Genomic DNA, 57,671 nt, shown 5'->3' with positions numbered 1-57,671 from the left:
TTTCAATGTCCTTGATCAGCTTCGGGTCCAGGCCCCGACTGGACCGCGAGCCGCTGCTGATGCCTTCGCCGGATGAGCCGCCGACACCGCCGCCGCCAATCCCCTGCAAGTGGGCGATGGCCTGTTCCACCGGGCCACCGGGGGCGGCCTGCACGATCACGAAATTCACCAGCAGGATGATCACCAGGGTTGGGATGATCAGCAGCAGGCGCCGCACGATATAGGCAAACATCAGCGCGCTCCTCCGCGTTTTTTCAGTTCGGCATTCATCTGCTCAGTGGTCAGAGGTGTGGGGCTGACTTCCCACCAGGTTTCCAGGGCCTCGTCATTCTTGGCCTCGATGGCCGGGCGGCCGAAACGGTTCCACCAGGCGGCGGACGTACCGGGCGGGTAGTAATTGGGGATCCATAGGTAATTCCATTGCAGCACCCGGTCCAGAGCATGGGCGTAGGTGAGCATCTGCGCCTGTGTGTCGGCTTTGACCAGACCTTTGATCAAGGCGTCAACCGCCGGGTCCTTGAGCACCATGTAGTTGTTTGCGCCCGAATCAAAAGCGGCGCTGGAACCAAAGTAGTTGTACAGCTCCATGCCCGGCGAGGTGGTGACAGGAAACCCGGTGACGATCATGTCGTAGTCCCGTGTCATCAAACGGTTGACGTACTGAGAGGAGTCGATGCGACGGATATTAAGGGTGATGCCGATCTGCGCCAGGTTGCGTTTGTACGGTAGTAACAGTCGCTCCAGACCAGCCTGCGCATTGAGGAAGGTGAACTCAAGCGGTTCGCCTTCGGCGTTTACCAGCTTGTCGCCGTTGGGTTTCCAACCGGCCTCTTCCAGCAGGGCCAGTGCTTGGAGCTGTTTGTCACGGATCATGCCGCTGCCGTCGGTGACCGGTGCCTTGAACACCTGGGTAAACACCTCGTCAGGGATCTGCCCACGCAACGGTTCAAGAATCGCCAGCTCTTCCTGGGTGGGCAGTTGGGTAGCCGCCAGCGGGCTATTAGAGAAGAAACTCTGCTGACGAATGTACATATTTCGCATCATCTGCCGGTTGGCCCATTCGAAATCCCACAGCATTGCCAAGGCCTGGCGCACGCGGCGGTCTTTGAATACTGGCTTCTGCACGTTGAAGACATAGCCTTGGGCCGGTTGCGGCATTTCCTTGGCCAGGTGAGCGCGTTGCAGGCGGCCATCGTCCAGGGCAGGGCCGTTGTAGCCGATGGAGTAGCCGGTGGCGGAAAATTCACGATTGAAATCGTAGGCGCCGCCTCGCAGCACCTGGCGGGCTACTTCGGTATCACCGAAAAACTCCAGGCTCAGGTGATCGAAGTTGTACAGGCCGCGGCTGACGGGCAAGTCTTTGCCCCACCAGTCCGGGTCGCGAGTAAAGGTAATGGTGTTGCCGGAGTCGACCTTGCTGACTTTGTACGGGCCGCTGCCCAGTGGTGCTTCGTAGCCGCCGCCATTGGCGAAGTCGCGGGTCTTCCACCAGTGCTCCGGGAACACCGGCAGGGTGGCGATATCCAGGGGGAGGGTGCGGTTTTCGTTGCTGGAAAAGTCGAAGCGCACCTGGCGCTCACCTTCCACTTCGACGTGCTTGACGTCGGCGAACAGTGTGCGAAAACGCAGGCTGCCTTGGGTCATTAATAAATCAAAGCTGTAGCGTACGTCTTCGGCGGTGATGGGTTTGCCGTCGGCAAAGCGCGCCTTGGGGTTCAGGTAGAAACGCAGGGACAGGCCGTCCTCGGCGCGCTCCATTTTTTCGGCGACCAGGCCGTAGACCGTATAGGGTTCGTCCAGGGAGCGCAGGGCGAGGGGCGCGTAGAGCCAGCCGTCAACCTGTGACACGCCGATGCCTTTGTCGATATAGGGCAGCACATGATCGAAGCGTCCGATTTCGATGGCCGAACGCCGCAGGCTGCCGCCCTTGGGCGCGTTGGGGTTGGCGTAGTCGAAATGGGTAAAACCGGCGGGGTACTTGGCCGGTTCGCCGTACACCGTCAGTGACGGTTGGGGGGCCGCGATCACGGCGGTGCTGGCCAGCAGCAGGGCGAGGGTAGAGCGAAATAGAGTCGAAAAGGCCAATCGCATTATCAGTCTTGAACGCCGGAAGAACAGGAATAGGGATTTGTACGCTAACGGCATCAGCGTCGCCAGTCATCACATGCACAACGGCCCACCAAAAGGCGGGCCGTTGTTTGTCGCATCAGCGTGGACTGGATCAGTCCTGGCGGCTGGTGACTTCCAGCAGGTGGTAGCCGAACTGGGTTTTCACCGGGCCTTGCACGGTGTTGACCGGGGCGCTGAAAACTACGGTGTCGAATTCTTTAACCATTTGGCCTGGACCGAACGAACCCAGGTCGCCGCCTTGACGGCTGGATGGGCAGCTGGAGTTGGCTTTGGCGATTTCTGCGAAATCGGCGCCGCCTTCGATTTGGGCCTTGAGTTCGTTGCACTTGTCTTCAGTGGAAACGAGGATGTGACGGGCGGTGGCTTTGGCCATGGGGAGTAACTCCTTGAGTAAAAAGGGTGAGCGTACCGGATTCAGGCGGTTATTTCCTGGCAAAGTTCCCGGTATTTGATCGGCCGGTCTCAGGGCAGCACGATATAGTCGTTGCGCTGCAGGATTGCCCGGTGCGGTGCCTGGACGAGGTGCAGGTAGCGCCCGTCGACCAGGTCGATGGGCAGGCAGTCATCGATATCCAGCACGCCGTCGGTGTGACCCTGGGACCAATGCCCCAGCATCTGTTGCTTGCCCATGCGGGTGGCTTCCTGTTTGTTGCGCGCAACCACCAGCAGGTAATGATGGGCCTCGCCAAAGGTGTTCGCTTCGTACCCGCCAAGGTTGATGAAGTACAAGTGATGGGCGCCGGCCTGGGGCGCCAGGTGGCTGAGTTCGACCTTCCAGCCGTCGACGCCATCCACGGCCATCCAGGAATCGATATGCACGCCCTTGGGGCTGCCAAACCAACCGTCGCGCAATTGCGGGTAAGTGGCTTCCAGCGTATCCGCAGCGGCGAACACCACATCGTGAACTTCGATTTTCGCCCTGGGGTGCTTGCCCCCGAGCATCACGATAAACAGCATTGCGGGTCTTTCCTCGCGACTTGGCAAAGGGCAACCATACTTCGATTGAACCCTTTTGTCCGACCAATGCCACACTGTTAACCCGCGAACTCATCAGGAGGTTGTCATGCGTACTATTGATCTGGCCGGCGTTCCCGTCCCTGTCATCGGCCAGGGAACCTGGCGCATGGGCGAAAACCCGGACCAGCACCGCGCCGAAGTTGCCGCATTGCAACTGGGGATCGACGAGGGCATGACCCTGATCGATACCGCCGAAATGTACGGCGAGGGCGGCGCCGAAACAGTGGTTGGCGAAGCTATTCGCGGCAAACGTGACCAGGTGTTCCTCGTGAGCAAAGTCTACCCGCACAATGCCAGCCACAAGGGTGTGCCGCGGGCCTGCGAAGCCAGCCTCCAGCGGCTGGGCACTGACTACATCGACCTGTACTTGCTGCACTGGCGTGGCCAATACCCGCTTGAAGAAACCGTTGAAGCCTTCGAGCGTCTGCGCGAAGCCGGCAAGATCGGTCGTTGGGGTGTCTCCAACTTCGACGTGGCAGACCTGCAGGAGCTTGCCTCCCCAGCCTGTGCAACCAATCAGGTGCTCTACAACATCGAAGAGCGCGGCATCGAGTTCGATCTACTGCCCTGGTGGCAGCAACATCACTTGCCCTTGATGGCGTACTGCCCGATCGCGCAAGGCGGTGAGTTACTGTCCAGCGCGACGCTCAAGCAGATCGCCCATCGTCATGAGGTCACACCGGCGCAGGTCGCTCTGGCCTGGGTGTTGCGCCAAGAGGGCGTGATCGCCATTCCCAAGGCTGTGTCGCCGGAGCACGTGCGACTGAACGCAGCCGCCGCCAAACTGGTGCTCGATGAGCATGATCTAGACGCCATCGACCGCGTCTTCGGCGCGCCCAAGCGCAAGCATCCGCTGGCGATGGTCTAACCCGCTCGCAGAAACGGCGCCGTCCCTGGCGCCCGTTCCTGCGTGGGGCCGGGTTAACCGGCTACCGGGCTGCGCCAGTCATCCGACCCGGACGTGCCGGACACTTCGTGGGTCCATACGATCTTGCGATAGGTGAAGTACACGTCCTCCAAGTGTGTGAAGTGGGCATTGCTCGGGTCCTGGCAGTTGGGCATGCGTGATTGGATGTCCACGATGGTTGCCCCTTCCAGTTCGATGGTGAAGTAGTGCTCCTGTGCTCCGGCAGATGTGCTGCGCATCCATTCCAGGCGGCACGTGACCTGCTCACCGCTGGTCAAGGCGCTGAACAGGAGTGGTGATGACTTATCGAAGACCTTACTGATCATCAGCGGTTTGTGAACCCTCTGGCCGGTTGGTTGACCGGACTGTGGGTCCCGCGGAACGACTACTTGGTGGGAAAAGGCCTGGACCAGGATCTGGTCTGCATGGCCCTGCTGATAAGTGTTGCCTACAGAGTCCTGAGTAAATGTGCCTGCCGTAATCAAACCCTGTTTGACGCCGGTGATAGAGAGATACGCGGGTGTTGGCATGACGGGTTTCCTTGCCTGATTGAAAGGTCGTTCACACCGGCGACTGCGCCGGTTGGAGAAATGCCTATAACAAGAAACGTGCCTGAAAGTGTGGGAACCAATAAGTACTTGGTGTCCGTTGAGTGTCTGCGCGGCATGTAGAAAGTTATTGAGGGGTTGGAGGTGGTTTGTCGGGTATTAATTGCGCATAAGTGCGCATTTAATTGCTCGTGCCGATAGGGCGCCTGGCAATTGATTTTCGCTGATATTCGATTCGATAGGCTGGTTTTATTGCGCAATATCCGGCATATGCCTTAGTTTACGTCACCCGTAGGACAAGTCTTAAGTATGTGGTTATTGCTTGCTGAATGTTATTGGCATGGCTAAGGTTTGCGAACTTCGTGGCGAGTCGAGCGAAGCCAAGATGACATTCTAGTGCGAATTTTAAGTTTGCTTAGTTTGTTGTTCGTACCTTGATTAATTGCGTGCGGTCCTAAATGGGATACTCGGATAAACTCTGCGTTCATTATCTTGAACTTGCCAAACTACCCTGTTCGCAAACAAGTTTTGCTGGCGGTGATATACGGTATTCGAGTGAGTATGAAGCCCTGGAGTCTGAACTGGGAAAGATGCAGTCCATTCATGGCGCTGGCCAGCCGGACTGGCAAAAGACTCTGGACATCAGCGAATGCCTGCTGCGTGAGCAGTCCAAAGATCTGCGCGTGGCTGTCTGGCTGACGTGGGCGCTGTACCAGCGCGAATCCTTTGCCGGTCTGCTGGCAGGGCTCGGGTTGCTGCGTCATCTCTGTGAGCATCATTGGTCCACGGTGCACCCACAAAAGCTGCGCACCCGCAGCGCGGCGTTCGGCTGGTTGGTCTTGCGCCTTGAGACACTGCTTGTTCAAAGCCTTTCGCTTCAGGACCAGCAGCCTTTATTCCGAGCGTTGCTGGAACAACTCTCGCGCCTTGATGAGCTCTGGACTGCCCATTTGGGCGAGGGCGCGCCGCTCTTGCTACCGATTCGCAGGCAACTGGACCAGCGGATGGAGCTTGCGGCGCAGGGTCATCCCGCCGTCACAGGGGTGAGTGCCGTGATTGCACACGTCAAACAGGCCACCATCCCGTTGTCGAAAACCGAACTGACGGTCAACAACGAAAAGGACGCGCATAAATTGTTGCGTGCCTTGCAAGAACAAGCCCGTCCGTTGTGTACCTGGTGGTTGCGCCACAACGCTACCGACTTGCGGGCCTTGCACCTGAGCCGAACGCTGGCATGGCTGGCCATCGTCCGCTATCCGGACGCCAACAATGAGCGCGTCACCGCGCTGTACGCGCCGCCCTGCGACACGCTCAAACGCTATCAGGAGCGGTTTTGCCAAGGGCATCACGCCGATCTGCTGGTTGAACTTGAGGCTTGCTTCTCAGGTGCCATGTTCTGGTTCGACGGGCTGCACATGATCTGGCAATGCCTGGAGGCTCAGCAGGCGAAGCAGGCCATGACCGAACTGGAAGTGAGCTTTGCCCTGTTGCTGCAACGCTTGCCGGACTTACCGGCGTTTCGTTTTCACGATGGCGCTCCTTTTGCCAGCAGCAGTACTCGCGACTGGATCGCACTGCATGTTTCCCATCACCTGCAAGCGCCTGAAGTGCCCGGTGTGGTGGCCGATGCCGAGCCCTGGGAGATCGCTTTGCAGGATGTATTGCCTCGGCTGGGCAAAGAGGGACTCAAGGCCGCCGTGCAACAACTCAAGCAAGGCTTGCACGCCGCCCGCAGTGATCGAGCACGCTTTTACTGGCGCTTGGCCCAGGCGCGTTTATGTGTCCACGCGGGCAAGCATGAATTGGCGAAGATCCTGCTCGAACATTTGGATGTCGAGCTGCAACGCTCGGGCCTGGAGCGCTGGGAACCGGAGCTGGCGTTTCAAGTCACCCAACTCTTGCATCGCTGCTGCGACCTGATGCCGCAAAACCATGCCGTGCGCGAGCGCAAGGAAGACACCCACCGCAGGCTGTGCCTCTTCGATCTTGAAGCGGTACTTGAATAGGCTCACGAGCCAAAAAAAGGAGAAATACCATGGCCAAAGAAGGTTCGGTAGCACCCAAGGAACGCATCAATATCACCTTCAAACCCGCCATCGGTGGTGCTCAGGAAGAAGTCGAGCTGCCGTTGAAACTGCTGGTGCTGGGGGACTTCACCCAGCGTGAGGACCTGCGCAAGCTCGAAGATCGCAAACCCATCGCCATCGACAAGAACACCCTTGATGAGGTGCTGGCCAAACAGGCGCTGAGCCTCACGCTGAATGTACCCAACCGTCTCCAGGAGTGCGCCGAAGTTGAAGAACTCGCCATCCAGGTACGCATTAATTCGATGAAGGATTTCAACCCCGCAAACCTGGTGGAGCAGATCCCCGAGTTACACAAGCTGATGGCCCTGCGTGAGGCGTTGATGGCGTTGAAGGGACCGCTGGGCAACACGCCGAGCTTTCGTAAAGCCATCGAACAGGCTCTGGCCGATGACGACTCCCGTGCCCGGGTATTGGCAGAGTTGGGCCTGAACAGCCAAATCGCCTGATATTTCTCAGTAAAAGGACACTGGTGCCATGACGACTCAACACACTCCGATACCTGTACACAGCACTGATGAGTGCAGCATCCTCGACAACATCATCGCTCAGACTCTGTTGAGTGCGGACGACGAGGCCTACGGCATTGCAAAGCGTGGGGTCTCGGCCTTTATTGAAGAACTGATCAAGCCGCAGAACAGCAGTGAACCGGTCAAGAAGCGTCTGGTTGACCGGATGATTGCCGAGATTGACGAAAAGCTCAGTCGGCAAATGGATGAGATTCTTCACCACCCAAGTTTCCAGGCGCTGGAGTCCTCCTGGAAAGGCCTGCAGCTGTTGGTCGAACGCACCAACTTTCGAGAAAACATCAAGATCGAACTGCTGAATGTCTCGCGGCAAGACCTGCTGGATGATTTCGAAGACTCGCCAGAAGTGACTCAGTCAGGGCTCTATAAGCATGTCTACAGTGCGGAATACGGTCAGTTCGGCGGCCAGCCGGTGGGCGCGATCATCGCCGACTACTTTCTGTCGCCCAGTGCCCCTGATGTGAAGTTGATGCAATACGCCTCCAGTGTGGCTTGCATGGCCCATGCACCTTTTATCGCTGCCGCCGGGCCGGGTTTTTTCGGTTTGGAAAGCTTCACCGACCTACCTGATCTGAAGGATCTCAGGGACCATTTCGAAGGCCCTCAATTCACCAAATGGCAAAGCTTCCGCCAGAGCGAAGACGCCCGATATATCGGTCTGACTGTGCCGCGTTTCCTGCTGCGAACGCCTTACGATCCCCTTGAATGCCCGGTCAAGACGTTTGCCTACCGAGAAACCGTGGTGAACAGCCACGAGCACTACCTATGGGGTAACACCGCCTACACCTTTGCCACACGCTTGACCGACAGTTTCGCGCGGTTTCGTTGGTGCCCTAACATCATCGGTCCGCAAAGCGGCGGCGCAGTGGAAGACTTACCCTTGCATCACTTCCACAGCATGGGCGAAATCGAAACCAAGATTCCCACTGAAGTACTGGTGTCCGACCGCCGCGAATATGAACTGGCACAAGAGGGCTTCATTGCCTTGACGATGCGCAAGGGCAGTGACAATGCCGCGTTTTTCTCCGCCAGTTCGGTACAAAAGCCCAAGAGTTTCGGCATCAGTGCCGAGGGCAAGGAAGCGGAGTTGAATTACCGCCTGGGCACTCAATTGCCCTACATGATGGTGGTCAATCGTCTGGCCCATTACCTCAAGGTCCTGCAACGGGAGCAACTGGGGTCGTGGAAGGAGCGTACCGACCTTGAGCTGGAGCTCAACAAGTGGATTCGCCAGTACGTCGCAGACCAGGACAACCCCAGTGCCGAGGTGCGTGGGCGGCGGCCATTGCGTGCGGCGCGCATCGTGGTCAGTGACGTTGAGGGTGAGCCTGGTTGGTACCGGGTCAGCCTGAGCGTACGACCGCACTTCAAATACATGGGGGCTGACTTCACGCTGTCCCTGGTTGGCAAGCTCGATAAAGAATGAGCAGGGGCCAAGGGGTGACCCGCAACCGAAGTCTGTTTGAGCGACTCGGGTATCCAGCTGAGCATTCAGCCTGTGGCGTGAGGTCTGTCGCAGCTCACCTGGGAAAAATGCTCAGCATCCGCGCAGGCAGTGTGCAGACACTGCCGGACTACGGAATGCCGGACCTCAATGACATGAACCAGAGTCTGCATGAGTCCTTGAGCCAGTCGCGCTTATTGATCGAGCGGTTTATCCGCGCCTACGAACCACGCTTGAAACAAGTCCGCGTGAGGTCGTTACCCCGAGGTCACGACGCTTTGGCCCTGGCGTTTGCCATCGACGCCACGCTCTCTATCGACGGGGTGACGCAACCTGTGGTGTTCACCGCGCGCCTGCGGGATGCGGGACAGGTTGAGGTCTTGCCTGATGTCCTTTAACCAGTATTACCAAAGTGAACTCAGTGCGTTGCGTCTGCTCGGGCGGCGTTTCTCCGAGCGAAATCCCGCGCTGGCGCCCTTTCTAGGGGAGGCTGGCCAGGATCCGGATGTGGAGCGATTGCTGGAAGGTTTTGCCTTTCTCACCGGTCGCTTGCGCCAGAAATTGGATGACGAGTTGCCAGAGCTGACGCACTCGTTGATGCATTTGCTGTGGCCCAACTATATGCGGCCGATACCTGCGTTCAGCATTTTGCAGTTTGACCCGCTGAAGCATACGGGCGTCGGGGTGATGGTCGCACGGAATACGCCAGTCGAAAGCGGTGCGGTGAATGGCGAACGCTGTCGCTTTCGGACCTGTTACGACACCCGCATCCTGCCGTTGCAACTGAGCGCATTGGAGTATTGCGTCCAAGGCGAACAGGCGTTGATGAGCCTGCGCCTCGACATGAGTGCCGGAGGCAATTTCAGCGAATGTGAGTTCGACCAATTACGTCTGCATCTGGCGGGAGATCGCTACATCAGCCAAGGGTTATATCTGAGCCTATTGCGCGAGCTTGAAGGTATCGAGTTACGACCACTGGACTGCGATGGACGAGCTGTGAGCGCGGCTGATGGCAAGTCCCTGTTGTTGCGACTCGACGCTGAGCAGGTAAAACCGGTGGGGTTCGCCGAGGAGCATGCGCTGATGCCCTATCCGCACACTACGTTTAGTGGGTATCGCCATTTGCAGGAGTATTTCTCCTTTCCTGAAAAGTATCTGTTCGTCGATGTAAATGGGCTGGATGTGCTGCAGCGGTTGCCCCAGGACCAACTCAAGCAAATCTGCAGCATTCAAGTGTGCTTCACGTTGCGCGTGGGCTGCCAGACCACCGAGTGCCCCACTTTGAGCAACGTGAAGCTGTACTGCACGCCCATCGTCAACCTGTTCAAACATGATGCAGTTCCGATACGCCTGGACGGCAAGCAGGACGAGTACCTGCTGATTCCTGGAGAGTACGCGCGGGAAAATGCTTGTGTGTTTTCCGTAGATAAGGTCATGGGTTGGCGCCCTGGCGGGTTGGGGTATCAAGCGTACGTCCCGTTTGAAACCTTCGAGCATGATGGCGATATCGACGCTTCGGCGCCCCCCACCAGCTACAGCATTCGGCAGCGCGCGTCGGCGCACCACACAGGGCTCGATACTTGGCTGACGTTTGGAAATGGGCAGGTGCATGCCCAGGAAACGCTGTCGATCGAGCTGACATGTACCAATCACAACCTGCCTCGGCAATTGCAGGCAGGTGACATCAATCAACCCTGTGAGCAGACGCCGGAGGGGTTGTCGTTTCGCAATATCTGCGCGCCGACCGCGAGTTTTGCGCCGCCCCTTGACCAGGATTTTCTCTGGCGACTGATCAGCAACATGTCGCTCAACTATTTGTCACTGACCGATATCAACGCGTTCAAGGTGCTCCTGCAAACCTACGACGTGCCGCGTTACCACGACCGGCACGCGCAAAAGGTCAGCCAGAGAAGGTTAGGTGCGTTGCGATCCATCAGTCATAGGCCGGTCGATCGTTTGTACCGCGGAATGCCATTTCGTGGCTTGCAGATTGACCTGAGCATTGATTTCGAAGGCTTCCTCGGGAGGGGCGAAGCGTTTGTGTTCGCCTCGGTGCTGAACGAGTTCTTCGCGCTTTACGCAAGCCTCAATGCCTACCACGAACTACGTGTCATCAGCACACAAGGAGATGTGTACCTATGGCCACCCCGGATGGGGCAGCAGCCCCTGCTTTGAAGGAACTGTGCAGTGCGATCCGCGAATATTCGCTGTTCCAGGCGATTTTGCAGGTGATCAAGCGCCTGCGCGACGCCCATCCGTTGCTGGATGACGACGCGCTCTATGACAGGTTGGAGTTTCAGGCCAACCCAGGTCTTGGTTTTCCCGGTCACGACATCGATCGGGTGGAGTTTTTTGTTGAACACGGTCAATTGCGTGCGCGTCTTCGCATCAACGTTCTGGGGCTGTGTGGCGCTGGGTCGCCCTTGCCGGCGTTTTACGGCGAGCAGGCGTTTGCCGATGAGGCGAGCGGACACGCCACTCGCGATTTTCTGGATCTGTTTCACCATCGTCTGCAACGGCTGATGCTGCCGATCTGGCGCAAATACCGTTACCAGGTGAGCTTCCAGGCGCAGGCCCGTGACGCGTTTTCCGAGCAGATGTTTGCGTTGATTGGGTTGAAGGGCCGGCAGCTGCGCACTGCAGCGCAGTTGGACTGCAAGCGGCTGTTGCCCTACCTGGGTCTGCTTAGTCTGCGGGCGCATTCGGCGGCGGTAATCGAGACAGTGCTGCGTTACTACTTCAAGCACGACCGCGTGTTTATTGAGCAGTGGGTCGAACGCTCGGCGGTCATTACTCCCGCGCAGTTGAACCAGTTGGGTGTTGCCAACAGCGTGCTGGGCACCGACCAGGTTTTGGGAGACCAGGTCGCCGATTGCGGTGGCAAGTTCAGGGTGCACGTACAGGGCCTGGATTGGCAGCAGTTCCACGGTTTTTTGCCGACGGGTGCGGACTATCCGCTGCTGTGTGCGTTGGTACGACTGACCGCTCGCGACCCGCTGGATTACGACCTGCGCCTGGTGCTGGACAAGGAGTCCATCAGGCCGTTGCACGTGGGTGAATACAACGTCTGCAGGCTGGGTTGGACCAGTTGGCTGGCACACGAATGCGCCGACGGTGTGGTCATCGTGGCCAACAACGCTCACTAGGGGCTCTTGATGATGAATGTAGACCTGCAACAACTTATCCGGACGTTGACGCCTGCGGTCCGCCAAGACTTGGAGCGCTCGGCTGAGCGTTGTGTGGCGCGTGGTGGCAGGGAAGTGCTTGTAGAAGACTTGCTATTGGCCCAGCTGGAACATCGCGATGGCCTTTTAATGAGAGCCTTGGCCGACGCGGGGATCGAAGCGCAGACGCTGCAAGCAACGCTGCAGCCCAAGGGGGAGGGAAGTGCTTCACGTAACCCGGTGTTTGCCCAAGCCCTCGTGCAATGGTTGCAGCAGGCATTGTTGGTTGCTCATTTGGAGTTGCGTCAAACCGACGTGGACCATGGTGCGCTGTTACTGGCGCTGTTGCATCACCCGTTGCAACACGCAGGCAGTCGCTATTACGCGTTGTTGAGCCGTTTGGATGCACAGCGCGTACAGGGCTTCGTGCTGAGCCAGCGCCCGGACATCATCCCCGCCGCAAGCGACGAGTCATGGCTGGCACGTTTCACCCATGACCTGACACGCCAGGCGCGCGAAGGGCGTATCGACCCGGTGCTGTGTCGTGATGGCGAGATTCGTCAGTTGATCGACATCCTCATGCGTCGACGCAAAAACAATCCGATCCTGGTGGGGGAGGCAGGGGTAGGCAAGACCGCTGTTGTCGAAGGTCTTGCGTTGCGCATCGCCAGTTCACAAGTACCGGAGCCGCTCCAGAATGTGCGGGTGCTGACCCTGGACATGGGTTTGCTGCAAGCGGGTGCCAGCATCAAGGGCGAATTCGAACGACGGCTCAAGGGCGTGATCGACGAAGTCAATGCGTCGCCCCAACCGGTGATTCTGTTTATCGATGAAGCGCACACCTTGGTGGGCGCGGGCGCCCAGTCGGGAGCCGGCGACGCAGCCAACCTGCTCAAGCCAGCCCTGGCCCGCGGCGAGTTGCGCACCCTGGCGGCCACTACTTGGTCCGAATACAAGAAGTACTTCGAAAAAGATCCTGCCCTGGCGCGGCGTTTCCAGCCTGTGCTGGTCGGTGAGCCCAGCGTGGAGCAGGCGATTTCGATCCTGCGTGGTCTGGTTCCGGCGTATGAAGCCAGCCATGAGGTGTACATCCGTGACGATGCGGTCGTGGCGGCGGCGCAAATGAGCGCACGCTACCTGGCAGGGCGTCAGCTGCCCGACAAGGCCGTGGATGTGCTGGACACCGCCTGTGCCCGTGCGCGCATCAGTCAGGTAACGATGCCAGAGGCATTAGAGCGTTTATGCACCGAACAGGCTGAAGGCTCGCGGCAACGGGACGCGCTGAGTCGAGACAGAGACGCAGGGCTTGCGGTGGATGAGCAGGCTGTGCACGCATTGAACCTGCGATTGGCGGCTATCGAGAGTGAGCGTCAACGTTTGGAACAGCACTGGTTCGAACAACGGGTGCTGGCGGACCAGGTGCACGTTTGCCCGCGACGGGTGGCACAGGTTATCGGCGCATGGACGGGTATTCCCGTTGAGCAGTTGTCCCTTGAACACAGTGAATCGGTGCTGGGGGTTGCCGATGCTCTGCGCTCGCGCATTCTCGGCCAGGAACCCGCCATACAGGCGCTCGACCGCAACTTGCGTGCCGTGGCGGCCGGGCTGAACAAGGCCGAAGCGCCGGTCGGTGTATTTTTGTTGGTCGGCCCAAGTGGCGTGGGCAAAACCGAAACCGCCTTGGCGCTGGGTGATTTGCTGTATGGCGGCGAGCGTTTTGTCACCACCCTCAACATGTCGGAATTTCAGGAAAAACATGCCCTGTCCCGGCTGATTGGCGCACCACCCGGTTATGTCGGGTATGGCGAGGGGGGTGTGTTGACCGAGGCTGTGCGTCAGCGACCCTATTCGGTGGTATTGCTCGACGAAGTCGAAAAGGCCGACCCGGAAGTGTTGAACCTGTTCTATCAGATCTTCGACAAGGGGCTGGCCAATGATGGAGAGGGCCGGGAAATCGATTTTCGCAATACGCTGATCCTGATGACCTCCAACCTGGGCAGCGAGTGCATCGTCGACTTATGCGCTGGAGGTCTGCGACCTGACACCCAGGTGCTGCAAGACGCAATCCGCCCCGCGTTGCGCGACTACTTCAAACCGGCACTGCTCGCCCGGATGCGGGTCGTGCCTTATTACCCGGTTGTGGGTTCGGTGCTGCATGACCTGGCCAGAGTCAAGCTGGACCGTCTTGGGCGAAGGTTGAAGTCGCGCAAGTTGGCATTGAGCTATACGACAGAGCTCGTCACTCACATGGCCGAGCGATGCACCCATAGCGACAGCGGTGCGCGGTACATCGATCACTGGATCGAGATTCATCTGTTGCCGCAGATAGTCGATCGGCTTTTGGGGGCGATGGCCATGGGTGAGTCCCTATCGCTGGTGCATGCCAGTCTGGATGGTGACGGGCAGCCGATCTGCGAGTTCAGCCTATGATCAACAGTGGGTTTGCCCAGCTACCCGAGCCGCTGGCCTATGCCGAGTCGTTATTGGCCTGGTTCACCCGAATGGGTATCGACAGTGACGAGTCAACGTTGCCAGACCTGTGTGTTGCAGCGGCAGCGCAACTGAGTCAATGCGAACTCAGCCAGTTGTACGGGTGTGACGAGAGCACAGGTCGACTCGATCTGATTGCCCAGCATTTGCCTGGCGCGCTGCCCCCGGGCGACCTCGCTTGCGGTCCCGACTTTCAGCATCAGCAACTGTTGCATTACGTCCTCAGTCGTTGCTGTTCCCTGAGCCTGGAGAACCTGGAAGACAGCGTGTATGAGAGCGGGTTTTTACCGGCGACAACAGTGCCGTGGCGCTCACTGTTATGCGTTCCGCTGGTCGGTCGCCACAACGCGGTCGCGGGTCTATTGCTGTGCGCCAGCCGGCAGCCGAGATGGCTGCAGAACTACGGCCCGTCGTTAAGTCAATTGGGTAGCTTCGCCTTGAGTCAACGGGCTTTGTTGCGACGGGGGCGTCCTGAGAACATCGCTTCCCAGGCCAAAGTCTGCGCACCCACCGCTCGTGTCACCTATGGGCTGACCGGCAACAGCACAGCCATGGACGAAACCTACCGTCTGATCGGTAAGGTGCTGAATGCTCCCTACACGGTGCTTCTGCGCGGGGAGACCGGAACCGGAAAAGAAGTGGTGGCCCGGGCCATCCATACCTCTGGGCCGCGCGGTAGCAAAGCATTTGTGGTGCAGAACTGTGCGGCGTTTCCCGAGGGGCTGCTGGAAAGCGAGCTGTTCGGCTATCGCAAAGGCGCCTTTACAGGTGCGGAACGTAACCACGTCGGGCTATTTGACGCCGCCAATGGCGGCACATTGCTCTTGGACGAAATCGGCGATATGCCCTTGTCGCTCCAGGCCAAGCTGCTACGGGTGCTGCAAGAAGGCGAGGTCCGACCGCTGGGAGCCTGTGCGGCCCATAAGGTCGATGTGCGGATTATCGCTGCGACCCATCGCGACCTCAGTGCAATGGTGGCCGACGGTACGTTTCGCGAGGACTTGTATTACCGACTGGCGCAGTTCCCGATCGAATTACCGGCCTTGCGTGAGCGGGACGGCGATGTGTTGCTGTTGGCGCGACAGTTCGCCCAATCGGCCTGTTCGGCACTGGGTCGCACAGCGGTGCAATGGTCTGCTGCCGCCTTGGATCAACTGTCGTGCCACGCTTTTCCCGGCAATGTTCGTGAGCTCAAATGCCTGGTGGAACGCGCGGTGCTGCTCTGTGACGACGGAGTGGTGCTGCCGGAGCACCTATCGCTGTCGTCCGCGTCGAGCGCTACTCCCGTTGACGCAACATTGCGCCAGCGCCTGGAGCAGGTTGAACGAGCATTCCTGATCGACTGCCTGCACAAGAATCGTGGCAATCGGACCCGCACGGCACGTGAATTGGGTGTCGCTCGCCGCACGCTGCTCTACCGCCTTACACGCTTGAAAATCCCTGTTGGCGACGTTCGAGGGGGAGGCTGATTCATGCACATACAGACCTCACTCTTAGTGGCCAGCCTTACTTTCATTGGAGATACCTGATGCCTCTTCGTACGTGGAAAGCCTTGGGGCTTGTCCTGTGTTTGTTGAGCGGCTGCAACGCCAATTACGTTTTTGATGATGCTGACTACCGTCCGCTGGGTGATCCCCAGGCGACCCGTCGCAGCGATTGAACAGGGAAGCCTTGCCATGCAATTAGTGTTTGAGGTGTGTAATGCCGAAAGCGGTGAGCCTGCTTGCGTCAAAACATTTGATGGCGTTGGCGGCGTGATCGGCCGCGGGGCGGGTTGTGACTGGGTCATTCCCGACGCCAGTCGGTTGCTTTCCAGTCATCACGGTCTGGTCAGTTACCGGGAGGGGCAGTATTTCTTAACGGATATCAGCAGTAACGGCATTGGCGTGTCGGGCAGTACGGAACGTTTGGGCAAGGGGCAAGCACGACTGATCAACGAGGGCGATGTCTACCAATTGGGGGCGGTGCAAATCCGTGCGCGGTTGATGGCCCGGGGGGCACAAATGGGCCAGCAGCCGTTGTTCCGCACCGACAGGATTCCTGACGATGCCTTTTTGGTGCTGGACCCCTTGCACGCGCTGGATTGTGAAGCACTGTATGGCGATTTAACCGAGGGGCTGGAGGTGTCAAAGCCCTTGGCCGAGCAAGCGAACGGTGCACTTTTTCACGGCGCCGTCGAGCAGGATCACTTGATCGTGCCCAGATGGAGTGGGCCATTGGCGGATGAGGCCTTGACTCCAGCCGAGCAGGTTGCTGCACCCGCCCGTGACCCCTTCTGGTCCCAATTCGCCGAGGCTTTGGGCATGCAGCTGGATGCGCTCGATCCACCGGCGTGCGAGGCCGTCGCGCTGAAGGTGGCGGGTCTTTTCAGGCAAACCATCGAAGGTCTGCAGCAGAGTCTGCGGACTCGCGATGAGTTGAACGCAGAGTTGGATCTGGGCCGGACCTCGCCTGCGCTCAAGCGCTACAACCCCTTGAATGAGTGCGCCGATACCCAGTCAGCCTTGACCGCATTGTTGGGCCCCGGCGAGTTGGGGCAGTTGCCTGCTGAGGTAGCAGTCGCCCAGGCGTTCCGGGATATGCAAGTCCACCAACTGGCCTTGGTCGTTGCCTGCCGTGCCGCAATGCGCGGCGCGGTTGCGGCATTTGCACCCAGCCATCTGTTGCTGTGCTTCGAGCGCCAGAGCACACCGGCCAGGTTCTCAACGGATGGATCTCATTGGCGGGCTTACCAACGCCATTACCGGAGCCTGATTGATGAACAAACCTCGGGCGAGCATCTGTTGCGTAACGAGTTTTCCAACGCCTACGAAGAGCAGGTGCGCCTGGTCGCTACTTTGCACACGACTTATCCGGGATGACCTTCATGTATCGAGCCACCGTTGTATCAATACTGATCGCACTGAGCCTGCTGGCCGGTTGCGCCAGCCTGTCACCTTTTTCGACCCTGACCAAGGTGGACCTGACGTTGACGGCAAGTGAAGGCGTCAATCCCGATCTTCATGGCCGTCCTTCTCCTGTCGTCGTGCGCCTGCTTGAGCTGCGACACCCCGTAGCGTTTGAACATGCTGACTTCTTCACCCTCTATAACCGCGCCGCGCAGGCGTTGCCCAAGGACTGGGTAAACGGCGAGGAGTTGGAGCTGCGCCCCGGTGAGCAACTGGCGTTCAAGCTCAGTGTTGAGCCACAGAGCCGTTATGTCGGGGTGCTGGCTGCCTATCGGGACCTTCCCCATGTGCAATGGCGGCTTGTGCTGCCCGTAGCCCAGCAACGATTGACGCGTGTTGAGCTGATGCTCGACGAGTCCGGGGTTCGCGTCGTTACCCCTCAAGCCCCAAGGTAGGAGGATCAGAGATGCAGGTTCATAAAGTTGTCTGGCAGGAGGGCATGCTGCTTCGCCCCCAACACTTGCAGCACAACGACCGCTACTACCGCGAGCAGCTCAACCGCACCCGCTTGCTGGGAATTGATGGCTGGGGGTTCCTGACCCTTGACGTCGATGTGCAATACCTCAATTTGGGCAAAGTGGTCGTCAACCAGGCCAGCGGTGTATTTCCCGATGGCAGCTTTTTCGAGCTGAACAACGCAATGGAACCCCTGGTGTTGCAGGTCCCTGCCAACACCAGTGGGCAGGCTGTGTATCTGGCGTTGCCATTGGCCATCGGCAATCAGGTCGAGGTGCGCCAGCGAGAGCAAAGCGATGTGCTGGCTCGCTACGTCAGTTGCGCAGCGCAGATCAGCGATTCCAATGCCGGTGTTGAGTCCCGTTGCCAGATCAACTGTGCACACCCGGACCTAAGATTGCTGTTAGGCGAGCAACCCGCTGACGCGCTGCATGTGAAACTGCAGGTCGCCCAAGTGCTGGACTCGACGGGCGAGGGAGGTGTGCGGCTGGACGCGGATTTTGTACCGACGTTTATCTATCTGCAAAGCTCTGGCTATGTCTCGTCATGCCTCAAGGAGGTCATCAGTCTGCTCACCACCCGAGGCGATGCGATTGCCGAGAGAATCAGGGGCGGGGGCGGATCGGAGGGCGCTCAGATTGGCGACTTTCTCATGCTGCAATTGATCAACCGTACCGAGTTGGTGTTGCGCCACTTTTTGAGTCAGGGCCAAGTGCGTCCGGAGGCTCTGTACCGGGTGTTGCTGTCGATGCTGGGCGAGTTGTCCACGTTCTCCACCGATAACAAGCGTCCAACGGTGGAAAGTCGTTACAAGCATGGTGAGCAGGGGGCGAGTTTTCGCGGGTTGATGGACGGCATCCGTGCAGTGCTGTCGTTGGTGCTGGAGCAACACGCCATCGAGTTGCCATTGGAGCAGCGGCAGTATGGGGTGCTGGTGTGCCCGGTGAGTGACCTCAAATTGCTGGGCAGCGCGACCTTCATTTTGGCGGCAACGGCGCAGTGCGACTCCGAAGAACTGCGCCACCGCCTGCCGGCACACCTGAAAATTGGCTCCGTGGAGCGCATCCGCGAGCTGGTCAACCTGCACCTCGCCGGTATCAAGGTCAAGCCACTGCCGGTGGCGCCTCGACAGATTCCGTTCCATGCCGGCAAGACCTATTTCATGCTCGAACTCAGTGCCCGAGACATCGCGCAGTTGGAGCAATCGGGTGGCTTTGCATTCCACGCCAGCGGCGAGTTCGCCGGGCTCGAACTCAACTTCTGGGCCATCAGGAACTGAATGCCATGACGATGGACAGCGAATACCCGCAGGACGAGAAAACCGTTCTGCTTGACCTCGATGGTCGCGCGCCCGCCCAGGCGACGGTGACGGACTTCCCATCACCTCCGCGCTTTGAGCAGTTGGAGGACCGGATGATCTACACCGCCGGTCTGCAAGGAGCACAGAGCTTTAATTTCGGGCCCAACGCCCTAGTGGCCGCTGCCTGGGAACTCTTGTCGCAGGTCGTCCAGCTCAAGGGCAGCACCGGCCGGGAAAGCTTGCAGACCCTCAACGATCGATTGTCGTCGGGGATTACCGCGTTTGAAACGCATGCCTTGCACCAGGGCGTAGAGGCTTCCCAGGTCATGTCGGCGCGCTATGTGCTGTGCAGTGTTATAGACGAGGCGGTGGTCACTACGGCGTGGGGCAGTCGCAGTGACTGGTCGAAGACCAGCCTGCTGAGCCGCTTTCACAACGAAACCTTCGGTGGCGAAAAGTTTTTCCGGCTACTGGAGCGCTTATCCCGCGACCCCGTCAAGCACCTGGCGTTGCTGGAGCTGATGTACCTATGCCTGTCACTGGGTTTCGAAGGTAAATACCGCATCATGGAGCGAGGAGGGATGCAGCTGGAAACGGTACGAGATGGTTTGTACCGACAAATCAGGCATGTGCGTGGTGAGCGCCCGCTGATGTCTTCTCCCGCTCCCTTGGGACGGGCACCTGGAGCACGGCTGCGCATAATTTCCGTCACCGGGTTCGTCGTCTTCACCCTCGGCTGTGTGCTGGCTATGTACTTGGCGTTTGCATGGGCATTGGCTAATGAACGCATGACAGTGCTGCAACCCTTTCAAATGTTGGCGCCGGATCAGACACGGTCGCCCTTGTAACGCTGGGAGTAATGAATGAACGCATTCTTCATGGGCGTGGGCACAGTGCTGCGCAAAAGTTGGGTCTGGAGCCTGTTGATCGTGTTGTGCAGCGCGCTGCTCGTATGGTTTTTTGGGCCGTTGCTGGCGGTGGATGATCACCGGTTCTGGCAAGGCGCTCCGGCTCGGCTGTTGACCATCAGTGGATTGTTCCTGCTGTGGGGGCTAGCGATGGTCATGGTGGGTGGGCGCCGTTCCGCACGACTTAACCAGCCTGCACACCAGGAGCGTCATGAGCGCCTGGGGTTGGTCGAGGACGAGCAGAAGCAGGTAAGAGGGCGCTTCAAGGAGGCGTTGCACACGCTGAAAACTTCGCGTCGCTACGGTGAACGCAGTGAGCGTTGGCGCAGCGACTTGCCGTGGTATCTGTTGATCGGGCAGCAGGGAAGTGGCAAGACTCGCCTGTTGGCTGCCTGCGGATCGCACTTTGCGCTTGATCGAGGCGAGGGGATTAAAACCCCTGGCGCGTCACAGTATTTTGATTGGTATCTGGCCGACGATGCCGTACTCGTCGAGAGTGCGGGGCGCTACCTGGCTCAACCGGACAGCGCCGTCGACGGGGCAGGGTGGTCGACGTTTCTAGGCCTGCTCAAAGTCCGGCGCAGGGCTCGTCCGCTCAATGGCGTGATCGTGACCCTGGCGGTGGAGACGCTGCTTGGCAGCAATGAACGCGATCTGGACTTGCATGCGCGAAACGTACATACGCGGTTGCAGGACATCCAGCAGACGCTGCATGTGGATGTGCCGATTTACTTGGTGTTGACCCACGCTGACCGACTGCCAGGCTTTGTGGAATTCTTTGATGCGGCACAGGGCGACAGTGCCGACTCTCTGCTGGGAGAGCGTTTGGTGACAGGCCCGGCCGGTGCTGACATTACCCAGGTCCGTGAAGCGTTCGAGGCGTTGCTGCAACGCCTCGCCGCAGAGTTAATCCCGCGTTTGCATCAGGAGCGAAACGCAGAGCGTCGCGGCCAGATGCTCGACTTTCCGCGGCAGGTCGCGCAAATCGGGGAGCGTTTGTGCCTGTTTGTGGAGTCTGCGTTCTCTGCCCACCGCTTCCAGCGTATTAACGGTTTGCGCGGGTTTTACCTGACGTGTGCACAGACGGCTGACAGACGTTCCCACTTTGTACAGGGCCTGTTCAACCGGGTGATTGTTGCCGAGGCCAATCTTGCGGGACTGCATACTCCAGAGCGACAGCGTATCCGTCGACATCAAGGGTTGCTGGCGGTGGCGGCTTCCCTGGCTATTCTCGGCGCGGGAGGGCTGTGGGCCTACAGCTATTCGGTCAACCACCAACGCTTGATGCAACTGGCTCAACTGAGCAAACCACAGCCGCCCGCCGTGCCAGGGTTGGACGTTACCCTGGCGCGGCTGCCGCTGTTAGATGCTCGCTTGGCCGCTACTCAGGTATTTCCCGCGTTGGCGGACGCTCGATTGGTCGAGCGCGGGGGGTTGTATCAAGGGGAGTTGAGTCGGCCGCTGCTGGTCAGTGCCTATGAAGATTCACTGCGTGAGCAGTTGCTACCTCTGGTCTCCTCGATGCTGGAAGAACAGGTGCGAGCCAGTCTTGGCGACCGCGAGGAACTGCTGGATAGCCTGCGGGCTTACCTGATGCTCAGCCTGCGTGAGCGTCGCGATAACGGTTGGCTCGCGCAGCGTGTAGCCGGTCATTGGTCGGTGCGTTATGCCGGTGATGCTGCGACGCAGAATCGGTTGAATGAACACCTTGCACGATTACTGGGGCTGTCGTTCGAGACGTCCTCGGACGTTGAACTGGTTGCTGAGGCTCGCCAGGAGTTGCGTGGTGAATCCTTGGCAGGCGTGGTCTACCGGGTGCTGCGTGACCAGGCGAGAAGTCTTGAGCCTCTTCGCCTGGCCGAGGGACGGGGGTTTGTCACTGCCGAGCAGCCCATACCCGGCTTCTACACCAAACGGTATGTGCAGTATTTTGAAAGGCAAGGCCCGCGCCTGGTTAACTCCATCGCTCAGGATAATTGGGTCATCGGGGAGGGCGCAGATCTGAGTGCACTGGATTTGCGGCGTTTGATGCTGGAGTTGGAGCAGCGCTATTTCAGTGAGTACGCTGATACGTGGAGTGAGGCGCTTGGTCAAGTTCGTCTGCAGGAAAGTAACAGCCTGAGGCAGCATGCGGACGGGCTTGCCAGCCTGGCGTCAGCGCAGTCGCCGTTGGTGCAACTGTTGCAACAGGTTCGGGAAAATACGCGCTTGCTCTCGGCCACTGATCGCCTTGAGGCCGTTACCCAACAGGTCGTGGATGTGGAGACTTCCGCTTCCAGTGTGTTGCTCAGCCAACTGCAGGGGCAGGCTGCACCTGACTCTGCCCGACGCGCGCTGCAGCGTCGGTTCGACCCTCTGCATCAATTGCTGGATGCGGAACAAAACCCCGGCGTTGAGCTGACGCAGGCTTTGCGGCTGCTCGATGGATGGCATCTGCAACTGGCGGCCCTGAACCGCGAAGGCGTGCCGGAGCAGGCGGTATTTACGATGGTCAGGCAGCGTATGGAAGGGCAACAGCCGTTGTTGGGTAGCCTGCGTGATGCTGCTGCGCGCTTGCCGCTGCCGCTCAAAGGCTGGTTTGAAGGCATTGCCGATGACAGCTGGCGACTACTGCTCGACGATGCCTATGTGTATATCAATCAGCGCTACCAAAGTGAGGTCTATGGCTTTTACACCAAGGCGATCCAGCATCGGTATCCGTTCGATGCCACTGCCACCAGTGATGTCGCCCTTGGCGATTTCCAGGCGTTTTTCAAACCCCAGGGCGCCATGGCGAGCTTTTATGAAAGCTACCTGCGCTCCTTTGTCAGTGCCGAGGGCAGTCGCTATCGCCTACGGGGGCTCGATGGCCGTAGCCTGGGGCTGTCGCGCTCACTGTTAGACCAACTGACCAGAGCCCAGATGATCCGCCAGGGCTTCTTCACCGAAGATCAGGGGGACTGGGCGGTGCGGTTCACGCTGGCTCCCTATAGCCTTGATCAGGCAGTCAGCCGTGCCGTCTTGAGCATTGGGGATCAACACCTTGAATACCGTCATGGTCCGATTGTGCCTATGGCGTTCCAGTGGCCGGGCGAGACGGATAATGGCCGTAGCAGCCTGGTACTGGAGAGGGGTGTGCAGCGGCCGTTGGGGATTGAAAAAAACGCGGGCCCCTGGTCGTTGTTTCGATTTTTCGAGCTGATGCAAAGTGAGCCAGCGATTGGTCAGGGCGCACAGCTGATCAAGGCCGAACTCGATGGCATGCGCGCCAACTTCCTGCTCAGCAGTCAGCGCAGTCTCGGTCCGTTCCAAATGGCGAACTGGCGCACATTCCGCTTGCCGGAGCAACTGTGAACCAGGCACATACCGCGGGATACAGTGCTGGGCGAACGGCCCGGGGCAAGGCGCGTTTGCGCAACGAGGACGCGTTTCTCGACTGCCCCCAGCGGGGGTGTTGGGCAGTAGCCGACGGTATGGGTGGTCATCAGGCTGGGGATGTGGCCAGCCGCTGGGTAATCAGCAGCCTGGCTTCGTTACCTGATCAGGGCAGCTTTGACGAACGGGTCGAGGCCGTGAGGCGGTGTTTGCGATCGCTCGACAGTGAAATGGGGCAAGCAATAAAGCAAGCCGCCGAGGGCATCATGGGCAGCACCGTGGTGGTGCTACTGCGCGAGGGCAATCGCGCCGCGTGCATTTGGGTCGGGGATAGCCGTTGCTATCTGTGGCGGGGACAGCGGTTGTACCAACTGTCGCGGGACCACTCGCTGTGGCAGCACCTGATGGACAAGCAGCAGTTGAGCCTGGAGCAGGCCCAGGCCCATCCAGATGCCAAGGCGTTGACCCGTGCCATTGGCGGCCGACAGCCACTGAGCCTGGCAGTGCTGGAACTCAGTATCCAGCCGGGGGATGTATTTTTGTTGTGCAGCGATGGTTTGTATCAGGGGCTCAGCCACGGCGAACTGGGCAGCGCCCTGAGTGTGGGGACGCCCTTGCAGGTGGTGGATCGCTTATTTACCAACGTAATGCGAGGGGCCGCGCGGGATGACCTGACGGCCGTGGTGGTTCAGCCATGAGTGCAGTCACCGGCCCACCGAACCTGCTTGCAGGACGCTATCACCTCGAACGCGAATTGGGCACAGGCGGGATGGGCGTGGTTTACCGCGCCCGTGATCTGCTGCACGAGGCGTTCGGCGAGCCCAACGCATGGGTAGCGCTGAAGCTGCTGGGCGATACGCTCGCCGAATCCCCCGACGGCCATGTATTGCTGTACAGCGAGTTCGCCCTGACCCGAAGCCTGCGCCACGATCATGTGGTCAGAACGTTTTCCTTCGAGGTTGACACCCCGCGCCAGGTTGCATTCTTCACCATGGAGTTGCTCACCGGTATGACCCTGGACCGGCTGCTCAAGGAGTGCCCTGATGGATTGCCTTGGAGGGAGCTGAAACCCATCGCAATGCAACTCTTGGATGCGCTGGCGTATGCCCACCAGCAGGGCGTTCTGCATGGCGACGTGAAGCCCGCCAATATCATGGTGGGCGAGCAGGGTGTGCAGTTGTTTGATTTTGGTTTGGGGCATGGCGAGGCACAGCAGGCTGCAGGTTTGCCTGGCTTGAGTCGCAGCCGCTTAAACGCCTGGACGCCGGCGTATGCGGCACCGGAATTGATGGCGGGCGGGCGCCTGTCTCCCAGGGCCGATCTGTATGGCGCGGCCTGTGTGATCTATGAACTCGCCCAGGGAAACCGCCCCGGCAAGTGGCAGTTGAATAAGCCATTGCCGAGGCCACGACAACTGCCCCGCCAGTGCTGGTCCGCGTTGCGTTGTGCGTTGGAGGTGGACCCTGAACGACGCACCCTTTCGGCCGAAGAATTGTGCGAAGCGATAAATGGACGGCGACGCCACTGGTTTTTTTAGTGGGTGTATCAGCCGTTCAAATCGTGCAGTTGGCAGTATTCGACCCAACTCAGTCCGGCCATCTGCGCCACTTCCTTGTGCACTTCCAGGCGAAGGGCCTCGAAGTCCTCGGAGGAGTCGGTGGTCAGTTTGAGTGTCAACTCCCATGCAAAGAGACCCTGGCGTTCGGCTTCTGCCTCAAACGCTTCATGCAACCGTTCGGCGCGGTACTGTGCCAGGGTTTCGCCCTTGGCCTGGGCGGCCAGCGGATTCAGGGTGTTCAGTTCTGCGGCCACATCGGGGTGTTCGTTCAAGAATCGGTCCAGCGCGAGCTGGTGGTTATCGCCAGGTGGTGACAAGGGTGTGCTCCAAATCAGATGGAATCAGGCTTCAGTTTTTGGCCCGAGACGAGCCATATGCGCATTAAGCGCAGACAACAGGTATTGAAGCAGATTCCAGGATTGGCCCAGGTCACAACATTCAACAATTGAAAAAAAACCGGCGTTGCCTGCTATTCATTGCTGAAATTTCCGCCCTGAACATGGCAAAAGGCTTTCGCTCCCGGTGTCAGGACGTGTAGCGTTAGCCCCGGTATTTTGGGCACTGCCTTCCATGGGCAGAGGGCGATGGGCAGAGGGTGGGTCATGGCGCAAACGCTGTTCAAACTGTTCTTCACCCAGCGTCTGGCTGCCTTGGCCAGTACCGAGTCGTTGCGTGCGATCCGCGAAGGGCTGCTGTGGATCCTGCCGTGCCTGCTGGTGTCAGCGGGTTTTCTGATCCTGTCCGAATGTGCGCGGGTACTGGGGTTCGATCCGCAGGTGGTAGCGCTCCTCGCAGGGTTGCACAACCAGATCAGTTCAGTGATTCCGCTGCTGGTGGCGGCTTCCATCGGTTACATGCTGGCGATCCAGTACCGCCTGCCGCAGTTACCGGTGGCGTTTCTGTGCCTGGCTCATGTAGTGGTCGCGACCTTTATCCTGCGCGAATACCCCCGCGCGTCTGCCACGTTCGTCCTGTTTATCGCCATTGCCTCACCGCTGCTGAATGTGCCGGCCATGGCCTGGCTGTACCGCTACCGCTGGACCCGCCTGGTCAATGAAGACCTGGTAGGGCACAACCTGCGGGGTACGATCAATATGGTGGTGCCCGGTGCCATCACCGCTCTGGCGCTGGTGGTGGCGCTGTCTTTGTTGCTGCAGATTCCTTACGTGGCGCAGTTGCAGGGGCCCCAGGTGATTGAAGCCCTGGAGTCGCCCTATGGCAGCGGTTTGTTTGTCACGTTGATGAACTCGCTGTTGTGGTTTTTCGGGATCCACGGCGTGTACGCCATGCAACCGCTGTTCGACGTACTGGATCAGGCGGTGGTGCTCAACGGCGCCGCGCTGGCAGCAGGTGAGCCGATCAAATATGTACTCAACAGCGGCCTATTGGGCAGTTTTGCCTTTATCGGCGGCTCGGGCGGTGCATTGTGCTTGCTGGTGGCAATCCTGCTGTTTTCCAAGAGTCAGTCGATGCGCCTGCTGGCCGTGGCGAGCTTGCCGCTCTCGCTGTTCAACGTCAGTGAAGTCCTGCTGTTCGGCCTGCCGATCATCCTCAACCCACGCCTGTTCATTCCGTTTCTGGTAGTCCCTGCCCTGAACGCAATCGTGGCGTTGACCGTGGTGGAGTTGGGGTGGGTATCTCCGGCGGTGGCCAGCGTGCCGTTCACTTCCCCGGTATTGCTCAATGCCTACCTGAGCACCCACGGCGATCTGGCGGCCGTCGCGCTGCAAGTAACGCTATTAGCCCTGGGCACCCTGGTGTACGCGCCGTATGTACGTGCAATCCATCGCCAGGCCGCTGAAGGTGGCACGGTGTACTTGAAATCCCTCGACATGACCTTCCGAGGCCTCGAAGAGAAAGGCCGGCTGCGCGAGCTGGACCCGGTGCTGGCGTCCCACAGGACCTTCGCGCGCCAAGCCAATGAACTGAGCCACATCCAACAGATCAGCGACTACGAGTTCTACCTTGAATTCCAGCCGCAGGTCTCGACACGCACAGGCCTATGTACTGGCTGCGAAGCGCTGATGCGCGCCCGCGATGCCCAGGGCACCGTGCATTCGCCGTGGGAATTCCTGCAATGGTTGGCGCAGGCGCGGCTGATGCCGGACGTGGACGTGTGGGTGGCGTCCCAAGCGATTCGTCAGTATCAGAAGTGGCAAAAGCTCGGTTTTGCGCTGCCCATGACCATCAATATTTCCAGCGCGACCCTGACCGACGCGGCCTATGGCGAACGCCTCGTGGAAATCCTTGCTCAAGCTCACGGGCAAGTGTCGGTGGAGATCACCGAAGACGCGCTGATCAGCGACATCCCGGCCACGCGCCAGACCATCCGCAAATTGCAGGACATCGGCGCCAAGGTCTATATCGATGACTTCGGCACCGGGTTTTCGGCCCTGAGCTATCTGCACCAATTCCCGGTGGACTTCATCAAGATCGATCGCAGTTTCGTGGTGGCCCAACACGATCCCAAAGGCGCCCAAGTGCTGACCGGCATGCTGCGTTTCTGCGAAGCGCTGAACCTGGGCGTGGTGGTGGAGGGCGTGGAGACCGCCGAGCAGTTGGCCTTCCTGAACACCGGCCCTGAGTTGATTATCCAGGGCTGGTATTTCAGCAAGGCACTGCCGGGCGATCAGTTGGAAGGCTTTGTGCGCGAGCGTGAAGCCTTGGCGCAAGCCTAGTAGCCGCGCTGAGTCTGTTCGATGTCTTCGATCAGGCTGTCGATGCCCTCCAGGCGCGTGCGGTTATCGTGGTCCCATGGATGAAAGCCGGGTTTGAAGTAGTGCAGCCAAGGCCGCAGCATCCGTGGGAAAACTCCCTTGGGCCCATACAGAAACTTCAGCATGCGCCAGAAGCCTTTGAGGTGCCCGCCGGCCTTACGGTCTGCGATCAAGAGGCGTACGTGGAAATCCAGTACGACCAGCCAGAAGAACACCGTGGTGGTCAGCATGGCGCCGGTGCGCAGCAGATAGCGCTTGGGGCCGGGCTTGATCACCGTATTCCACACGTCGAAGGCCACAGCCTTGTGTTCGGTTTCCTCCAGAGCGTGCCAGTACCACATCTGCTGGTAGCCCTTGAGTGAGTCGCCAAAGCGGGACGGATCACTGAGCAGGATTTCCGCAAGCATCGCTGTGTAGTGCTCAAGGGCAATGGTGATTGCCAGGTTGAAGGCGGGCGGAAAGTGTTTTTTCTGCAGGTCCAGGACGAACTTGAGACGACGGTCCAGGGTGTGTGCCGGCAGCCCTGCCGCTTGCATCAGGTCGTTGTAGGCCACGTGTTCACGGCTGTGCATCGCCTCCTGACCGATAAAGCCCTGGATCTCTTTTTTCAGCGCAGGGTCCTCCACGCGCTGGCGGTAGTGGCGCACGCTGTCCATGAAAAACAGCTCGCCCTGGGGAAACAGCAGGGACAGGGCATTGAAAAAATGCGTGATGAACGGGCCCTGTTCGTGCCAGTTGGTGATGCGCTCGGCGGGCAGGACAAAACGGACGTCGCGGCGGATAGGCAGCATAGTGCGTGCTCCTGTTCAGAGACGGGGTTCGTCATTGGTTTCAAATACTGGCCTGCGTTGCTTGGGCGCCATGCGTTTGCTGGCGAACACCACCAACGCTTGATAGGCCGCGGGCAGGCAACGGGCGAGCAGGTCGAGGAAATACGCATCGCGGCCGATCAGCACGCGGCGTTTGTTTTTGCGGATGCCTTGGAGGATCACTTTGGCGGCCTGGTCGGCATCGGTGATGAAGAGTTTTTCGAAATCGGCGCGGGCTTGCTGTTCGCTGTGGATCAAGAAGCCGGTCATGTTCGCGTCGATGCGGCTGCTGCGGCAAATGTCGGTCCGAATGCCACCGGGGTGAACGCAGGTGGCCGATACGCCGCAGCGTTGCAGATCCAGTTCCTGGCGCAGTGCTTCGGTGAAGCCGCGCACGGCGAATTTAGTGGCGTTGTAGCCGCTCATTCCCGGTTGGGCAAACAGGCCAAACACGCTGGAGGTGTTGATTACATGACCTTCGCCGCTGGCTTTGAGATAGGGCAGGAACGCCTTGGTGCCGTGGACTACTCCCCAGAAGTTGATGCCGACAATCCATTCCAGGTCGGCATAGTCCACGCCCTCCACGGTGCTGGAGAGGGCCACCCCGGCATTGTTGAACACCAGGTTGACCTGGCCGTGCTCAGCCATGCAGCGCGCGGCCCATTCTTCCATGGCCTGGCGATCGGACACGTCCAGCACCTGGGTGGTGATCATCACGGGTGACAGGGTGGAGGTCTTGATCAGCGTCAGGGTTTGCTCCAGGCCTGAGGCGTTTTTGTCCGCCAGTGCCAGATGGCAACCTTCCCGCGCGAGTGCCAGAGCCAACGCGCGCCCCATGCCGGATGCCGCGCCAGTGATGGCCGCCACGCGACCGTTGAATGACTTCATGACAGGCTGCCTTCTGCGGTGGAATGGGCGGCCGCCGCGGGACGGGCGGGCGTATTGAGCGGTAACCGATCGACTTCATAGTCCTTGAGCGCAAACTGTCGCGTGACCTGCTTGAAGCGCCACGTAGAGCCGGGCCACAGGGTGGTGTTTTTGCCGGTGCGCGGGTCGAGGTACCAGCTCTGGCAACCGCCGGTGTTCCAGATGGTGCGCTTGAGTTGGTCCTGCAGTTGGCGGTTGTACGCTTGTTCCACCGCCGGCTTGACGTCCACTGTGGCGATGCGCTGGCGCTGCATCTGCTTGAGTGCGTCGAGGATGTAGGTCACCTGCGCCTCGATCATCAGGATCATCGAGTTATGTCCCAGACCGGTATTGGGCCCGACGATCAAAAACAGGTTGGGATAACCCGGTACCGTCGTGCCCTTGTAGGCATGGGCGCCGTCGTGCCAGGCGTCCATCAGGTCCACACCGTCGCGCCCGATGATGCAGTCGCGGGGCACGGGGTCGGTAGCTTGGAAGCCGGTGCCGAAGATCAGGCAATCGGCCGGGTGCTTGATGCCGTCGGCGGTGATCACGCCGTCGGCTTCTATGCGCAGCACGCGGTCGGTGACCACCTCGACATTGCTGCGCGACAGCGCCGGGTAGTAGTCATTGGAGATCAGCACGCGCTTGCAGCCGATGGTGTAGTCCGGCGTCAGGGTCTTGCGCAGGGACGGGCGGGCCACTTGCTTGTGCAGATGGCGTTGGGCGATTTTCTGCACCATCTTCATCAGCCTCGGGTGCAGGGCGAAGCCCACTACGCGACCTTCCAGCGCCCAGTAAAAGGCGCCGCGCACCAGGCGCTGGGTGAAAGGCAGGTGCTTGAACAGCCAGCGTTCGAGGGGCGAAATTGCCCGGTCAGGCTTGGGCATGATCCACGGTGGCGTGCGCTGGAACAGGTCCAGGTGGGCCACCTGCGGCGCAATCTGCGGCACGAACTGGATGGCACTGGCGCCGGTGCCGATCACCGCCACGCGTTTGCCTTTCAAGGAATAGTCATGGTCCCACTGCTGGGAGTGGAAGCGCTTGCCCTTGAAGTTCTCCAGGCCTGGAATCTCCGGCAGCGCCGGGCGCGACAGGCCGCCCATACCCGATACCAGCACCCGTGCGCTCACGTGCCGGCCATCGCTGAAGCTCAATTGCCAGCTTTGCTGCTGTTCATCGAATACTGCGCGCTCAAGGCCCTTGTTGAAACGCAGGTAAGGCGCCAGGCCGAAGCGCACAGCGCATTGCTCCAAGTAGGCGCGGATTTCCGCTTGGCGCGCGAACTGTCGCGTCCAGTTCGGGTTGGGCGCAAAGGAAAACGAATACACATGGGACTGCACATCGCAGGCGCAGCCTGGGTAGTGGTTGTCCCGCCAAGTACCGCCGAGGGTCTCGGCCTGTTCGGCGATAAAGAAGTCGGTGAACCCGGCCTCTTTGAGTTTGATGGCCATGCACAGGCCGGCGAAGCCTGAACCGATGATGGCGATGTCGATGGATTCACTGTGGGCATTCATAGGCTGTCCTTGATGGGCATCGGATGTGCTCCTGTTTTTGTTTTGTCTTTTAGATAAAACACCATTGCAAAGGAAAATTGAATTAATTATTTTAAAAAAGATTTTAAATAATCTACCTGAAAATATCGCCTACGCTAGGACCATGTTTGGTATGCACCACTTGTCCGACGGACGAGCACGGTCCGCATGAGGTCAAAGTCCAGGGGGCGGGCGATGGCTGAGGCCTTGACCAATTCCGGTCGGGTCGCCAGCAGCAGGGAAGCAGAGGACCGAGCTATGGCTGTGGAGTGGGTTGCCGCTGCGGCGGGCGCAAGTGCGGTGTTATGGGGCTTCAGCGCCTGGATGACACGGCGCATCGAAGCCGCTGTCCCCATCAATGGGCGCTTGGTGGAGGTCGATGGCGAGCGCTTTCATTATGTAGAAGAGGGCAAAGGCCCACCTCTGGTGATGATTCACGGGCTGATGGGCAGCAGTCGCAACCTGACCTATGCCTTGTCCGGCCAGTTGCGTGAGCATTTTCGGGTGATCACCCTCGACCGTCCCGGGTCGGGTTATTCCACGCGTCATAAAGGCACGGCAGCGGACCTGCCGGCCCAGGCGCGGCAGGTCGCAGCGTTTATGCGAGCACTGGGCCTGGAAAAGCCCCTGGTGTTGGGGCATTCCCTGGGCGGAGCGATATCCCTGGCCCTGGCCCTCGACCACCCCGAGGCCGTATCCGGTCTGGTGCTGGTGGCGCCGCTGACCCATCCCCAACCCACCTTGCCGTTGGTGTTCTGGTCGCTGGCGGTGCGACCGGCCTGGTTACGGCGCTGGGTCGCCCATACCCTCACCGTGCCCATTGGCCTGTTGACCCGGCGTTCGGTGGTCAAGGGCGTATTCGCCCCGGACACCGCTCCCGAAGATTTCGCCACCCAGGGCGGCGGGCTGCTGGGCATGCGCCCCGACAACTTTTATGCAGCCTCCAGCGAGATCGCACAGGTCAACGACTTCCTGCCGGACATGGTCAAGCGCTACTCGCAACTGACGCTGCCCATCGGCCTGATCTATGGCGCGCGAGACAAGGTGCTGGACTTTCGCAAACATGGCCAGGCCCTCGCCGACAAAGTGCCAGGCCTCAAGCTGCAAGTGGTGGAGGGACGCGGCCATATGCTGCCGATCACCGCAACGGCGCGAGTGGTAGAGGCGGTGTTGCAGGTGGCCAAGCGCGCGCGTCCGGCGCAAACGGCCACAGTCCTGCATCCGCCCTTTGCCCTGGCGAACAAATAATCGTGGTCCTCATTGCGGGTTCGAACGGCGCAAATGCTTGCCCTAGAGACCTGACCAAACGGCTGAAAAAGAGACTGCTCGGTCACGTAAAAAAGGCTTCGAAAAAGTAGTTGACGACCTAACGATTCCGCGTTATTTATTTAAAAAAATATTTCAATGTTTGTTTTGAAATGATTTTTGAAATGCCTAAGAGCGAATAAAAATGAAAAAAACGTCTTTTATCGCATGGTTGATTTCCCGGAGCCTTCTTCGCTCCCTGAACCTGTTTTCCACCTCCCTGCCAAGGAGGCTGCCATGAACCAGACTCTGGCAGCGCCAAGCGTGTGGACCGATGGCAAGCGCCACCTGTGGTGGTTGGGCATCATGCCGTTGGCCACACCCCTGTTGTCCGGCTCCCTTGCCATTTTCACCGGCGTCCAGCAGTTATGGTGGGTCGGCGTGCTGGTAATCTTCGGGCTGATCCCACTGATTGACGGCCTGCTCGGCGAAGACGTGAGCAACCCGCCCGAGTCGGCTGTCAGCCATCTGGAAACCCAACGCTACTACCGCTGGATCGTCTACACCGGCGTGCTGTTCGTCATCTCGTCAGTGATCATTACCGGCTGGCTGGCTGCCGGCGGCATCGAATGGATCATCCAAGGTGGTCTGTTGCACGCCACCGCTCACCTTGATCCTTCCAACTGGCTGGTCCACGCCGCCAGTTACATCACCGATCGCACGCAACTGCATGGCGCACCGAGCTGGTTCACCTACTTGGGCATGGCCATGTCGACCGGCGCCGCCACCGGCATTGCCATCAACACTGCCCATGAACTGGGGCACAAACCCAACGCCTTGGAAGTGTTCCTGGCCAAGGTCACATTGGCACCGACCTTCTACGGGCACTTCTACACCGAGCACAACCGTGGTCACCATGTGCGTGTCGCCACGCCAGAAGACCCGGCCAGCTCGCGCCTGGGCGAAAGTTTCTGGGCCTTCCTACCGCGCTCGGTGTGGTTCAGTGCGCACTCCGCGTGGAACCTGGAGCGCGAACGCTTGCGCAAACTCGGCCTGCCGGCCTGGCACTGGAAGAACGGTGTACTCAGTGCCTGGATGTACAGCGTAGTGCTGTGGGGCGCGGTGATTGCCTGGCTGGGGGCGGCGGTGATTCCCTTCTTGATTATCCAGGGCATCTACGGGTTCTCGTTGCTGGAAGTCGTGAACTATGTCGAACACTACGGCCTGAAACGCCAAAAGTTACCCAATGGTCGTTATGAACGCTGCTCGCCTCGGCACTCCTGGAACAGTAATCGGATTGTCACCAATATCTTTCTGTTCCAGTTGCAGCGGCACTCCGACCACCACGCCAACCCCACGCGCAGTTATCAGTCGCTTCGCCACTTTGATGAATCGCCGCAACTGCCCTATGGGTACGCGAGCATGATTGTCTGGGCCTATGTACCTTACTTATGGCGCCGGCGCATGGACCATCGGGTGCTTAATCATTACGCCGGGGATATCAGCCTGACCAATCTTCAGCCCTCACAACGTTTGAAGTATCTGGAGAAGTACAGCAACAGCGCCAAGCCGTTCTGACATGAAGTAATACCCAGTTGTGTACTCGGGGCCTTAAATGCCGCGCAGGATTTTATCGCCCCGAGGAAGTGGTTTGACCCGAACAACAATAATTAAAGGGAAGGACGTACACCATGCAATCACCTGCCAAGTTCACTACCCATATTCTATTGGCTGCACTGGGCCTGATCGTTTATCACCAGGCCCAGGCCGCCCGTATCGAACCGGCCGGCAGTGCGTTCACCGCCCAGGGCCCCATCAGTTTTTCCAAGGGGGCGCTGATCAGCGCCGACTGCACCATTAAGGTCGCGGGCAAAGTCGCGGCCGATGGTTCATCCGTGAATGTCGACAAAGTTGAGTTCGATGGCGGCCTCAAGTGCAGCCGGGTCGAAGCCACCAACTTGCCGTGGGTGCTGGTGGCCAAAGACACCAAAAGCGGTTCCATGTCGAATATCAGCGTGGATGTGCACGCCTTCGGACTGGGCGGCAAGTGCGGGCCTTCTACCGCTGATGGCACGTGGGACAACGCCACCGGAAAGTTGGAAGCGGCCAATGTCCCCATTGGCGAAGACTGCAAAATCAAGACGGTGTCGATCAAGATGCCGCCCACCTTCAAAGTTGTTGAATAACGCCGTCCACGTTTAGAGCGGTAATTGAATTGAGATTTGGCTGGAAAGGGAAGTTCTGCAGTTTCACCGTAACCTCTCGTTCATGGCCATTACCCCCTGGCGAATGACTCGCCATTACATGTGAGGAAAAACAATGAAAAGTTTGAAAACCCTCGTTTGTGCAACTTCTTTTGCTCTGTGCTTTGGTGCCGTTTCGATGGCAAACGCCGCGACCATTGCACCTGCTGGTGCCGCTTTTACCACCTCGGGCTCTATCACCGTTAAGTCGCCGGCGTCCCTGAATATCCCGGTCACTTGCAACATTATCTTCACCGGTACCGTGGCGAGTGGTGGTGCTGGAGCTTCGATTACCGGCGCCACGGTCAGCGGTTCCAACCCGCTGTGCGGCGTTCCAGTGTTGAGCAACCTGCCATGGCCGCTGACGGTCGCTGGTACTGGGCCTGACGCGTTCACCGGCACTGTTTCGGGTGTGAAATTCAAAATCGCCTCTGACTGCAGCGCTACGCCGGTGACCATCGCGGTCAACTGGAAGAACTCCACCAACACGCTGGGTATTTCTACGCCTCAAACCGTGGGCTCTTGCACAATTACCGCCCTTACCGCTGTTCCAAGTCCAGCGTTCACCGTTAGCCCATAAGTACCCTGAGTACTTGACGTGATGATCACACGTTGAAACTGGCAAGTGCCTCGTAAGAGGCACTTGTTTGAAAAAGTTTGCAAGGGTGGAATACAACAATAAGGAGTGGCGCATGAGTATTAAGAGAACAGCCGCACGCAGTCTATTGGGCTTTAGCATTTCATCTGATCAGTGGCGCTACGCATAGGCGAAGTGACTCGCCAGACCCTGTGAGGAATAACAATGAAAAGCTTGAAAACGTTCGGTTGTGTAACACTCTTTGCTCTTTGCGGTGGGGCCATATCGACGGCCAGTGCGGCCACTATTGCCCCTGCCGGTAGCGCATTTACCACGGCGGGCACGATTACTATAAAGTCTCCCCTTAGTTTTAATATGCCAGTGACTTGCAACTTCGCGATGGCCGGTTCGGTTGCATCTGATGGATCAGTTGCAGCGATTACCAGTGCCGTGTTCAGCGGTTCAAACCCCATATGCTCAATTCCTGTCGCGAGTAATTTTGTGTGGCGTTTGAAGCTGACAGGTAGCGGCCCCGACGTGTTCCCTGGAACGCTTGGTGCGTTGAAGTTAAAGGTTGGATCGGACTGCAGCAGTTCTCCAGTGAACATCAGTGTTATCTGGAAAAACTCTACTAACACCCTGAGCATCACAAGCCCTCAAACCGTGGGTGCTTGCACGATCACAGGTCTCACTGCTTCACCCAGTCCGGCGTTTACTGTTTCTCCGTAAATGGCCTGGGTGCTGGATGGGACGGTCATGAATTGCAGTGAGCAAGTGCCTGGCAAGAGGCACTTGTTGAAGTAAACCGGGTTCGGAAAAACCGATATCGGTGCTTAACAACTATAAGGAGTCGGGCATGAATAATAAGAAAGCACACGCACGCACGTTAATAAACCTGGCCGTTATCGGCGGCCTGATGGGTATAACCGGCAGTGCGCAAGCCGGTGGGTTCTCTACTCCGACGTTCGGGGCGGAAGGCTGGGGCCGCGCGTTCGGTGGTGGTTCGATGTTTAAGGATGATCCGTCATCGGCTTACAACAACCCGGCGGCGATGGCGTTCATTGATCACAATATCTCGCAGTTCAACGTTGACTACGCGCGTATCAATATTCACTACAAAGGTACCGCCAAAGACTACGCAGGCAATCCGACCTCCACCACGACTGTTAACCCCGATACCTTTGAGTTCAATTCCGTGCCCCGCGATGGTGATGGAGGGCAGGGCGGTTTTACCGCCTGGGTGCCGACCGGATTCATGGTCATGCCGATCGGTGACCGTTTCGCTTTCGGTCTCAGCCAAGTGGTGCCCATGGGCGCACGTACCACCTGGGACAATGACTGGAAGGGCCGGGATTTTGCGGTTGACACGCGCATCGAAACCGTCGGGTTGACGGGGTCGCTTTCGTTCAAGGTCAACGATGAGTTTTCCATCGGCGGTGGCGCGATTGTTCAGCACACCAAAGGCTTCGTCAGCCAGAACGTTGACCTCTATGCCGCCGCTGCACTTGCTCCGAATTCGATCCCATTCCCGGCGGGCATTGGCTACTCGCTCATGCGAGTCAAAGTCGACAATACCTCGGTGGGCTGGTTTGCCGGCCTGGCCTGGAAGCCAACCCCACAAGACACGCTGGGTTTGAACTACCACGCCAAGATCAAGAACAAGCTTGAAGGCAAATACAACATCTACGCTGACGAAGGCTCCCAGGGCCTGATCGACGCCGGGTTGCCGGGCATTTTGTATCCAGGTCTCAACCTTCAAATGAACGGTAAAGCCTCCACCCAATTGGACGTTCCTGCCAGCGCAGCGATTGATTGGGTTCACCAGTTCAATGATCGTTTTACCCTCGGTGCCAGTGTCTTGTGGACCCAGTGGTCGTCATTCAAAAACCTGACCCTGAAGTCTGAGGGGTCGACCATCGTTGCCATCCCTTACAACTACAAGGACGCCTGGATGGTCTCTCTCGGCGGCGACTATAAGCTCACCGATGATTTCACGTTGCGCGCCGGTGTTGCGACGGACCAGACACCTACCCGTAACTCCACCCGCGACCCGCGTATCCCGGATGGTGACCGGATCTTCACCTCGCTGGGCTTCGGTTACAAAATCAGAGCGATTCCAGGCCTGGGCATCGACGGCTCCTACTCCCACCAGTTCGTGGAAAAAGCCAAGTTGAAAACCCAGAACCAGGATCGTCTCGGGGGGGCAACCCTGGACGGCAAGGCCGAAGCCTATGGCGATGTCGTGAGCCTGGGGGTCACTTACAACTTCTGATCCCGCGTTACGCCATGCCGGTGCGAAGCCCGCAGTCAGCGCATCTTTCTGCAGGTTTTTCACCGGTAATGCAACGAAGGGGTCGCCCACGCGACCCGTTCCGATTTCGTCCAATTCGCGTTGATTCGGCTGACAGGTTCAGTCGCTATTTTTTTCGCTTAAGCATTAAATAAAAATTTCAAAACAAAATTTGAAATTAGCTTTCCAAGTTTGTAGTGTGGCTTTACGCCGCAGGTCAATTCGACCTTGCGCACGTAAACCACGCCCTGAATCGAGTAGAGGTATCCCCATGGTTATCTGGTTATTGGTGGGTTTCGCAGCCGCGATTGCCCTGGCGTATCGACAAGCTGCCGCGACCCTGTGGTTAGGGGCCGGCTTGATCTGGTTGGCACTGGGTTACGTGTTCAACGTGGTGGCAGGTTTTGGGGCCAGCGTCGCGGCGCTGCTGGTGATAGCGCCCGCGTTGCTGATGACGATCAAACCCCTGCGTCGCACCTTGCTCACCAGCAAGGCCCTCGGCCTCTTTCGCACGATCATGCCGGCAATGTCCGACACCGAGCGTGCGGCTATCGAGTCCGGTACCGTGTGGTGGGACGCCGAGTTGTTCAGCGGCAAACCCGATTGGCAGCGCCTGTTGCAAGCCGCGCCGGCCAGCCTCAGCGCCGAGGAGCAAGCCTTCCTCGACAATGAAGTGGAAACCTTGTGCGACATCGCCAACGACTGGGAAACCACCCAGGTCTGGCAGGACATGTCCCCCGAAGGCTGGCAGTACACCAAGGATGCCGGTTTCCTCGGCATGATCATTCCCAAGCAGTACGGCGGCAAAGGCTTCTCCCACTATGCCCATTCGCAAGTGGTGATGAAGCTGTCGACGCGCTGCTCGGCGGCGGCGATTTCGGTGATGGTGCCCAACTCCCTCGGCCCGGCCGAGCTGTTGTTGCACTACGGCACCGACGCCCAACGTAATTACTACCTGCCGCGCCTGGCTCGGGGTGAAGACATCCCGTGCTTTGCCCTGACCAGCCCGTATGCGGGCTCGGATGCCGGGGCCATTCCAGACTTGGGTATTGTCTGTAAGGGCATGCACGAGGGCGAAGAAGTGCTGGGTTTCAAAGTGACCTGGGACAAGCGCTATATCACCCTCGGCCCCATCGCCACCGTACTGGGCCTGGCGTTTCGCGCTGAAGACCCGGACGGCTTGCTGGGCCCGAAAGGTTCGCTCGGCATCACCTGCGCACTGATCCCCACGTCCCACCCCGGCGTAAACAGCGGTCGCCGCCATTGGCCACTTAACGCCGTATTCCAGAACGGCCCAACCACCGGCAAGGACGTCTTCATCCCGTTGGAATGGGTGATCGGCGGCCGTGAACAAGTCGGTAATGGCTGGCGCATGCTGATGGAGTGCCTAGCAGCGGGCCGTGCCATTTCGTTGCCGTCGGCCAACGTCGGCCTGGCCAAGGTTGCGGTGCGTGGCACTACGGCTTATGCCGCGATGCGCAAGCAGTTCGGCCTGCCCATCGGCAAGTTCGAAGGGGTGCAGGCACCTCTGGCGCGCATGGCCGGGCATTTGTATGCCTGCGATGCGGTGCGCAAGGTATCGGTAGCGTCCCTGGATGCCGGCGAGAAACCTTCGGTGATCTCCGCCATTGCGAAGTACCACGTCACCGAGCGGGCGCGAATCATCGTCAACGACGGCATGGACATCGTCGCCGGCAAGGGCATTTGCATGGGCCCGAATAACTTCCTGGCCCGTGCGTATCAGCAAAGCCCCATCGCCATCACGGTGGAAGGCGCGAATATCATGACGCGCTGCCTCATCATCTTTGGCCAAGGCCTGATCCGTTGCCATCCCTATGTGTTCCGTGAGATGGAAGCGGCGCGCAACCCGGACCGGCGTAAGGCGCTGGAAGACTTTGACAGCGCGATGTTCGGCCACGTGAGTTTCGTGCTGGCCAACACCGTACGTGCGGCGGTGCATTCGCTGACAGGCGGTCGTCTGATTTCTGCACCTGCCAAGACCGACCCCGCGCTGGCGTCCTACTACCGCCAGGCCAATCGTCTGTCGGTGGTGCTGGCGCTGATCTCGGACATTTCCATGGGTGTGCTGGGCGGTGCCCTCAAGCGCAAGGAAAGTATCACCGGGCGTCTGGGGGATATTCTGTCGCAGCTGTACATTTTGTCCTGCGTGCTCAAGCGTTTCGAGGATGACGGCCGGCCTCAGTCAGACCTGCCGCTGGTGCACTGGTCGGCTCAGGATGCGCTAGTGCGTGCTCATGAAGCCCTTGCCGAAGTGCTGGAAAACTACCCCTCCAAAGCCGCCGCCGCCGTGGTGCGCGGCCTGACGTTCCCGTTCGGCATTCCGCTGCGCAAACCGTCGGATCGCCTACTGGCCCAGGTGGCCGATGTGGTGCAGACACCGGGCGAGACCCGTGACCGGTTGTTGGCCAATTCCTACATTCCACGTCCCGAAATCGACAAGTTGGCGTATGGCGAGTTGGGCTTGCGTCTGCTGCCACAAGTGGAGCTGATCGACGCCCGGCTCAAGCCTGCCATCAAGCAAGGCGTGCTCGAACCGATGCCTATTTCCGCCACGGCTTTCACCACCTGGCGCGTCAAGGCCAGGGCGCTGGACTTGATCAGCGACGACGAAGACGCCTTGCTCGCGCGCTATGTGGAATACGCCGATCACGGTATCCAGGTGGATGACTTCCCGCAGGACTTTGGTTTGCTGGAAGCATTGCAGCAGCGCAAGCAGGCGTTGGAACCGCCCACCAAGCGGCGCAGCAGCCAAAGCGAAAACGCCTCGGTCAACTAGGACAAACGCGGCCAGTGTGGGAGGGCGCTTGCACCCGATAGCAATCCATCAGTCACCGACTCATTGGCTGAACCACCGCTATCGGGGGCATGCCCCTCCCACATGGATCGGGTTTACAAGGTCAGAATGTGTTGTGAGTGAATGCTGATATGAGTGACAGCTACCTATCGTTCGTCAATTCCCCCTGGGGCCGTCGCCTGGCCCAGGCAGTGGGCTTGCCCCAGCCCGTACCGTTGCAACGCCATCGCAGCGGTCAGCCGGGCCTGGCTAATCCGGTGATTGTCGCCGGGGCAGGGCGCCTGGCCTCCCAGGTGCACCAGGTCTTCAGCGCCACCGACACGGTCGCGGCTACCCCGGCAACGCTCAAGGCGCCGTCCACGGTCAAGGCCCAGGGCGCGGTGTATGACGCCAGCGCGGTGGTCGACCTTAAACAGTTGGATGAGCTGTACGTATTCTTCCACGCCAACGCCAAGCGCCTGGGCCAACACGCACGGGTGGTGGTGCTCGGCACTGCACCGGAGCATTGCGCGGACTTGCCCCACGCCGTCGCCCAACGCGCCCTCGAAGGGCTGGTGCGTTCGCTGGCCAAGGAGCTGCGTCGGGCGATCACCGTCCAGTTGCTTTATGTTGCGCCAGGCGCCGAAGACGGGTTGGACAGCAGCCTGCGTTTCTTCCTGTCGCGCCGTTCGGCCTATGTGTCGGGGCAAGTGGTGCGATTGGAAAAACCGGTAGATGGCAACCCTAGTGTCAACTGGGACAAGCCTTTCGCTGGCCGACGTGCGCTGGTCACTGGCGCTTCCCGTGGCATCGGCTTGGCCATCGCCCAGGTCTTGGCACGTGAAGGTGCGCACGTGGTGTGTGTGGACGTGCCCCAGGCCCAGCAATCGTTGGAACAGGCCGCCGCCAGCGTCGATGGTTCAGCGTTGCCCCTGGACATCACCGCGCCGGACGCAGCCTCGTCGTTGCTGGCCCACGTCAGCCAATACGGCGCGTTCGATGTGGTGGTGCACAACGCCGGCATCACCCGCGACAAGACCATCGCAAAAATGCCCGAAGCGGCCTGGCGCGATGTGCTGGCGGTCAACCTCGAAGCACCGTTGCACCTGAGCACCGCATTGATGGAAAACCAGGGGCTTAATCCCGGTGGGCGCATTGTGTGTGTGTCATCGATTTCCGGTATTGCCGGCAACCTCGGCCAAAGCAACTACGCCACCTCCAAGGCTGGCGTGATCGGCCTGGTGCAAGGCCTCGCGACACGCGCCGCCGCGCAGCAGGTGACGGTGAATGCCGTAGCGCCGGGGTTTATCGAGACCCAGATGACAGCAAAGATCCCCCTGATGATTCGCGAAGCAGGGCGGCGCATGAACTCTATGAGCCAGGGCGGGCAGCCCATCGATGTGGCCGAGACCATCGCCTGGTTGGCGCATCCCGCGTCGGGTGGCGTCAATGGCCAAGTCGTTCGTGTGTGCGGCCAAAGTCTGCTGGGAGCCTGAGCCATGGACTACGTGACCCAGATTATCGACCCGCCGCCCTCGCGCACCCAGTTGTTGCTGGATGGCGTGCGCGCCCTGCGTAAGCCCAAGTTCGACGGCGCGCCGGTATTGCCCAAGGAGCGGCTGGTGCGCTCGGCGGTGGGGTTATCCGCCGCCGGCATCGCCGCCTATGGCCGTGCCTGCGGGTTCCGGCGCGAGCAGGGTGTGCCGCTGTCCTATCCCCATGTGCTGGCGTTCCCCCTGCACTTGATGCTGTTGACCCGGCCAAGCTTCCCGTACCCGGCCAGCGGCATGGTGCACTTGGCCAATCGCATTCGTCAACACCAGCGCCTGCACGAAGGTCAGGCCTTACGCCTGGAGGTGTATGCCGAGCGCTGGGTCGCCCATCCCAAGGGCCAGGCGCTGAGCATCGCCACACGCGCTTACAGCGCCGGCACCCTGGCGTGGGAAAGCGACAGCCTCTACCTGCGCCGCGACGTAAAAGACCCGATTGGCGAGCCCTGGGGCGACGCGTTGCCATTGCAGGAACACGGCCTGCTGCGCACCCAGCGCTGGGTTTTACCCGCCGACCTGGGCCGGCGCTTCGCCAAGGTTTCGGGGGATTTCAACCCGATCCACACCTCGGTGATCGGCGCAAAACTCTTCGGTTTCCGCCGCGCCATCGCCCACGGCATGTGGACGCTTGGCCGCGCTTTGGCCGCCCAGCAACCGCCCGGTGGATTGGATCAGGCCGAAGCCCATTGCGACTTCAAGTTGCCGATCTTTTTGCCCGGCCAAGTTGCCCTGTGGCAACACCCTGTGACCGGCCCGCGTCGCGAATTCGAAGTGCGCAATTTCGCCGGCGACAAACCCCATATGCGGGGGCTATTTGTCTGGAATGAGAGCCATACATGAGTGACTACAGCTTCAATCCGGCCCCGACCCGCCGCGTGGCGATTATCGGCGGCAACCGTATTCCTTTTGCCCGTTCCAACACGGTGTATGCCCACGACAGCAACCAGGATTTGCTGGTAGCGGCGCTGCAAGGCTTGGTCGACCGTTACAACCTGCACGGCCAGCGCCTGGGCGAGTTTGCTGCCGGCGCGGTGATCAAGCATTCGCGGGATTTCAACCTCGCACGTGAGTCTCTGCTATCAACCACCTTGTCCCCTGAGACCCCGGCCTACGATCTGCAACAAGCCTGCGGCACGGGCCTGGAAGCGGCATTGCTGGTGGCGAATAAAATCGCCCTGGGCCAGATCGAAGTAGGCATTGCCGGTGGCGCCGATACCACCTCCGACGCCCCCATCGGCATCAACGAATCCTTGCGCCATACCTTGCTCGCAGCCAACCGCGCCAAGGGCTTGGGCGACAAGCTCAAGGCTCTGCTGAAGGCGCGGCCGTCGATGTTTTTCAAACCGCTGCTGCCACGCAACGGCGAGCCGCGCACCGGTTTGTCCATGGGCGAGCACTGCGAAGAAATGGCCAAGCGCTGGCAGATCAAGCGCCTGGCCCAAGATGAGCTGACCCTCACTAGTCACCAACGCCTGGATGCCGCGTACAAACGCGGTTTCTTCGAGGACCTGATCAGCCCCCACCGCGGCCTGACCCGTGACAACAATCTGCGGGCCGACGCCAGCCTGGAAAAACTCGCCGGTCTATCCCCAGCCTACGACCGCCAGAACGGCACGCTCACCGCGGGCAACTCCACGCCTCTGACCGATGGCGCCTCGGTGGTGCTGCTGGCCAGCGAAGAGTGGGCGGCCGCCAACGGCTGGCCGGTGCTGGCTTACCTACGCACCGGCGAAACCGCCGCGGTGAATTTTGTCGACGGCACCGAAGGTCTGCTGATGGCCCCGGCCTATGCCGTGCCGCGCATGCTCAAGCGCGAAGGCCTGAGCTTTGCCGACTTCGATTTTTTCGAAATCCACGAAGCCTTTGCCGCTCAGGTGTTGTGCACCCTCAAGGCCTGGGAAGACGCCGACTATTGCCGCGAACGCCTGGGCCTCGACGCGCCGCTGGGCGTCATCGACCGCGCCAAAATGAACGTCAACGGCGGTTCCCTCGGCTGCGGTCATCCGTTTGCCGCCACCGGTGGCCGGCAATTGGCGGCGTTGGCCAAGGCCATCCACGAGCGCGGCGGCGGGCGCGGTTTGATCTCGATCTGTGCAGCGGGCGGGCTGGGCATTACCGCCATTGTCGAAAAGTAGCGCTACCCAAAATAACAATAAGGAGACTGCCATGAACGCTATCAGCCAGGAACACACCGAACGCGTGTGGTTGAACGCTTATCTGCCCGGCGTCCCGGCAGACATTGATGCCGCGATTGAGGAATACCCATCGCTGCGGGAAGTATTCCTGGAGCACCTGGAAAAATTCCGTGAGCGCGTGGCTTACGTCAGCATCGGCACCGAAATGACCTACGCCGACTGGCGGGTCCAAGGCATTGCGTTTGCCGCCTGGCTCCAGGGCCAGGGCGTACAGCCGGGCGACCGTGTGGCGCTGATGATGCCCAATTGCTTGCAGTACCCGATCTGCCTGCTCGGCACCATCCTGGCTGGCGCGGTGGTGGTCAACGTCAACCCGCTGTACACCGCCCACGAACTCAAACACTTGCTCAAGGACAGCGGCGCCGAGACGGTGGTGATCTTCGAAAACTTCGCCCACACCCTGGAGAAGGTTGTGGCTGGCAGCAGCGTCAAGCGCGTGGTGATCGCGGCCATCGGCGACTTGCTCGGCACCTTCAAGGGCGCGGCAATGAACTTCATCCTGCGCAGCGTGCAGAAGCAGGTACCCGCGTTCAAGCTGCCGGGGGCGGTACGTTTCAATCGGGTGTTGAAACAGGGGCGGGCCCTCAACCATTTTCCGGTGAGCATGGCCCTGGATGACCTGGCCTTCCTGCAATACACCGGCGGCACCACTGGCGACGCCAAAGGCGTGATGCTCAGCCACCGTAATATCATCGCCAACCTGCTGCAGGCCAAGGCGTGGGTCGGCGACCAACTGGACCAACACAAGCAGGAAACCAACGTCACGTTGCTGCCGCTGTACCACATCTTTTCCCTGACGGTGAACTGCCTGATGTTCATGTGCCTGGGCGGGCGCAACATCCTCATCGCGAACCCTCGGGACGTGAAGCGGGTGCAGATGATCCTGCGCAAGGAGCGCTTCAACGGCATTGCCGGGGTCAACACACTGTTTAACGGCTTGCTGGAAAACAAGGAGTTCTGCGCGCGGGACTTTTCCGACCTGCGCATGGTGATCGCCGGCGGCATGGCCACCCATACGGCGGTGGCCAAGCGCTGGAAGGAAGTCACAGGGCTGCCGATCATCGAAGGTTATGGCCTGACCGAGTGCTCGCCGGTAGTGAGCATCAGCCCGATCAACATTGCGCGCATGCGCGAGATGGAATTCACCGGCAGCATCGGTGTGCCGTTGCCGTCCACCTGGGTGCGCTTTATGCGTGAGGACGGTGAACTCGCCGACATTGGCGAGCAGGGCGAACTGCAAGTGCGTGGCCCACAGGTGATGCAGGGCTACTGGAAACGCCCCGAGGCAACCGCCGAGGTGCTGGATGCGCAGGGCTGGTTGTCCACCGGCGATATTGGTGTGATGGACGATCGCGGCTATATCCGGCTGGTGGACCGCAAGAAGGACATGATCCTGGTCTCGGGCTTCAACGTGTATCCGAATGAAATCGAAGACGTGGTGGCGATGCACCCCGGCGTAGGCGAAGTAGCCGCGATTGGCGTGGAGGACGGCGTCACGGGCGAGAAAGTGAAGATCATCGTGGTGCGCAAGGACCCGAACCTGACCCAGGAACAGATCCTCGCCCATTGCCGGGAATACCTGACGGGCTACAAGGTGCCCAGGTATGTGGAGTTTCGCACCACCGAGTTGCCTAAAACCACCGTGGGTAAAGTGCTGCGCCGAGCCTTGCGCTGATTTAAATGTGTGTAGGCGATCTAAATGTGTAAGTGATCTAAATGTGGGAGGGGGCTTGCTCCCGATGGCGGTGGCCCAGTTGGAACATCTTCGTCTGACACACCGCCATCGGGAGCAAGCCCCCTCCCACATGTTCAAACCGAGTTCACGTTGACCCAACGTTCTTCCTGGGCAGCCACGCGAATCGCCGTCGCCAACCGCTCCACCTCCCACGCCGCTTCAAAGTCGGTGCCATCGGTCCCCTGGCCTGCGACGGCCATGATCAATTCTTGCACTTCCAGGGTCTTTAACTCGTTGTAGCCAAGTTGGTGTCCCGCTGCCGGGCTGAACGCCGCATAACCGGGAAGGGAAGGGCCGGCCAGCAAGCGTTGGAAGCCGTCCTGGCCGACACGGCACAGGCGAAGCTCATTCAAGCGCTCCTGATCGAACGCCAAGGTGCCTTTGGTGCCGCTGATCTCGAAGCTCAAGTGGTTCTTGTAGCCATGTTTGAGCCAACTGCTGCTCACCGTGCCGCGCGCGCCATTGGCGAAACGCAGCAGGGCGTGTACCTGGTCATCCACGGCGATAGGTTTGAGTTCGTTGCTGCCTTTGACAGCCGGGCGTTGAACGTGGACGGTCTGGGTATCGGCGCAGACGCTGACCACATCCCCGACCAGATAGCGCGCCATCGACAGCAAGTGGCTGCCCAAGTCCGCCAGGGCGCCGCCGGCGTGTTCCACTTCGCAGCGCCAGGACCAGGGTGATGTTGGGTCAGCCATAAAGTCTTCGCTGAACTCGCCCTGGAAGCTGATGAGGTCACCCAACTCGCCACTGGCGATCAATTGCCGCGCCAAGGTGATCATCGGGTTGTGTTGATAGTTGTAGCCCACCCGGGTTACCACCCCGGCGGCACTGGCGGCGCGGCGCATGGCGTCGGCCTGTTCCAGACTCACGGCCAGGGGTTTTTCGCAATACACCGCTTTGCCGGCGGCAATCGCGGCCATCGCCATGGGGTAGTGCAGGTGGTTGGGGGTGGTGATGGCCACGATATCGACCTTGGGGTCGTTGATCAGCGCCTGCCAGTCGCCATGGGCGTGATCGAACCCCCAGGACGAGGCGCAGTGCTGGGCGCGTTCGGTGTCGGCATCGGCCAGGGCGGCCAGCTTCAGGGTGACTGGCAGTTCAAACACCGCCCGGGCATTGTTGAACGCCAAGGCGTGGGCGCGGCCCATGAAGCCTGTGCCGATCAAGCCGATTCCGAGTTCACGCATAGCCGTGGTCCTTTGGATTATTGTTTTCAGGATGTGCATTAATGGAATAAAAATTCCCATATTTCAATAGATGGAATAAAAATTCATTAACGCCTCGGTAATCACCTTGGCGAATGCAGCTATATTCACCAAGTGGCCAAAAGCCGCCAGTTAACAAAAGATAACGTAGCGCCGATTGTCAGACGATTCCAAAGCCCGATAGGATGGCCCCTGCTTCCTTCAGGCGCTCTAGATTGCAGGTTTCAGAGCCCGGGAAGGCAAGACCTAACAATAATAAATGGGAGAAAGGTCTATGAGTGAGCCTGTCATGGGTTGGGTTGTTTGCCGCCCACGCGCCGCACGCAGGGTTGCGTTGCTGGCCACAGCGCTCTCGTTGCTGGCCGGTGCTGCGTTGACGACACCGGTGCTGGCAGCCAGCGATACCCCCGCAACGCCAGCGTTTGCGATTGAGTCCCCCAAGGCCGCCAAAGGCCTGATGATCGACGTGGTGCATGCCGGCAAGCGCCTGGTAGCCGTCGGTGATCGCGGGCATATCCTCTATTCCGATGACCAGGGCTCTACCTGGACCCAAGCCAAAGTCCCCACCCGCCAATTGCTCACGGCAGTGTTTTTCGTCGACGACAAACATGGCTGGGCGGTAGGCCACGATGCGCAAATTCTCGCCAGCACCGACGGCGGCGCCACCTGGACCCAGCAATACCAGGACCTCAAGCGCGAAGCGCCGCTGCTCGATGTGTGGTTCAAAGACGCCAATCACGGCCTGGCCGTCGGCGCGTACGGTGCATTGATCGAAACCACCGATGGCGGCAAGAGCTGGAACGACGTCAGCGACCGCCTCGACAACGAAGACCAGTTCCACCTCAACGCCATCGCCCAGATCAAAGACGCCGGCCTGTTTATCGTCGGCGAGCAGGGCAGCATGTTCCGCTCCAGTGACGACGGGCAGACCTGGGAAAAACTCGAAGGCCCTTATGAAGGTTCGCTGTTCGGGGTAATCAGCACCGCGCAACCGCAAACCCTGCTGGCCTTCGGCCTGCGCGGCAACCTGTACCGTTCCACCGATTTCGGCAGCACCTGGGAGCAGGTTGAGTTGAACGCCACCCGTGGCGCCTTGGAGTTTGGTTTGTCGGGCGCGACCTTGCTGGATGACGGCGCAATCGTGGTGGTCGGTAACGGTGGCAGCGTGGTGGTCAGCCACGACGATGGCCAGACCTTCAGCGTGTTCAACCGCCCTGACCGTATTTCACTGTCGTCGGTGACGGCGGCGGGCAATGGCAACTTGATTCTGGCCGGGCAGGGTGGCGTTCGCGTATCGACGCCGACTGGCGCTGAGCTCGTAAAACAATAAGAAGGCGGGGACAGAATGAGCAGTCATCACAACGATAAAGCGACCTTTCTTGAGCGCCTGATTTTCAACAATCGCCCGGCAGTGATCGTCATCTGCCTGCTGGTGAGCGTGTTCCTGTTCTGGCAGGCGACGCTGATTCGCCCGTCCACCAGCTTTGAAAAGATGATCCCCCTCAAGCACCCCTTCATCGAAAAGATGATGGAACACCGCAACGACTTGGCCAACCTGGGCAACACCGTGCGCATCTCGGTGGAGGCCAAGGACGGTGACATCTTCACGAAGGAGTACATGGAGACCCTGAGGCAGATCAACGACGAGGTGTTCTACATCTCCGGCGTCGACCGCTCGGGCCTCAAGTCGCTGTGGAGTCCTAGCGTGCGCTGGACCGAAGTGACCGAAGAGGGCTTCGCCGGCGGTGAGGTGATCCCCCAAAGCTACAACGGCTCGGCGCAAAGCCTCGATCAACTGCGCAATAACGTACTCAAGTCCGGCCAGGTCGGGCGCTTGGTCGCCAACGATTTCAAGTCGAGCATCGTGGATATCCCGCTGCTGGAGTCCTATCCGGACCCGCAGGATCAGGGCAAGTTGCTGGCCCTGGACTATCGCAAGTTCTCCCATGAACTCGAAGACAAGATCCGCGACAAGTTCGAAGCCCAGAACCCCAACGTCAAGATCCACATCGTGGGCTTTGCCAAGAAGGTCGGCGACCTGATCGACGGCCTGGTAATGGTGGTGCTGTTCTTCGGCATCGCATTCGTCATCACCCTGATTCTGCTGCTGTGGTTCACCAACTGCCTGCGCAGCACCATCGCGGTGTTGAGCACCACCCTGGTGGCGGTGGTCTGGCAACTGGGGTTGATGCACTTCTTCGGCTTCGGGCTGGACCCGTATTCGATGCTGGTGCCGTTCCTGATTTTCGCCATCGGTATTTCCCATGGCGTGCAAAAGATCAACGGTATCGCCCTGCAATCCAGCGAGGCCGACAACGCGTTGACGGCTGCACGGCGGACCTTTCGTCAACTGTTCCTGCCGGGGATGATCGCGATCCTGGCGGATGCGGTCGGGTTCATTACGCTGTTGATCATCGACATCGGCGTGATTCGTGAGCTGGCCATCGGCGCGTCCATCGGCGTGGCGGTGATCGTGTTCACCAACTTGATCCTGCTGCCGGTGGCGATTTCCTATGTCGGCATCAGCAAGCGCGCCATCGCCAAGAGCAAGAAAGACGCAAACCGCGAGCATCCGTTCTGGCGCCTGCTGTCCAAATTCGCCAGCGCCAAAGTCGCGCCAGTGTCGGTCCTGCTGGCCCTGGTCGCCTTTGGCGGCGGCCTCTGGTACAGCCAGAACCTCAAGATCGGCGACTTGGACCAAGGTGCACCGGAACTGCGCCCGGACTCGCGCTACAACAAAGACAACAACTTCATCATCAGCAATTACTCCACCAGCTCCGACGTGCTGGTGGTAATGGTCAAGACCAAGGCCGAAGGCTGCTCGCGGTATGAAGCCATGGCGCCCATCGATCAGTTGATGTGGAAGATGCAGAACACCGAGGGCGTGCAGTCGGCGATCTCGCTGGTGACCGTGTCCAAGCAGATGATCAAGGGCATGAACGAGGGCAACCTGAAATGGGAAACCCTGTCGCGTAACCCGGACGTGCTGAACAACTCCATTGCCCGCGCCGACGGCCTGTACAACAACAACTGCTCACTGGCGCCGGTGCTGGTGTTCCTCAACGACCATAAGGCCGAAACCCTCGACCGCGCCGTGCATGCGGTGCAGGACTTCGCCAAGGAAAACAACAAGGACGGCCTGGAATTCATCCTCGCCGCCGGTAACGCCGGGATCGAGGCTGCCACCAACGAGGTCATCAAGGAGTCGGAACTGACCATCCTGATCCTGGTGTACCTGTGCGTGGCGACCATGTGCATGATCACCTTCCGCTCGTGGGCCGCGACCCTGTGCATCGTGCTGCCACTGGTGCTCACCTCGGTACTGGGCAATGCGCTGATGGCGTTCATGGGCATCGGCGTCAAGGTCGCGACCTTGCCGGTGGTGGCGTTGGGCGTGGGGATTGGCGTGGACTACGGCATCTACATCTACAGCCGCCTGGAAAGTTTCCTGCGTGCCGGGTTGCCGTTGCAGGAAGCCTATTACCAGACGCTCAAATCCACCGGTAAAGCCGTGTTGTTTACCGGCCTGTGCCTGGCCATCGGCGTGTGCACCTGGATCTTCTCGGCCATCAAGTTCCAGGCCGACATGGGCCTGATGCTCACCTTCATGCTGCTGTGGAACATGTTCGGTGCACTGTGGCTGCTGCCGGCACTGGCGCGCTTCCTGATCAAACCCGAGAAGCTGGCGGGGCAGAAGGGCAATTCGCTGTTTGCCCACTGAGCCCAAGGCGGTACACAACGTCCGGCGTCAGCGACGCCGGACGTTGAGGGTCAATTGATGGTTGGCGCGATAGCCAGGAAGAGCTGGTCCTGGGGCGGCGCGATCAATACGTACAGGATTCTTTCCACCGGGTCGGCCCCTGCCGCCTGCTCACTGCGCAATTTCGCCTGGACATGTTCCTTGAGCAGATCCTTTTGCGTGTATTTGCGCTGGCTGGCCAGTTTCAAGTGGGCTCGCGTGTAGCGCTCAGGCGGCGCGTCGGCGGTGGCGTAGTGAAAGTGGGCATACCAAAGCACACTGGGCGGCTTTTGCGCTTTGTCGTACACCGCGTATTCGGTGAAGAAATCCCCACTGAGGGTTGGCCGCTGCGGGTCTGCCAGGCTGGTCAGGTTGATATCGATTTCCTTGTGTCGCCAGAGGTAATCGAGGCTTTCCAGGGTTGGCCACTGGCGTTTGTAGGCGTCGCTGCACAGTCGTGTGGCCATGCGCTGCATGTCCCTGGCGTTGGCGCGGTAACGATCGATGGCGTCCTGCGCCCTGGGCTGGTCGCTGTGATCCCGTGCGATTTCATCCGCAAGTGCGTTGAGTCTATCGGCCTGTCCGGTGAGCAACTCATCCCAGTCGGCCGGGTTGACGTCTTGCCGGGTGAGGGCGGACTCCAGCTTCTTCTGTTGGGCACTGATCAGCCGTTCGATCTCGGGGCGTTGCCGCAGCACTTTCTCGCCCTGGTCTTTGAGCATTGCCAGGGTAGAGGCCGGCGCCGCCGGTTCGGGGGCGGCCATGGGTTGCTGGGGCGTTTCCACCCAACTGCCGGCATCATCCGCGTCGAAGGTGGTCAGGGGTTCACCGGTCAGGCTATTGGTAATGGTGAGCCGTTCGCGTGGGTGTAGACCATCGACAGGTTTCAGCTCGCCGATCCAGTACGTGCGCGTACGGGTTTTGAAGATACGTTTGGCCGGCTCTTTCGGCCTGAGCAACGTGGCGGCGGATGCTTCGACCTCCAGTGCTTCCTGGCTGCGCACCACACTTTCCAGCTCGTTTTCAGCCAGCGTCCGCGCCCGACTCAGCCCGGCCAGCAGGCGTTCGGCCACGGGGTGTACGCGTTGCGGATTGATGAACGTGAGCGCTTCGATGGCCTGCTCGTAGCTGCGGTACTTGTCCAGGATTGTGCCGTACAGCAATCGTTGCTCATCCAGCGGATAACCGCTGCTGCTGCGCACTTCGGTATGTGACAGCAAGGCCTGGCCCAGGCTCGAATTGTTTAGATGGTCGATGTACAGCGCCTCCAGCGGCGACACCTCCAGCGCCGACAATTTCACGACCACCCACGAGAGCGGGATCAGCGCATGCATCTCCAGGTTCTGCGCAAAAAAGTGCTGGAACGTCGTAATTTTGGACAACGCTTGCGTGCGCAACACACGTCCGGCCACGGAGTCCTGTTCCAGCAACTCAAGGGTGGTTTCCATCTCGCGCGAGCGGGCCGCCATGCGTTGAACGACGTCCGCCAGTTCAATCGAGCGGGTCACATGTTCGTTATACGCCCAGGGGCGACCTTCGCGCAGTTCCTCGCGCATCCGGCTGGCCAGGTGGCTCATGGGCTCGCCACGCTCAGTGAACATAAAGGTGTCGGCCCATTTCTGCAGGTGGAAATGCGTGCGCATTTGCTCGTCCCAAAGCGTTTTGAGCGTGATGGCCTGGTCCTGGACATGGGGGCCGGCACCCGCGTATTTCTGCAGGTCCTGACCTACCTTGTACAGCTCGATGCGCTTTGGCAGTACCTTGGCGTAACTCTGCTCGAGTTTATCCAGGACCACCTCATAGTCGGTGCGCGCCTTCGAATAGGCCGCTATCTCCTGCTGATGCCGTGCTTCGATCGCGGGTCTCTGCGCATCGGTGGCTTTTTGCAGCAGGTTCCACACCAGTTTCAACGTAGTGGTCTGCTTGATCAGGACCACGCGGTTATTGTTAAGGCGGGTCAACCAATCTCTGAACTCGGCCATGTCCGGGGAAATCTGCGCATTGAGCGTGTCCATACGGTCCTTCAATTGCACCGCCTGGCGACGATTCTCCTCGCGCAGCGTTGCCAGGCGCTTGGGCCCGCCGCCCGCCAGCTTGAGCCCGCGGTCTAGGGTCCAGTGGCCCTTGCCATCGGTGCGCAGCTTGATGCCGGGGTGATCGGGTTTGTTCGGGTCAATGATGAATACGTCGTCCACGTCCGGGGTAATGTTGACGCGAAACAACAGGCCGCCCACCGTGGCGTGCCAGCGCTGGCCGATCTTGAACAACCCGCGATAAGGGCCGAGCGCGACGGGGTCCGGGGCGTGTTCAGGCCAGGGCACATTGACCTCCAGCAGTTTCCTTAACAAACGTGTCGCGGCCCTGTCGCTGGCCAGGGAGCGGTCGATATCCAACAGGGTGCGGCCGCCGCCGGGCGGTTCGGCAGGCAAGCCGATGATGCCCCGTTGCACCACGGCCGGGGTCGAGATGGCCTGGCCCTGCGGATGTTGCAATGGCAACCGTGGGACCTCCGCTTGCGCAGGGGGCTGCGCTACGTGGTCGGGTATCCCCAGGTGAATCAGAACCATGCTGGTGTTGAGCAGCAGGTCGACCCACGCCAGTTCACGGGCAATCGGGTCTTGGCTTTCCAGGGCTGGTATGTCCTGCTTGAGGCTCAGGGCCAACTGCATGAACCAGCCCACCGCCGCCAAGGGTCCACGCACCAGCATCAGCAAGGTGTTGAAGCCCAGTTGCACGCCTTCGAGAATCAGCGCCCAGCGGCTTTCGGCGTTGGACGTCGAGTCGCGGTCGGCTTGCTCCTGCAGTTGCCGCGCTTCGCACTCGTACAGGTAGTCCATCAGTTGGTTGTTGCCCAGCGCCTGGAGGATTTGATCGCTGCTTTCATCACTCGGCGGGGCCAGCGTCGCGGGGCGTGGAATGGACGGCAAGGGGTCGAACTCGGAACCTATGCCGCTGACACGCACGTAATGGGGCTCCCGGAATCCGCCGTTGCTGTACACCGCTCTGGCAGGGTCTTCCATCCAGGCCAGGACGCTGTCCTGCAGCTCGCCGGGCTCGGCGATGGCGGCCAGCAGACTGGCGCGGTCGGTGAATTCCAACAGCGAATCCCGATACGCCGGGCGATACAACAAGCGCGGGCCTGGCTGCCCGTTGCGCGGCTCGATGATGAACATATTCTGCACCCCGTCCGCCTTGGCGCCGGGCTTGCGTTGAAAGGCGAGCACGCGCATGACCACTTCATCCATGCCCGCCCAGCGCTCGGTACTGTGGGTGCCCAGCACTGCTTCGACATAGCGCAGCCCTCGCGACGTAAGCCCGGCCTGGCCTTTGATCTTGTATTCCAGGGCCTGGGTTTTCAGGTCGATGGGACGCTGCACAAGGAACAGCCGCTTGCGCTCTTGCGCCTGTGCGTCCTCGCCGAGCAGTGACTGGTGAAGGTAAGCCGGGTAGTTGCGCCCGACATCGATGCGCTGCACCAGCGCGAGCAGGTACTCCGGGGTCAGGCTGCTGTCGACCGGCTGGCCATCCGCATGGCGCACCGTCATGCGGCCGGCAGGTTTACCTGAAAGGTTCTTGAGCGCCAGGTCGACCAGGCTCATTGACACGCGGTCGATGTAGCCACTTTGCAGGGTGCCCACCGGCACTTCGAAGGTCAGTTGCAGTGCGTCGGCCCGGTAGGCGCCCTGGGCAAGTTCCTTGCAGCTGCGTTCGCCGTGTTCGGTGGCGTTGCGGTCCAGGCACAGTTGGTGATCCAGATGGCTGGCGGCATAGCTGCGAATATCCTCGAGATCATCGAGGTAGTGTTTGCCTTGATTCAGACGCCGAAGGCTGGCCTGTTCGAGCAGGCACTGAGAAAACGCGAAACGATCGGCCGCCGAGGCGTTTTGCAGCCAGCCGGGCAGGGCCGTCTCGATCGACGGCGCGGGATGGCTGGCGATGGCGGGCGAGTCGGTGAACAGGCTGGCCAGGTCGGTGATTGCCGCAAACTGCTGTTCCAACGCCTTGACGCTGGTGCCCGCCGGCAGGCGCAGATTGGCCAGGTTCTCCAGTTGTCGATCCAATACAAGGGCCGCCTGCACTTCGAAAATATCGCCATCGGGCTCGTACAGGCGCCAAGTGATGGTGTCGGCCATCCCCTTTGCCTGGATGCGTTTGCCCCATGCCTCGCCGAATGCATCCAGGCTGGCGTAGGAATCGATCTGGCCGGATAAACCGCACAGCAGCACGCGCGTGCCGCTGACCAGCAGAATATCGCTGGCCTGCTGCGTCAGTGATGTGCTGCCTTGTACAAGCTGGGTTTCCAGGGTGTAGGCGTGAATCGCATTGGCAGGCCATGGCTGCTCGGTCCTGGTTTCTCGGCTGGGATAGTCGGCCAGGGTGCTCAGTATCTGCAGTTGCTGGGTGTCGTCCCCCGAATGACGGACGGCGCTGGCCCTGAATGCGCCGCGCAGCACTTCGGCCAACCATTGCCAGCGACTGACGCCGGTATCGCTGTCCTGTTCCCAATACGCGGCCAGCGCCTCTTGGGCCCCGATAAACAGGATCAAGGGCAGTTCCCGTATCGCGTTTTCGAAGACGTTCAGGTCGTAGCTGCGCTCGCCATCGGCCTGAAACGTGAGTCGGCTGCCGGTGGCGTCGCTCAGGTAGGCGTCCAACCCGTAACTCAATGAAAGGTCGGGGAAATGGCCGTCGGCAAGGAATTGCAGCGCCACATCCAGCACCGGCCGCAGTGCCCGGCCGCCCCCCTCACGGGGGAGCGCCATGTACAGATCCGAAGGGGCGATGGACAGGGGCGGGTAGTGTTCTTTCAGGGTGCGGGCCAGCATTTCTGCAACTACCGACCGCAGGGCGGGGCGCGTTGAAAACTGCCCCTTTATCACGGTTTTCAGCAGGTTTTCCGCCGGGATCGGCGTGACGATTGGCATGAAAGGTATTCCTTTACGTTGGATAAGCGAATGCCCGCCTAACCTAACGCCAACGCCACGCCTGATGCGGTAGCCCGATAGTGCACACGTGGGCGAACGGCTCGGGCCGGTTTATTACGGGAACGATAAGAACCAGCGCTGCGCCAGCGCCTTGCCAATCAAGCCTCGGTGTACGTCGACCACTGCCTGCGGGCCCTGCGCCTTGGCGAGCAACGAGTAATAGCTTTGCTTGCGCTGTTCGCGGGTTTTCACGTGCGCGGCGGTGTAGTCGGCCCCTGCGGTGTCTGCGGTGGGGTAGTGAAAATGCGCATACCACACCGGGTAGCCTTTGGGATCATTGATCGCGTACTCCTGGATGAAGTCCTGGCGCTCACCCTTCAATCGGGTCCGCCCGCCCAACTTGGCCACGTTGACCTGGCGCTGGTTGAGCAGGTATTCCAGATTGCCGTGGGTGGGCGGCAGTTCCAGGCTCAGTTGGTGCCGCAATGTCTGGCCCAAGGCACTCAAGCGCTCACCGGCCTTACGCATGTCGCTGGCCAGTGCCTGGTCAGCGGTGGTCCTGGCACTCTCGGGCTGAGCGGCGATGGCCTGGTCCAACTCGGTGGCGAGTTTGTCATAGCGAGCCGCTTCGTAATCCAGGACCTCCTGGACCTCCTGGGGGTGCCTGCTGCTTTTTTTGTAATGCTCGGCCCTGCGCAGATGATCATCCAGCATGGCCAGCAACTTGCGCGCTTCACCCTTGACCTGGCTCAGGCTGCGCGGTGGGACGGGCGCCTGGGGCGGCGTCTGCACCACATACTCGACCCATACATCGCCCTGCTGTGAATAGCTCTCGACCACTTGCCGGGTGTTCTCGTTGCGTACTTCGACCACTTCAACGTTGTGCACCCGCTGCACGTCGCCGATCAGCGTGCCCCTGCGCCGGGTCTTGATTACCCGTTTCGCCGATGTGGCCGCCGGGGCCTGAGCCGGCACAGGCCTGGGTGGCTGGCTGCTGGTGTGTGCAATCGGTCTGACCTCCCTGGACAGACGTTGTGTTACCTCGTCGTAGAGCCCGCGGACCAGGTTCAGCAACCGGCCGCTGAACGTCGCATCCAGGCCCTCGACGTCGACAATTTCCAACCCGAGCAACCCATCCAGCGCACGGCCGTAATGCTCCACCAGACTTTCCAACACACTCAGCCGATCACTGGCCGACAGCACCAGGCCGTTGAGTTCGGCGTGGGTGCGTACCTGCTGCTGCAGCGGGCTGACAATGTTATCCATCGCCTTGAACAGCGGGTGCCCGAAATCCTTCACGCTCAGGTATTTCAAGGTGCGCAGTTGCAAGTCCTTGATGGACAGCGCGCTGATCTCGTTCACCCGATTGGCAGTCATCTCGTTGAATCGTTTGGCGCCGCTTGAGCCCATTGACTGCATGTGTTCAAGGTGGCGCGCCTGGCGTTCAAGCCAGCGGATACTGCGCTCGTTGATGTCTGCCAGCTGGGACGTGAACTGGCGATAGCGGTTGCGTTCAAGCACAACTGCCACATTGAAACCGGGACCTTCACGCCGGAACTGCGGGTGGGCGCGGTACAGGTCTTCTCTGTCGAGCTCGGCAATGGCCACATGTTTACGGGCATTGAGAACGGCGTCGTGCAACAGGTCCAGGGTTTTTGTCAGCGATAAGGGAACGTTTAAGGCTTCACGCTCCTTGAGGCTGTCCAGGATCTGCTGCTGGTGCAGGCTTTGTTTCTCAAGGGCGGCATCGTACTGCTGACGCGCGTCTGCCAGTGGCTTGCCGCTTAAACCGGTCTGCCGGGCTTCTGCCTTGTCGACCTCTGGCTGAGTTTGCAAGTAGGCCCGAAGTTCATCCTCCAATGCCTTGACGCGGTTGGCCTTGCGCTCGCGCTCGGCAGCGATGCGCTTTGGCGGCATGCCACCGCGCAGGCGCAGCCGGGAGTCCACTGACCAGATGCCCTGGCCGTCGTCGCGCAGGTAAGGGCCAGGCCGTTGGGCATCGGTGGGGTCGGTAATTCGCACGCTACCATCGTCCTCCAGGTTGACGCGGAACAGGTCGCTGTCGACCTGCGCATGCCAGCGGTTATCGATGAGGTACAAGCCCTTGCGGGGGCCATTCAAGACCGGCTGTGGCAGGTCACCCGGCATCGGCACCTTGAGTGACGCGAGGTTGGCGCGCTGGCTGGGCGTAAGGCGATAACGGGCCTGGGCGTAGCTGAAATCCACGGCGGTGTGCAAGCCTTGTGGTTGCACGCCGGGCAATGCAACGGTGCCTTGGCGAATCCGTGCAGGTGCGGGCGCCGGCCATGCCTGCGGGCGTCGCTGCGGCACGCGTGGCGCCACGGCTGGGGGCGGGGCAGTGGGGGCC

The 57,671-nt window shown here is 59.9% G+C and carries 42 protein-coding genes and 1 pseudogene (1 of these 43 running past the window's edge); 31 read left to right on the top strand and 12 right to left on the bottom strand.

The annotated features are described in order from the left end of the window. The 4 genes from BW43_RS15665 to BW43_RS15680 form a co-directional block, all read right to left on the bottom strand. Positions 1–232, bottom strand: partial view of a microcin C ABC transporter permease YejB gene (locus tag BW43_RS15665; RefSeq protein ID WP_032886533.1) — the beginning only. 830 nt of this gene lie to the left of the window's left edge; only the first 232 of its 1,062 coding nucleotides appear in the window; the start codon lies at positions 230–232; the stop codon falls past the left edge of the window. Next, positions 232–2,091 carry an extracellular solute-binding protein gene (locus tag BW43_RS15670; RefSeq protein WP_032886532.1) on the bottom strand — a complete coding sequence of 620 codons (1,860 nt, stop codon included), beginning with the start codon at positions 2,089–2,091 and terminating at the stop codon, positions 232–234. The genes BW43_RS15665 and BW43_RS15670 overlap by 1 nt, the downstream gene beginning before the upstream one ends. A gap of 130 nt (positions 2,092–2,221) precedes the next feature. Then, positions 2,222–2,503 (bottom strand): peptidylprolyl isomerase, encoded by a 282-nt coding sequence (locus BW43_RS15675; protein WP_005788801.1) that lies wholly within the window; start codon positions 2,501–2,503, stop codon positions 2,222–2,224. A gap of 89 nt (positions 2,504–2,592) precedes the next feature. Next, positions 2,593–3,087, bottom strand: coding sequence for a DUF1543 domain-containing protein (locus BW43_RS15680; protein ID WP_032886531.1), 495 nt, complete (start codon positions 3,085–3,087; stop codon positions 2,593–2,595). 106 nt (positions 3,088–3,193) lie between these two features. Between BW43_RS15680 and BW43_RS15685 the strand changes: the two genes are divergently transcribed. Continuing rightward, complete coding sequence (locus tag BW43_RS15685) at positions 3,194–4,015, top strand: aldo/keto reductase (RefSeq protein WP_032886530.1); 822 nt, start codon at positions 3,194–3,196, stop codon at positions 4,013–4,015. A 53-nt stretch (positions 4,016–4,068) separates the two neighbouring features. On the opposite strand, the gene BW43_RS15690 is transcribed toward BW43_RS15685, so the two are convergent. Next, positions 4,069–4,584, bottom strand: coding sequence for an Hcp family type VI secretion system effector (locus BW43_RS15690; protein WP_032886529.1), 516 nt, complete (start codon positions 4,582–4,584; stop codon positions 4,069–4,071). A 476-nt stretch (positions 4,585–5,060) separates the two neighbouring features. Between BW43_RS15690 and tssA the strand changes: the two genes are divergently transcribed. From tssA to BW43_RS15755, 16 genes are read left to right on the top strand one after another with little or no spacing between them, the layout of a single operon-like run. Beyond that, a complete protein-coding gene (gene tssA / locus BW43_RS15695) occupies positions 5,061–6,608 on the top strand; it encodes a type VI secretion system protein TssA (protein ID WP_081797694.1) in 1,548 nt (515 codons plus the stop codon). 29 nt (positions 6,609–6,637) lie between these two features. Continuing rightward, positions 6,638–7,135 carry a type VI secretion system contractile sheath small subunit gene (gene tssB / locus BW43_RS15700; RefSeq protein WP_032886528.1) on the top strand — a complete coding sequence of 166 codons (498 nt, stop codon included), beginning with the start codon at positions 6,638–6,640 and terminating at the stop codon, positions 7,133–7,135. A 28-nt stretch (positions 7,136–7,163) separates the two neighbouring features. Continuing rightward, positions 7,164–8,639: a type VI secretion system contractile sheath large subunit gene (gene tssC / locus BW43_RS15705; protein WP_032886527.1), complete on the top strand. Its 1,476-nt coding sequence runs from the start codon at positions 7,164–7,166 to the stop codon at positions 8,637–8,639. Next, positions 8,636–9,055, top strand: a complete 420-nt coding sequence (gene tssE / locus BW43_RS15710; RefSeq protein ID WP_032886526.1) for a type VI secretion system baseplate subunit TssE — start codon at positions 8,636–8,638, stop codon at positions 9,053–9,055. The genes tssC and tssE overlap by 4 nt, the downstream gene beginning before the upstream one ends. Continuing rightward, complete coding sequence (gene tssF / locus BW43_RS15715; protein WP_032886525.1) at positions 9,045–10,832, top strand: type VI secretion system baseplate subunit TssF; 1,788 nt, start codon at positions 9,045–9,047, stop codon at positions 10,830–10,832. Before tssE ends, tssF begins: the two co-directional genes overlap by 11 nt. Then, positions 10,796–11,803, top strand: coding sequence for a type VI secretion system baseplate subunit TssG (tssG, locus tag BW43_RS15720; RefSeq protein WP_032886523.1), 1,008 nt, complete (start codon positions 10,796–10,798; stop codon positions 11,801–11,803). The genes tssF and tssG overlap by 37 nt, the downstream gene beginning before the upstream one ends. 9 nt (positions 11,804–11,812) lie before the next feature. Continuing rightward, positions 11,813–14,251, top strand: a complete 2,439-nt coding sequence (locus BW43_RS15725; RefSeq protein WP_032886522.1) for an AAA family ATPase — start codon at positions 11,813–11,815, stop codon at positions 14,249–14,251. Then, the gene (locus BW43_RS15730; RefSeq protein WP_032886521.1) at positions 14,248–15,780 is read left to right on the top strand and encodes a sigma-54-dependent Fis family transcriptional regulator; all 1,533 of its coding nucleotides are present in this window, start codon (positions 14,248–14,250) and stop codon (positions 15,778–15,780) included. Before BW43_RS15725 ends, BW43_RS15730 begins: the two co-directional genes overlap by 4 nt. 59 nt (positions 15,781–15,839) lie before the next feature. After that, complete coding sequence (locus BW43_RS28340; protein WP_081797692.1) at positions 15,840–15,971, top strand: type VI secretion protein; 132 nt, start codon at positions 15,840–15,842, stop codon at positions 15,969–15,971. Positions 15,972–15,987: 16 nt separating this feature from the next. Then, on the top strand, positions 15,988–17,172 hold the full coding sequence (tagH, locus tag BW43_RS15735; protein WP_032886607.1) for a type VI secretion system-associated FHA domain protein TagH: 1,185 nt from the start codon (positions 15,988–15,990) through the stop codon (positions 17,170–17,172). A 5-nt stretch (positions 17,173–17,177) separates the two neighbouring features. Then, positions 17,178–17,654 (top strand): type VI secretion system lipoprotein TssJ, encoded by a 477-nt coding sequence (gene tssJ / locus BW43_RS28335; RefSeq protein WP_081797696.1) that lies wholly within the window; start codon positions 17,178–17,180, stop codon positions 17,652–17,654. Positions 17,655–17,665: 11 nt separating this feature from the next. After that, the gene (tssK, locus tag BW43_RS15740) at positions 17,666–18,994 is read left to right on the top strand and encodes a type VI secretion system baseplate subunit TssK (RefSeq protein ID WP_032886519.1); all 1,329 of its coding nucleotides are present in this window, start codon (positions 17,666–17,668) and stop codon (positions 18,992–18,994) included. 5 nt (positions 18,995–18,999) lie between these two features. Beyond that, a complete protein-coding gene (gene icmH / locus BW43_RS15745) occupies positions 19,000–19,863 on the top strand; it encodes a type IVB secretion system protein IcmH/DotU (protein WP_032886517.1) in 864 nt (287 codons plus the stop codon). 15 nt (positions 19,864–19,878) lie between these two features. Then, positions 19,879–23,256, top strand: a complete 3,378-nt coding sequence (tssM, locus tag BW43_RS15750; protein ID WP_032886516.1) for a type VI secretion system membrane subunit TssM — start codon at positions 19,879–19,881, stop codon at positions 23,254–23,256. Then, positions 23,253–23,975 carry a PP2C family serine/threonine-protein phosphatase gene (locus tag BW43_RS0127430; protein WP_081797690.1) on the top strand — a complete coding sequence of 241 codons (723 nt, stop codon included), beginning with the start codon at positions 23,253–23,255 and terminating at the stop codon, positions 23,973–23,975. Before tssM ends, BW43_RS0127430 begins: the two co-directional genes overlap by 4 nt. Beyond that, complete coding sequence (locus tag BW43_RS15755; protein ID WP_032886513.1) at positions 23,972–24,814, top strand: serine/threonine-protein kinase; 843 nt, start codon at positions 23,972–23,974, stop codon at positions 24,812–24,814. The genes BW43_RS0127430 and BW43_RS15755 overlap by 4 nt, the downstream gene beginning before the upstream one ends. Before the next feature lie 8 nt (positions 24,815–24,822). Here BW43_RS15755 and BW43_RS15760 read toward each other — a convergent pair whose 3' ends face one another. Then, positions 24,823–25,152: a DUF6388 family protein gene (locus BW43_RS15760; RefSeq protein ID WP_032886512.1), complete on the bottom strand. Its 330-nt coding sequence runs from the start codon at positions 25,150–25,152 to the stop codon at positions 24,823–24,825. Between the two features lie 285 nt (positions 25,153–25,437). Here BW43_RS15760 and BW43_RS15765 point away from each other — a divergent pair, with 285 nt between their 5' ends. Next, a complete protein-coding gene (locus tag BW43_RS15765; protein WP_032886511.1) occupies positions 25,438–27,513 on the top strand; it encodes a PTS sugar transporter subunit IIC/EAL domain-containing protein in 2,076 nt (691 codons plus the stop codon). Here BW43_RS15765 and BW43_RS15770 read toward each other — a convergent pair. The 3 genes from BW43_RS15770 to BW43_RS15780 are packed head-to-tail and all read right to left on the bottom strand — an operon-like array spanning position 27,510 to position 30,784. Continuing rightward, the gene (locus tag BW43_RS15770) at positions 27,510–28,343 is read right to left on the bottom strand and encodes a metal-dependent hydrolase (protein WP_032886510.1); all 834 of its coding nucleotides are present in this window, start codon (positions 28,341–28,343) and stop codon (positions 27,510–27,512) included. The genes BW43_RS15765 and BW43_RS15770 overlap by 4 nt on opposite strands. A 15-nt stretch (positions 28,344–28,358) precedes the next feature. Beyond that, entirely contained in the window at positions 28,359–29,249 is an 891-nt protein-coding gene (locus tag BW43_RS15775) for an SDR family oxidoreductase (protein ID WP_032886509.1), read from the bottom strand. After that, entirely contained in the window at positions 29,246–30,784 is a 1,539-nt protein-coding gene (locus tag BW43_RS15780) for an NAD(P)/FAD-dependent oxidoreductase (RefSeq protein ID WP_032886508.1), read from the bottom strand. The genes BW43_RS15775 and BW43_RS15780 overlap by 4 nt, the downstream gene beginning before the upstream one ends. Positions 30,785–31,060: 276 nt before the next feature. Here BW43_RS15780 and BW43_RS15785 point away from each other — a divergent pair, with 276 nt between their 5' ends. The 11 genes from BW43_RS15785 to BW43_RS15825 all read left to right on the top strand — a co-directional run bounded on the left by BW43_RS15785 (position 31,061) and on the right by BW43_RS15825 (position 45,371). Then, a complete protein-coding gene (locus BW43_RS15785; protein ID WP_032886507.1) occupies positions 31,061–32,050 on the top strand; it encodes an alpha/beta fold hydrolase in 990 nt (329 codons plus the stop codon). 294 nt (positions 32,051–32,344) lie between these two features. After that, positions 32,345–33,625: an alkane 1-monooxygenase gene (locus tag BW43_RS15790; RefSeq protein WP_032886506.1), complete on the top strand. Its 1,281-nt coding sequence runs from the start codon at positions 32,345–32,347 to the stop codon at positions 33,623–33,625. A 113-nt stretch (positions 33,626–33,738) separates the two neighbouring features. After that, complete coding sequence (praA, locus tag BW43_RS15795; protein WP_032886505.1) at positions 33,739–34,233, top strand: alkane oxidation protein activator PraA; 495 nt, start codon at positions 33,739–33,741, stop codon at positions 34,231–34,233. Between the two features lie 133 nt (positions 34,234–34,366). Next, entirely contained in the window at positions 34,367–34,870 is a 504-nt protein-coding gene (gene praB, locus BW43_RS28330; protein ID WP_081797686.1) for an alkane oxidation protein activator PraB, read from the top strand. Positions 34,871–35,092: 222 nt separating this feature from the next. Next, complete coding sequence (gene praB, locus BW43_RS29450; protein ID WP_081797685.1) at positions 35,093–35,596, top strand: alkane oxidation protein activator PraB; 504 nt, start codon at positions 35,093–35,095, stop codon at positions 35,594–35,596. Between the two features lie 127 nt (positions 35,597–35,723). After that, entirely contained in the window at positions 35,724–37,139 is a 1,416-nt protein-coding gene (locus BW43_RS15800) for an outer membrane protein transport protein (RefSeq protein ID WP_032886504.1), read from the top strand. 289 nt (positions 37,140–37,428) lie between these two features. Then, positions 37,429–39,954: an acyl-CoA dehydrogenase gene (locus tag BW43_RS15805; protein ID WP_032886503.1), complete on the top strand. Its 2,526-nt coding sequence runs from the start codon at positions 37,429–37,431 to the stop codon at positions 39,952–39,954. A gap of 149 nt (positions 39,955–40,103) precedes the next feature. Next, positions 40,104–41,447, top strand: a complete 1,344-nt coding sequence (locus tag BW43_RS15810; RefSeq protein WP_032886502.1) for a 3-oxoacyl-ACP reductase — start codon at positions 40,104–40,106, stop codon at positions 41,445–41,447. 3 nt (positions 41,448–41,450) lie between these two features. After that, complete coding sequence (locus tag BW43_RS15815; RefSeq protein WP_032886501.1) at positions 41,451–42,341, top strand: MaoC/PaaZ C-terminal domain-containing protein; 891 nt, start codon at positions 41,451–41,453, stop codon at positions 42,339–42,341. Continuing rightward, positions 42,338–43,636, top strand: coding sequence for an acetyl-CoA C-acetyltransferase (locus BW43_RS15820; protein WP_032886499.1), 1,299 nt, complete (start codon positions 42,338–42,340; stop codon positions 43,634–43,636). The genes BW43_RS15815 and BW43_RS15820 overlap by 4 nt, the downstream gene beginning before the upstream one ends. A 31-nt stretch (positions 43,637–43,667) precedes the next feature. After that, the gene (locus tag BW43_RS15825) at positions 43,668–45,371 is read left to right on the top strand and encodes an AMP-binding protein (protein ID WP_032886497.1); all 1,704 of its coding nucleotides are present in this window, start codon (positions 43,668–43,670) and stop codon (positions 45,369–45,371) included. Positions 45,372–45,505: 134 nt separating this feature from the next. Here the strand turns inward: BW43_RS15825 and BW43_RS15830 are convergent, their stop codons facing one another. Beyond that, the gene (locus tag BW43_RS15830; protein WP_032886496.1) at positions 45,506–46,621 is read right to left on the bottom strand and encodes a Gfo/Idh/MocA family protein; all 1,116 of its coding nucleotides are present in this window, start codon (positions 46,619–46,621) and stop codon (positions 45,506–45,508) included. Between the two features lie 307 nt (positions 46,622–46,928). Between BW43_RS15830 and BW43_RS15835 the strand changes: the two genes are divergently transcribed. Together BW43_RS15835 and BW43_RS15840 are read left to right on the top strand one after the other, a co-directional pair. Next, positions 46,929–47,969: a YCF48-related protein gene (locus BW43_RS15835; RefSeq protein ID WP_032886495.1), complete on the top strand. Its 1,041-nt coding sequence runs from the start codon at positions 46,929–46,931 to the stop codon at positions 47,967–47,969. A 15-nt stretch (positions 47,970–47,984) separates the two neighbouring features. After that, a complete protein-coding gene (locus tag BW43_RS15840) occupies positions 47,985–50,360 on the top strand; it encodes an RND family transporter (RefSeq protein WP_032886494.1) in 2,376 nt (791 codons plus the stop codon). Between the two features lie 50 nt (positions 50,361–50,410). Here the strand turns inward: BW43_RS15840 and BW43_RS15845 are convergent, their stop codons facing one another. Both BW43_RS15845 and BW43_RS15850 read right to left on the bottom strand, forming a co-directional pair. Continuing rightward, positions 50,411–55,303, bottom strand: a complete 4,893-nt coding sequence (locus tag BW43_RS15845; protein WP_032886493.1) for a dermonecrotic toxin domain-containing protein — start codon at positions 55,301–55,303, stop codon at positions 50,411–50,413. A 114-nt stretch (positions 55,304–55,417) separates the two neighbouring features. After that, positions 55,418–57,671: pseudogene (locus BW43_RS15850) on the bottom strand (hypothetical protein); the annotation flags it as partial.

The sequence above is a fragment of the Pseudomonas sp. RIT357 genome (assembly GCF_000632245.1).
Taxonomy (GTDB): Bacteria; Pseudomonadota; Gammaproteobacteria; order Pseudomonadales; family Pseudomonadaceae; genus Aquipseudomonas; species Aquipseudomonas sivasensis.
The sequence above is the reverse complement of the archived record's forward strand: the minus strand, read 5'-3'. Positions and strand labels throughout refer to the sequence as shown.

What these genes read in the sequence shown, in the direction of transcription:
- BW43_RS15825 (WP_032886497.1), top strand. Translation starts at nt 43,668, where the DNA reads ATGAACGCTATCAGCCAGGAACACACCGAACGCGTGTGGTTGAACGCT.
- tssJ (WP_081797696.1), top strand. Translation starts at nt 17,178, where the DNA reads ATGTATCGAGCCACCGTTGTATCAATACTGATCGCACTGAGCCTGCTG.
- tssM (WP_032886516.1), top strand. Translation starts at nt 19,879, where the DNA reads ATGAACGCATTCTTCATGGGCGTGGGCACAGTGCTGCGCAAAAGTTGG.
- BW43_RS15765 (WP_032886511.1), top strand. Translation starts at nt 25,438, where the DNA reads ATGGCGCAAACGCTGTTCAAACTGTTCTTCACCCAGCGTCTGGCTGCC.
- BW43_RS15725 (WP_032886522.1), top strand. Translation starts at nt 11,813, where the DNA reads ATGATGAATGTAGACCTGCAACAACTTATCCGGACGTTGACGCCTGCG.
- BW43_RS15770 (WP_032886510.1), bottom strand. Translation starts at nt 28,343, where the DNA reads ATGCTGCCTATCCGCCGCGACGTCCGTTTTGTCCTGCCCGCCGAGCGC.
- tssC (WP_032886527.1), top strand. Translation starts at nt 7,164, where the DNA reads ATGACGACTCAACACACTCCGATACCTGTACACAGCACTGATGAGTGC.
- BW43_RS15845 (WP_032886493.1), bottom strand. Translation starts at nt 55,303, where the DNA reads ATGCCAATCGTCACGCCGATCCCGGCGGAAAACCTGCTGAAAACCGTG.
- tssG (WP_032886523.1), top strand. Translation starts at nt 10,796, where the DNA reads ATGGCCACCCCGGATGGGGCAGCAGCCCCTGCTTTGAAGGAACTGTGC.
- BW43_RS15815 (WP_032886501.1), top strand. Translation starts at nt 41,451, where the DNA reads ATGGACTACGTGACCCAGATTATCGACCCGCCGCCCTCGCGCACCCAG.
- tssA (WP_081797694.1), top strand. Translation starts at nt 5,061, where the DNA reads ATGGGATACTCGGATAAACTCTGCGTTCATTATCTTGAACTTGCCAAA.
- BW43_RS15675 (WP_005788801.1), bottom strand. Translation starts at nt 2,503, where the DNA reads ATGGCCAAAGCCACCGCCCGTCACATCCTCGTTTCCACTGAAGACAAG.
- BW43_RS15800 (WP_032886504.1), top strand. Translation starts at nt 35,724, where the DNA reads ATGAATAATAAGAAAGCACACGCACGCACGTTAATAAACCTGGCCGTT.
- BW43_RS15805 (WP_032886503.1), top strand. Translation starts at nt 37,429, where the DNA reads ATGGTTATCTGGTTATTGGTGGGTTTCGCAGCCGCGATTGCCCTGGCG.
- BW43_RS15820 (WP_032886499.1), top strand. Translation starts at nt 42,338, where the DNA reads ATGAGTGACTACAGCTTCAATCCGGCCCCGACCCGCCGCGTGGCGATT.
- tssB (WP_032886528.1), top strand. Translation starts at nt 6,638, where the DNA reads ATGGCCAAAGAAGGTTCGGTAGCACCCAAGGAACGCATCAATATCACC.
- tssK (WP_032886519.1), top strand. Translation starts at nt 17,666, where the DNA reads ATGCAGGTTCATAAAGTTGTCTGGCAGGAGGGCATGCTGCTTCGCCCC.
- BW43_RS15840 (WP_032886494.1), top strand. Translation starts at nt 47,985, where the DNA reads ATGAGCAGTCATCACAACGATAAAGCGACCTTTCTTGAGCGCCTGATT.
- BW43_RS15785 (WP_032886507.1), top strand. Translation starts at nt 31,061, where the DNA reads ATGGCTGTGGAGTGGGTTGCCGCTGCGGCGGGCGCAAGTGCGGTGTTA.
- BW43_RS15810 (WP_032886502.1), top strand. Translation starts at nt 40,104, where the DNA reads ATGAGTGACAGCTACCTATCGTTCGTCAATTCCCCCTGGGGCCGTCGC.
- praB (WP_081797686.1), top strand. Translation starts at nt 34,367, where the DNA reads ATGAAAAGTTTGAAAACCCTCGTTTGTGCAACTTCTTTTGCTCTGTGC.
- BW43_RS15775 (WP_032886509.1), bottom strand. Translation starts at nt 29,249, where the DNA reads ATGAAGTCATTCAACGGTCGCGTGGCGGCCATCACTGGCGCGGCATCC.
- BW43_RS15755 (WP_032886513.1), top strand. Translation starts at nt 23,972, where the DNA reads ATGAGTGCAGTCACCGGCCCACCGAACCTGCTTGCAGGACGCTATCAC.
- praA (WP_032886505.1), top strand. Translation starts at nt 33,739, where the DNA reads ATGCAATCACCTGCCAAGTTCACTACCCATATTCTATTGGCTGCACTG.
- BW43_RS15790 (WP_032886506.1), top strand. Translation starts at nt 32,345, where the DNA reads ATGAACCAGACTCTGGCAGCGCCAAGCGTGTGGACCGATGGCAAGCGC.
- BW43_RS15835 (WP_032886495.1), top strand. Translation starts at nt 46,929, where the DNA reads ATGGGTTGGGTTGTTTGCCGCCCACGCGCCGCACGCAGGGTTGCGTTG.
- BW43_RS15680 (WP_032886531.1), bottom strand. Translation starts at nt 3,087, where the DNA reads ATGCTGTTTATCGTGATGCTCGGGGGCAAGCACCCCAGGGCGAAAATC.
- BW43_RS15780 (WP_032886508.1), bottom strand. Translation starts at nt 30,784, where the DNA reads ATGAATGCCCACAGTGAATCCATCGACATCGCCATCATCGGTTCAGGC.
- icmH (WP_032886517.1), top strand. Translation starts at nt 19,000, where the DNA reads ATGACGATGGACAGCGAATACCCGCAGGACGAGAAAACCGTTCTGCTT.
- BW43_RS15685 (WP_032886530.1), top strand. Translation starts at nt 3,194, where the DNA reads ATGCGTACTATTGATCTGGCCGGCGTTCCCGTCCCTGTCATCGGCCAG.
- BW43_RS15730 (WP_032886521.1), top strand. Translation starts at nt 14,248, where the DNA reads ATGATCAACAGTGGGTTTGCCCAGCTACCCGAGCCGCTGGCCTATGCC.
- tagH (WP_032886607.1), top strand. Translation starts at nt 15,988, where the DNA reads ATGCAATTAGTGTTTGAGGTGTGTAATGCCGAAAGCGGTGAGCCTGCT.
- BW43_RS15690 (WP_032886529.1), bottom strand. Translation starts at nt 4,584, where the DNA reads ATGCCAACACCCGCGTATCTCTCTATCACCGGCGTCAAACAGGGTTTG.
- praB (WP_081797685.1), top strand. Translation starts at nt 35,093, where the DNA reads ATGAAAAGCTTGAAAACGTTCGGTTGTGTAACACTCTTTGCTCTTTGC.
- tssE (WP_032886526.1), top strand. Translation starts at nt 8,636, where the DNA reads ATGAGCAGGGGCCAAGGGGTGACCCGCAACCGAAGTCTGTTTGAGCGA.
- BW43_RS15830 (WP_032886496.1), bottom strand. Translation starts at nt 46,621, where the DNA reads ATGCGTGAACTCGGAATCGGCTTGATCGGCACAGGCTTCATGGGCCGC.
- tssF (WP_032886525.1), top strand. Translation starts at nt 9,045, where the DNA reads ATGTCCTTTAACCAGTATTACCAAAGTGAACTCAGTGCGTTGCGTCTG.
- BW43_RS28340 (WP_081797692.1), top strand. Translation starts at nt 15,840, where the DNA reads ATGCCTCTTCGTACGTGGAAAGCCTTGGGGCTTGTCCTGTGTTTGTTG.
- BW43_RS15670 (WP_032886532.1), bottom strand. Translation starts at nt 2,091, where the DNA reads ATGCGATTGGCCTTTTCGACTCTATTTCGCTCTACCCTCGCCCTGCTG.